The following is a 57,671-nucleotide window of genomic DNA, read 5'->3' as shown; positions in this document are numbered from 1 at the left end:
GCCGCGGCCAGATGTCCGATTACGGATAGCTTTTCAGACATGATCATCAATTCCTCTTCGCGCCGTGATTCAGTAATATCCCTAACGATTGCATATACTCCAAGCAACTCCGCTTGTACGATGATCGGTAAAAAGGTTACACGGATTATCCGCTCTTCACCACTCTTATTCTGAATGGTCGTTTCGAATTTTACCGCCTCGCCTTTAAGGGACTGTATAAAGAAAACAGATACCTTTTCCCTTTCATTCCAGTTGATGAGATGCTTCGCATTCTTGCCTTTCAAATTGTCACTGTTATTACCTAACAGCTTTTCAGCTTCCGGGTTAATCGAAACGACATTACCTTCGAGATTCAGTTCAAGGACACAATCCGGGTTATGGTTGAACAGCGACTGATACTGTTCATCCTTCAGATTAAATTCCTGTTGGGACCTCAACATTTTCCCTGTCCAATACCTAATTATGAAGTATAAGAAAAGCCCGGTTATGAAAATGAAAATCCACCCTTTGGAATGTTGAAACATTGCATATATCTGAACATCTTCCTTTGCCTGTGTCATAGAGATATAATCCGTAACGATAATCCATAAGACCCCAATGATTATATATATAATAGCCACTTTACATGCAATTTTATGAGATTGGTTCATGTTTTATCCTTTGTATTGTTTTTTGGTTTATTATTCCCAAATCACTCAAAAAAAGCCCTCATGTTTTCAACATAAGGACTCTTTGGATATTGTATCATATATATTGCATTCATTGTTTCATATCTCTAAAAAATCCAGCACCATTTAACTGGACTGTTTCAAAGGATCAAGAGAGGTTTTTGATGGCCTGATTGAATTCCTCTTCTATATCTTTTGAAGGCTTGGCCGATAATAAGCTGAAGACAACCACCGCTATTGTACCAGCAATGAAACCGGGAATGATTTCGTATACTTCAGAGAACTTATCGATCATTTCCCAGATGATCACGGTTGCGGTACCGATAATCATTCCCGCCAGTGCTCCCCATTTCGTCATTCGCTTCCAGTACAGGCTTAACAAAATGACCGGACCGAAGGCCGCTCCAAAACCAGCCCATGCGTAACCCACCAGTTTAAGAATCGTACCACTGGGATTAAAAGCTAAAACGAGGGCTATGGCAGCAATTGCCAAAACGCCGAACCGTCCCACCAGCACTAATTCCTTATCCGATGCATTTGGCCGAATGAACTGCTTATAGAAATCATCCGTCAGAGCACTTGCCGAAACTAACAGCTGAGACGCAATCGTACTCATGACCGCTGCTAAAATCGCCGCCAACAAGAAACCTGTAATTAAAGATGGAAACAGTTCTTTTGCTAAAATGATGAAGACAGACTCTGCATTTCTTTCCCCTAAAGGACTGCCTGTCAGGTTAAAATAAGCAATCCCTACCAATCCGGTGAACATGGCTCCTACGATAGCAAAAATCATCCAGCCCATACCGATTCTTCGTGCACTTTTCAAATCTTTAACAGATGAAACCGCCATGAATCGAACGATTATATGAGGCTGCCCGAAATAACCAAGTCCCCATGCCAGAAGAGAAATGATGCTGATGGTTGATGTTCCTTCAAAAGCATGCAATAAATTCGGGTTAATCGATTTTATTTCATTGAAGGTAGGATCCCAGCCACCAATATTTACAATCGTGACAACTGGTACTAGAATTAACGCAATGAACATAATCGTGCCTTGTACGAAGTCCGTCCAGCTAACTGCCAGAAATCCACCAAATAATGTATAAAGAATAACGACGCTCGCCGTCAGCCAGATGCCCCACCGGTAATCCATACTGAAAGCCGAGCGGAAAAGCTCCCCGCCTGCTACCATCCCTGAAGATGTGTAAAAGGTGAAGAAAATTAAAATGACCGATGCTGATACCACTTTTAAAATCCGGGATTCATCTTTAAAGCGATTTCCCAGAAAGTCGGGAATCGTAATCGAATTGTCCGCTACTTCCGTATATGTCCGAAGTCGAGGCGCCACGAATAACCAGTTTAAATAAGATCCTGCACACAGGCCGACGACAATCCATCCAGCACTTAAACCGCTTATGTACATTGCACCCGGCAGACCCATCAATAGCCAGCCGCTCATGTCGGATGCGCCTGCACTCAGTGCAGTTACAGCTGGGCCCAAGTTCCGTCCACCAAGCATATAATCTGTTAAGTTGGCCGTTTTCCGATAGGCGAAATAACCAATTAATAGCATACCTACCATATATATCCCAATTGATATTATAATTCCATAATCCAAAAATGAATCCTCCTATTTCTTATTGGTTTTGTGATAATTATAGGTTAATTTTCATCTTGTAAGCTTATCAGAAAAAAAAACATATGTTAAGAAGTTCTTGCACCTTTCAACAATTTCACTTTCAATATAATTAAGATATAAATAAATTTGCGATTCATTTTATGAGATTAGATTATTAGGAGGAATACGCCCATGCAATCCTATATCGATCAGCCAGATGGAGTCTGTCCCTCTGTTTGCTCGCTTGACTGTCCTGATCAATGCGGTTTACTGCTGCACAAAAAAGACGGGAAAATCATTAAAGTCCTGGGGGACCCTGATCACCCAGTCACCAAAGGGAATATTTGCAACAAAGTCCGAAACATGACTGCCCGTCTATATGACCCCAATCGCTTAAAGCAGCCATTAAAGCGCATCGGCCCGAAAGGAGAAGGGAATTTCACTCCAATCAGCTGGGAAGAGGCCATTGATACAATCACTTCAAAGTGGAAAGACCTGATCGAAATGCATGGTCCGGAAAGCATACTTCCCTACAGCTTTTATGGAAACATGGGCAACCTCAGCGCAGAAGGGATGGATCGGCGTTTTTTTCACAAACTCGGTGCAAGCATGCTTGAGCGCTCCATCTGTAATGCGGCCGGCTCAGTCGGATACAGCTATACAATGGGTGGTTCATTCGGCATCGACCCTGAAGAAACGATTCATACAAAGCTTTTCATCTTGTGGGGCATTAACGCCGTGAGCACAAATATGCACCAAGTTACGCTTGCCCAGCAAGCCCGAAAAAACGGGGCCAAAGTAGTTGTCATTGACGTACATAAAAACCAAACCGGTAAGTGGGCAGATTGGTTCATACCGATTCTTCCTGGTACAGACACTGCCCTCGCCCTCGGTTTAATGCATATACTATTTGACGAGAATCTAGTCGATCAGCCTTTTCTCGATGAATACACAGTGGGTGCTGCTGAATTGCGCGAACACGTCCGCCAATATGAGCCTGCGACCGTCTCCGCGATTACTGGCGTTCCAATTGATGACTTATATGAATTAGCCAGGATGTATGGCACCACCACTCCATCATTCGTTCGCATAGGCAATGGCCTGCAGCACCATGACAATGGCGGCATGGCAGTGCGTACCATTGCCTGCCTGCCTGCACTTACCGGACAATGGATGGTGGAAGGCGGCGGAGCCATCAAAGGGAATTCAGGCTATCTTGCTTTTAATACAAATGCCTTAAGACGTCCTGATTTATTGAATAATAAAGCTACCCGGACCATTAATATGAACCAAATCGGTCAAGCTCTTTTGGAAAAGGATAACCCGATTAGATCCATGTTTGTATACGGCTCCAACCCAGCACTTGTCGCTCCGAATGCAAATAAAGTGAAGCAAGGTTTAATGCGGGAAAATCTATTCACAGTGGTCCATGACCTATTCTTAACCGAAACGGCCATGTATGCTGACCTTGTCCTCCCTGCCACATCATCTTATGAAACGGAGGATTTTTATAATTCATACTGGCATAATTACGTCCAAATACAAAAACCTGTAGTCAATAAATATGGCGAGTCGAAATCGAATGTTGAATTGTTCAAACTTTTGGCTGTTGGAATGGGCTTTGAGGAACAAGCTTTTAGAGATTCAGAGGAAGAAATGATACGGCAGGCGCTGGATTTTCCCGATAACCCGCATTTAGATGGCATCACCTATGACTCCCTATCAAGGAATCAATTTGTCAAAGCAAAGATGCGCCGGATATTCCCAGGTAAACTACCGACACCAAGCGGAAAAATCGAACTTTACTCCGATCGGATGAAACTGGATGGATACCAGCCTCTGCCAACATATACGCCAATCATAAAAGACAGTGACCTGCCATTTTTATTCATACCGGCACCTAATCACAACTTCTTGAATTCAACCTTTTCAAATAATGCCAAACATATCTCCTTGGAAAAGGAACCGAAGCTGCACATGAATGCCGCTGATGCCAAAAAATTAGGAATAGCTTCCGGAGATATGGTTAAAATTTGGAACGGACGCGGTGAATGTTTGCTCACCGCTGCTCCCGGTGAAAATGTGTTACCCGGCGTACTAGTCAGCCAAGGCTTATGGCAGAATACACCTGAGACCAAACAACACATCAATTCCCTTACCCCAGATCGCCTTTCAGATATGGGTAATGGCGCCGTTTTCTTTTCAGGACGGGTGGATCTTGAAAAAGTCCAGCAAAAGTAAATCGATGTCTAGCAATCTTTGAATATATCTACGATTTTCGGATTTTATCTGTGATTCTAGAAATATATCTACGATTTCCGGATTTTATCTGCGATTCTAGAAATATATCTGCTATTTCCGGATTTTATCTGCGATTTTCGAAATATATCTGCTATTTCCGGGATTTTATCTGCGATTCTAGAAATATCTTCACGATTCTGGCATTATAACTGCGATTCCACAAAAAAGGCTGTTCCCCAAGGAACAGCCTTTTCGTCAAGCTATTTACTCTTCATCAAACCAACCTGTTGGTTGAATATCCAAGTTGTTATTGATTTGCTTCACTTCCGTATAAGCCTCGTAACCAAAAGTGCCGAGTTCACGTCCATTTCCACTTTGCTTGAATCCTCCCCAAGGAGCTTCATTATAGGTCGGATGATATGAGTTTATCCACGTGATGCCGGCACGCACTTTTTTTATGACACGGTATGCTTTTGCGATATCATTCGTGAACACCGCTCCCGCTAAACCATATTTCGTATCATTGGCAAGTCGAAGAGCTTCAGCTTCATCCTTGAACTTTTGAACAACAAGCACTGGGCCAAAAATTTCTTCCTGTACAATACGCATATCCGGTGTCGTATCAACAAAAATGGTAGGTTCGACAAAATATCCCTTTTCCAAACCGTTTCCTTTAATTCTATTCCCACCGACGATTAACTTGGCTCCTTCTTCCTTTCCAATTTGGATATACGATAATATTTTGTTCATATGTGCCTCTGAAACGACAGGGCCCATTTGGCTCTTTTCATCAGATCCTGAACCTACTTTGATCTGTTTTGCCTTCGCGGTAAGACTTGCAATGAACTGATCGTAAATGGACTCCTCCAAAAGTAACCGGGAGCCTGCTGAACAAACCTGTCCTTGATTACAGAAAATCCCATATAGAGCATAATCCACTGCAGTCTCAAAGTCAGAGTCCGCAAATACGATATTAGGCGATTTCCCGCCGAGCTCCAATGTCACCTTCTTCAGGTTACCCAGTGAAGCCTCCATGATCTTACGTCCTGTTTCCGTTCCACCCGTAAAGGCTACTTTATCGATTTCCTCATGTTCGGCAATGGCCTGTCCGACAACTGGCCCCGCTCCTAACACAAGGTTTGCGACACCTTTTGGCAATCCGACCTCATCCATGATTTCAAATAGTTTGACCGCTGTCACTGGTGTAACCTCCGATGGTTTGAACACAACTGAATTTCCTGCAGCAAGTGCCGGGGCCAGTTTCCAGGCTGACATCATTAGAGGGAAATTCCAAGGAACGATCTGCCCGCATACACCGATCGGTTCCCTTACGACCATCGCTTGCTGACCATCAGGAACTTCGTAAGTCTGACCAGTCGGTTTTGTAGCCAACCCTGCATAATATCTAAAACAGGCTGCTGAATCATCTATGTCATAACGAGCCTCACGCAACGGTTTCCCATTATCCAATGTTTCCAACGCAGCAAGTTCTTCAGCCTTTTCTTCTATTTTATCGGCAATTTTGAATAAAATGCGAGCTCGCTCCACTGCCGGAGTACCCCACCATCCACCTTCATAGAATGCATATTTCGCTGCTTCGACCGCTGCATCCACATCTTCCTGTGTGCCTTCCGCAGCTGTAGCAATGACTTCTCCCGTGGCCGGATTCAATACATCCCTCTTTTCACCTGAAGTCGAATTCACCCATTTTCCATTGATGAACATCTTTAAGTCCAGTGCTCCCGTTCCTTCCTTTTTCGTGTTATTTTGTAAAGTTTCCTGCATCTAAATTCCTCCTCGGTTTTAAGTTTTCTACCTATATATAACATGAGCAAGATTCATGCCAGTTTGAAATAATAGGGAAATCACGTTTTCTTCCCCTTTCCGGTCAACCATTTAAATTCATCCGTGAATTACCTATTCATTTTTGCATACCACATGGGCAATCCTTCATCTCAGACTTTTTAAAGATTCCTAGAAAAATGAAATCCGCAGCTCAAAAAAAGAGATGAGCAGCTGCTCATCTCTTTTTTTGATTAATTTCGGTTAATAATGACCAGTTTCATTTCCGTCATTTCTTCAATGGCATATTTCAGCCCTTCGCGGCCCGTTCCGCTTTTTTTGACTCCGCCATATGGCATGTTGTCGACACGGTAAGTTGGGATATCATTAATGATAACACCGCCGACTTCCAATTTTTCTGCGGCAGAAAGAGCCAGATTGATATTTTCTGTGTAAATCCCGGCCTGCAATCCAAATTCGGAATCATTGACCAAATCAATCGCTTCCTCAACGGACGAAACCTTATTGATCAAAACAATGGGAGCGAAGACTTCCTGACATGATACCTTAAGCACTGCATCCACTTCCAGCAACACAGTCGGATGCAGGATATTCCCTTCAGATTTACCTCCTGCTGCAACAATCGCACCGTGTTGTCTAGCCTCACCGATCCAATCCAGGCTTCGCTGTACATCACCAGCGCTGATCAATGCCGAAATATCAACAGACGGGTCCAAAGAATCTCCAAGTTTCAAGCCATTTGTTGCTTCTATGAATTTTTTGACGAACTCATCATATACCTCTTCATGAACATATGCACGCTGTAAGGAAATACAGACCTGCCCTTGAAAAGCGAATGCTGCCGATACACAGCGTTGGATGATTTTGTCGATATTGATCCCTTTATCAACGATGACAGCCGCATTCGAACCTAGTTCAAGGCTCACTTTCTTTATTCCTGCCTTATTACGGATCCCGATTCCGACAGCCGGACTTCCAGTAAATGAAATGCTCTTCACCCGTGAATCGGTGACTAATTTATCACCAATAACCGAACCGCTTCCGGTAACTAAATTAAACGCACCTGCCGGCAAATCAGTTTCGGCTAATAGTTCAGCAAGAAATAGCGAAGATAGCGGTGTTTGGCTCGCAGGTTTCAGGACAAGTGTATTTCCGGCAGCAATGGCCGGGCCTACTTTATGGGCTACAAGGTTCATCGGAAAATTAAATGGGGTAATCGCACCCACAACGCCTAGAGGCTCACGGACTGTGTATCCTATCCTTCCTTCTCCGTCAGCTGTAGCATCCATCGTCAATGTTTCTCCATGAATCCTTTTTGCTTCCTCTGCTGCAAATTTATATGTGGCAATTGTCCGGGATACTTCAACCATTGCCGTTTTAATCGGTTTCGCTGCCTCTTTAGCAATAATTTCAGCTGCCTCATCTTGACGGCTTTCCAAAAGACTCGCGAGCTTTTCAAGTATGGCAGCGCGTTTATGACTAGGCAAAGCTGCCATTGTTTTTCTAGCTTGATAGGCTGATTCTATTGCCAACTCGACATCTTCAAGGCTTGCAGAAGGAATCTCCGCTAGAACTTCCCCGCTATAGGGAGACTTTAGTGTCGTGAACTTTTCAGCTTCTTGCCATTTACCATTAATGAATAATTTCTTTTTCAGCGTTTCCGTCATTACCATCACTTTCACCTCTTATAAAATTTCTTTTTCGACAGCAGTAAATGTCTCATCAAGGATTTCAATTATTCTTTCGACTTCCGATTTAGTAATAATTAAAGGTGGGGCGAATACGAGTGTATCTTGATCAAACGTAACAGACCGGCAAATCAAACCATTCTTCGCCGCTTCAGCAACCAGTCTTGGTGCAAGCTGTGTCTCAAAGCCTTCGCCTGTTTGTTTGTCCTTTACGATGGAGATGCCGCCAATTAATCCAAGTGCCCTGACATCACCAACAATCGGGTGTTTGCTTTGAAGCTTCTTGAAGCCTGCCAGCAACTCTTCACCACGCTGTTTCGAGTTTTCTATCAAGTTTTCACGTTCAATTATTTCAATATTTTTCAAAGCAACCGCACAAGCCATAGGATGGCCGCTGTATGTGTAGCCGTGTAAAAGCGTACCTTTTGAAAGGGCAATGAAATCCTGATGCATCTTATCATTCAGGACGACACCGCCTAACTGTGCATATCCGCTCGTCACACCTTTTGCGAAGCACATCATATCAGGTACAACACCAAAATGTTCAATCCCAAAATAAGTCCCTGTTCTTCCGAAACCTGTAATGACTTCATCCGTCACCATTAAAATGCCGTATTCATTACAAATCTCCCTTACTTCCTTAAAATAGCCTTCAGGAGGAAGGTTCACGCCACCGGCCCCTTGAATCGGTTCAGCGATAAATGCCGCAATCGTTTCTGGTCCTTCCTGTTCTATGACCTTACGCAACTCTTCAATGGAAGAACCGTCCACATGGTAAAAATCCGGTGCGATTGAATTCGTGAAGTCCCGGAACGGCTTCAGGCCAGTCGCACTTGTAGCTCCCATTGCCACTCCATGATAGGATTTCGAGCGGGAAATGATTTTTTGACGATTAGGCTGCCCTTTCAAAAGCCAGTAATGACGAGCAAGTTTGATGGCCGTATCATTCGACTCTGATCCACCTGAAGTGAAGAAAACTGCATTCAAATCCCCAGGAGCGATGGAAGCGATTTTGGCCGCCAACCGGATTGCCGGCTCATTGCTGAAAGTGGCGAAACTTGAGGTGAAAGCTAGCTTCGCCATTTGTTCCTTCGCGACTTCAGCCATCTCTTCTTGTCCATGTCCAATATTCACATTCCAAAGTGAAGCCATGCCATCAATGACTGTCCTGCCCGTGACATCCGTAAGATATATTCCCTTCCCTTCCTTAAAGATGAAACTTGGACCATCTGCCTGCTGTTGCTCGATTGCCGTAGTCGGATGAATAAAATGCTTTTTATCCAAATCGATTAATTCCTGAATATCCGTCTTCTCTTTAATCATGTAAAAAACACCCTTCTCATGTTATGGATTTTTTTCAAGCTAATTTATTTTTATATTTATATAAATAGATATAGCAAGATGCATGCCAAATTATATGAGTCTTATATTAAAGGTATTCAAGGTACAATGATTCATAATCAAATCATCACGAGCAGGTATTGATTCATATATAAATCATTCGATTCGTATTCAAATCATTAATCACCCCATCCATTACATTAAGTGCTAAATGACAGGCATATTGTCGAGTTTCAACGGCGACGATGTTTACAACCCGAATGATAATTACTCCAGCAAAGCAGAAACACTGGAAAAACTAGAAGAAACGAGCATGCTATGATCCTTGAAAGCAATCTAAAGGGAAATTCCCCAATGGGGGGCTTAAATGAATATGGACTTCTTGAATTGAATGCAAATTGGGCTGCCTCGCATTTTCCGTGTCCCTGGTAGAAATAGAAGATATATGATTCAAGTATTGCAATCCCTTGACCCCATTGGAGTTGGGGCTAAAGATCTGACTGATTGTTTACTCATTCAGCTGCGGGAGCTTGAGGATTACAATGAATTGGCATATACGATCGATAAAAAGCACTAACCGGATTCAGCAGAAAAACCTACAGGAAAACCATGAAGACCTCGGTATACCTGAATCCTCCAAAAGGCGCAGACTTTAAAATCAAAAAACTGACAACGTTAAAAGTGCAGCCAGTTTTTATTTTTAGTTTATCGGTGTTCACAAAGGCACTTACCAGGATCCCCGGAAATTATTGAATACGTACATTCAATAAGACTCTTCCAGAATATGTATCTTCCGAAAGAGCCTTCTATATTTCCACTGCTTCTTTCATTTACAACCACTTCGTGATGGCTGCAGGTCCGTTGCCTTCCCCTCCAACGTAAATGTGTCAACAGGATTAATCTTTTTAATCGCCCATAATGAATGAGTGCCTTCTGGTTTTTTCTCAGAAAACCATTTCCTCACAACAAAAACCCCTAAACCAGGGGCTTTATAACTTTGTTAAGATTAACTTTCCAATACCTGTGTAACTGATTTTCCCAAACCCTCCCCAGTTCACTCGAAGAGGATTCAGAATCCATGTCCTTCATTTATTATAAAAGTTTCATCTTTTACCCCATTTATCCTCGAAAATAAGTTCATCCATCGGCCTTCTTTTTTCCCAATTGGCAAGTTCAAGAATGGGTTTATCCGGATATTGATCCGTATAGCCAATTGACATGAGTGCAATGGGTTCTACATGCGGCGGAATCTCCAAAATGTCACGAATATCATTCTTCTTATAAAAGCTTACCCATCCCATTGCCAATCCTTCCGCACAGGCAGCCAGCCACATATTTTGAATTGCACAGGCCGTTGATAGGATATCCGTTTCCGGAATAGAGTTCCTCCCCAAAACATGGGAGCCGCCACGTGTCGGGTCACATGTTACACAAATGGTGTAAGGTGCTTCTTTTAACCCTTCCACTTTCAAACTAAGAAACTTATTTTCTTTACCCCCTTCATAATGAATAGCTAGTGCCCTTCTTTCTTTATCCGCTGCCCATGCCAAACTGTTCTTGGTTTCCTGAGATGAAATTACAATGAAACTCCAAGGCTGCATGAATCCTACAGACGGCGCATGATGTGCAGCATCCAAGATTCTGCGGAGTATATCCTTTGAAATGGGCTTGGGCAAAAAACTCCTGATATCCCTTCGGTTATAAATGGCTTTATATACGGCTGCTTGTTCTTCATTATTAAACATAATTTCCCCCCATGCTTCTGGCTCCCCAGAAATTTATCTAAAAATTCAATATGAATTTTACAGGTAAACCCTTACAATTAAAAGTGACTTTCCAGATATCCCTGGATTCAGCTCGTTCCGTCCACAACAAGATTCGCTCTTTCTTGCGGCCTTTGCGCGTCGACATATAGATCTTCATGAACCATCCAATTATCCTCCCACATTTGACGCGCATCTTCACCATCCCGCTCGAGGCCACGTTTCAAGCGCTGATCGCGGGGACATTCCACCCATATCGTGAAATCATGGGACCCTGCCAATTCTTTACGGATAGAATACGTCCCTTCAATAATGACAAGGCCTCCAGCAGGAACGATATGCCATTCGGCCATAGTGTCCGTTTCCCAATCATACCTTTGATACCTTGCATCATTCCCTACAGTAAGCGGTTTTAGGATTTGGTTAAAAACCCGTTCCCAATCACAATCCGCTCCAATCTGTTTTTGGGCTGGGGGCAACTGGATCCTTTTCGATGATGGCAAATAAAAATCGTCCATATGAACGACTGCGCTACCTGGACACTTTGCATGGATAAGGGAAGCGAGTGTACTTTTTCCAGACCCGCCCCGACCATCGATGGCCATAATATATGGAGATCTTTTTTGGGAAATTTCGTGAATTTCAGCAATAAGATTTTTAATCGTATACTGTCCATTAAGTGTTGGAAAGTTCATAAGCATTCCTCCTATACTACTTATTTCTATTCGTCCTCCCTTATATTCCTTCCTTGTGGGGATAAAATGAAAAAAACTAAGAAGAAGGTGCTAGTAATGAACAGAATCCAATTTGCCGCCATTTTCGATATGGACGGCACCTTGTTTCAAACAAACAAGATATTAGGTTCTTCACTTGAAAGAACATTTGAGATACTTCGATCAGAAGGGAGCTGGACAGGGAATACCCCGCTTGCCAAGTATCAAGAGATTATGGGCGTCCCGCTGACAGTCGTATGGGAAACTCTATTACCTAAGCATCCCGATCATATTCGCCGACAGGCTGACCAACTTTTTTTAGATTGCTTGATTCAAGAAATCAAACAAGGGAATGGTCAGCTTTTCCCCCTCGTCATGGAGACCTTGTCAACGATCAAACAGCTTGGAATTTCCATTTTCATTGCTAGCAACGGTCTAGTAAAGTACCTGGAAGAAATCTGTTCTTATTTTGGGCTGCATGAATTCGTTACGGACATATATAGCGTGGAAAGGTCCTCGAAAGGCTCGAAGACCGAATTAGTGCAAATGTTGTTGAAAGACTATCGAATTGATAGCGCCATTGTGATTGGGGATCGAAAATCCGACATCGAGGCAGCAAAGAAAAATGGCTTATCGGCTGTAGGCTGCCAATTTGGATTTGCCGAAGAAAATGAATTGGCTGATGCTGATCTGTTCATCGCAGATTTTTCTGAACTTCAAGCTTACCTTTCAAAATGGATACTAAAGTCCGCTCACCAATAGCTTTTCCTGTTCTGCAAGCATCACGGCTATCTTATCCTGGATTGCCGTAATGCCCTTTTCTTCCATGAAATTATTCACGATGATCGAAAATATGACTCTTTCCCCTCTTTTGGTCGTCACATAACCTGATAGAGAGCTCGTTCCTGAAATGGTCCCTGTTTTCGCACGAACGTTCCCAGCTGCATTTGTCCCTTTCATTCTCTTTCTAAGCGTACCGCCTACCATCCGCTTTTCATTTCCTGCAATCGGCAAAGCGTTCAAGTAAGCAGGAAACCACGTTTTCTCCTGTACGGCATATAGCAGTTTCGTTATTTCATTCGCTGGAATCATATTGACTTGGGATATGCCAGATCCATCACGCATCTTGATTGTTTGCATATTGAGACCCAAACCCTTCATTTGATTTCGAGCGACCTTCAAACCATCCTTCCAGCTTCCCTTCCCTACTGCTTCTTTGCCCATTTCTTTCACCAAAACCTCAGCATGGCCGTTATTGCTCAATTTCATGAAAGGAATAAGCAGTTGTGAAAGTGGCATGGACTGATGAGTGGCGATCAAGTCCGCTCCTACAGGGGCTTTTCCTTTTTTCCTTTTTCCCAACACTTTAATTCCATGTTTCTTCATTGACTTTTCAAATAGGCTCAGGGCATATTCTGTGGGATCTTTCACTGAGATCCATTCTTCGGTCACCCCGGCATGCTCCGGAATGGTCCCGGTGATTGTAATGACATCTGTGCCATGAGACCGTTCAACTTCAATTTCCTGTTTGCCGTCTGCCGCTACTGTTTTCGTTTTGTTGATGATCTTCACGTAATCCGTTTCAGGCTTCAGCATCACCTTTGCCATTTTTCCAGCCTTTTCCCCGGGGGTTATCTCCACGATAATGGTACCGGTATCGTAGTCATCATTCGGGGAAGCGGTTAAAGCTGAAACAGCTGCTCCGTAATATTCCTGTTCATCGCTCCAGACCAAGTCTCGGGAATAACGGATATCATCATACCAAGAATCATCCCCTATAAGATCTCCATGAACGAGCTTAACTTGCTTGTGCTTCAGTGACGATGCCAGCTCATCAAAATCCTTTTCCAATAATGTTGGATCTCCTTTTCCCTTCAGATAAACATTCCCCTGCAGAACATGGCCAACCTGCACCCCTTTTATGTATAGTTCCGTTTGAAAAACATGATCTTCCCCTAATGTTTCCAGCGCAGCTGCTGCAGTCAAAAGCTTAAGGTTCGAAGCAGGCCGCAATCTAGTTTGCGACCCTCGTTCATAAATCATTTCCCCCGATTCCGCTGATCGGATGGAAATTCCCGTTAACGCCCCTGCCAACCCTGGTGAATCATCCAAAATTTGTTGAATTTCCTGTCCTAGGTTTCCATCATCATTCGCAGCCTGCATCGATTCTCCATTAAAAAAACAAATCAAAAACAGGAAGAATATAAAACTCAACTTCCTTTTATATGTCAAACCTATCACTCCCACTCTAAAAACTCACCACCTCTATCTTGTCCATTTTACGGTCATTTAAAAAAGAAAATATCCACATGATGGTCTCTATTTATACATACTCAAGAAAGGCAGGATTATTCGACCGCCATTCAATGGAATCCAATTGGCGATCCTTACTTCATGATTCATTTACATGTACGATTACAGGGAACTTTTTTGAATGATAATCCGTATAAGTATAAAGACATAGTAAGGAGTGAATATATGTATTCAAAGATACAGCCACCAACGAAGAAAATTTCCAAAGAATCCGTGAAGGTATGGCGGATGACCGAAGCCATTACCAACTTCATTACCCTCGCCGTCTTTTGCATCCTATTATATGTTGATGATTATTTCGCTTGGAAAGAATGGATTGGATGGATTTTATACGGACTTATCACATTATCTTTTTTCCATGCAATCTGGTCCATCTTCATTGAACCAATCTTGTTGCAAAAGTATTGGCGTTACGACGTGAACGAAGAATTCATTCAAACAAAACGCGGAGCTTGGAGTGAAACGCATGAACTCATTCCGATGACGAAGGTTCAGTCCGTCAAATTGAACCAAGGCCCGTTTTTGCGAAAATATAACCTTTATTCACTAAGTATCGGAACAATGGGGGACTCACATGACATACCTGCCATCCCCGAGAAAGAAGCGTATGAATTACGAGATAAAATTGCCCATTTCGCTAAAATTAAGGAAGTGGATTAACAATGGAAGAACATGTAAAACGATTACACCCTTTCAAAATCCCCTTCGAATTATGGAAATTGCTGAAAGGGAATGTGTTTTTCATAATCATGCTTTATGTCCTAAACTTCGGTTCTGAAAAGATGTATATGAAGGTACTCCAAATCGTTTTTTTAGTTTATCTGATTTGGAATGTCCTTTCTATCATCCTTAAATGGTATACGTATAAATATCAAATCAAAGAAGGAACCATTTATATTACCTCAGGGATCATTTCGAAATCTTATCGAACGGTCCCGCTTCATAAGGTACAGAATGTTCAACAACGTACGACGGTATTCCATAAGATTTTCCGCTTAACCTCTTTAACATTCGAAACAGGGATGACTGGTGATCAGGGTACCTTACCTTTTGAGGTTATTTCCCGAAAAGAGGCCGAACGGCTTGAGGGGGAATATTCTTCAAAACAGGAACTTCAGGTTATCGAATTGGATAGCCCCGAAGAACGAATAGCGGAGGATATGGAACCAATTGAAAAAACGATCCATTTCACGCCAACTAAACAGGATGTGCTGAAAGCTTCCTTTACATCACTCAGCTTTTTGGCTCTTATCCCAATTGTAGCTACGTTATATAATACACTCGATGATTTTATCAATTTGGAGAATGCCGAAGGGTTCTTTGCCAAGTTATTGGATACGTGGTGGATCATAACCATCGTTCTTGTCGGCCTCATATGTATAGCCGTTGCCTTCGGAATCATTTCCACATTCGTTAAATATGGAAAATATGAAATTTCATCCGATCACGATCGTATATATATCAAGAAAGGTCTACTGGATGAATCTGCTTTTTCCATTCAGAAAGAAAAAGTACAAGCTGTCGAAATCTCCCAATCAATCATTAAAAGGGTGCTAGGCTTGGCAGAAGTGAAACTGATCAGCGCAGGAAGTACGGGTGATGAAGAGCTAGAAACAAATACTCTCTATCCTTTTTTATCGATTGAAATGGCATATGGAATGGTAGAAGAGATTTTACCCGCTTACAAAGTGGAACGGTCAATGGAGTCGCTATCGAAGCAGGCCTTCAAAATCCGAATGCTGCGGCCCAGCTTTTTCTGGATTCTCACAACAGTGGCAATCTATTATTTCAAACCCTCCCTATGGTATATATCGCTGATTTTACTCGCCATCATTTATACATTGAGAATTCTAGATTACAAAAATAGCCGTTACTTGTTAAATGATGAGTTTATTCAGTTTAAGTCCGGAAGTTTGGAAACATCACTATTCATTACCAAAAGAAGCAGGGTCATTCAAATTGAGGTGGAACGTACGAAGTTGCAAAAGCTTTTCGGGCTTGCCTCAATCGAAACGATCAACCGCTCCAAGCCTGTGCACCATACAAAGCTCCAAGATGTATCCGTTGAATATGCTGACGAGTTTTACACATGGTATACGGGCAGGACAAAAAATATCCAAGTCGAATAAGATTCAATGATTGGAAGAGTTGACTATAGCGGTCAGCTCTTTTTTTTCATCTATATTCCACTCCATGCCAACTGCAGAATACCTTATATTTATGTTGGAGATTCCGACAAAATTAATATTGGCAATTTTCCAACTTCAATCTTCAAAAAAGGGAAAACAGACCGAAATATCTATAGAAGCCAAAATTAATTAGAGATATATAATGAGGATTGTCCATATGAAAAGACTGAAGGACTGATATTTTAATTCGCTAAAAAAACAAATATTGATTCCCTTTTTAGCTTTGATCATGATAAGCGGAATGGCCATCTCCTACATGAGCTATAAAAATAGTATCGATATGACGACCCAGGTACTTACCGGAACGACGGAAGAGCAAGTAAAGTCAATGAATGATTCTTTCGAAATCTTCTTTCAAAAAACGGAGAATCAATTGGATAGGATCGGTAAGTATCCTATCATGAGTAGTTCTGATAAGTACCCAGAATCCATAATGGATGAGTTTTCCCATACACAGTCAAGCAGTTCCGAAATAAATGGTTTATACCTCGGCACTGAGAAAGATGGAAAAACATTAATATTCCCAAAAGCTGAATTGCCGGCTGACTTCGATCCAAGACAAAGGGATTGGTATCAATCCGCATTGAAACAAAAAAACAAGACCATTTGGACGGAACCTTATACAGATCGGGCGACGAATACACTTGTCATCACGGCAGCAAAAGCCATATATGATGGAGATGAATTAATAGGCGTGATCGGCGTCGACATTTCGATCGATACATTGATCACGATGATTAATCAAACGAAATTCGAAAAAACTGGCTATACCGTTTTGCTTGATAAGAAAGGGTTATTCGTTACACATCCTGACAAGAAAAAAATTCAACAGGATATATCAAAGGAAAATATCTTCAGAAAAATGAAAAGTGAATCCGGTTCAATGATAGAGGAATATGAAGGGCAAAGCCGGATCATCGGATACGCCACCAATCCAACCACTGGATGGCGAATTGCTGGAGTAATGGAAGAAAATGAAGTGATAGCCCATGCAAGCCCGATGATAATCGGTAATATCATCACAATGTTAATCGTCATACTGTCACTGCGCTATTTGCCATCTTCATAACCCGTTCTTTAACAACTCCCATTAAAAAGCTGCAAGAATCCATTCGGAAAATGGCTGACGGCGATTTCACACCCAGGACTTCCATTCCCGGAAAGGATGAGATTGGGCAACTTTCAGAAGACACCAACATAATGACCAGGAATATGAGCCATATGTTAGGGGTTGTCAACAACCTTTCCGATAAAGTATCCGATTCATCCATGACACTGGTGGCTAGTGCAGATGAGAATTCAGCGGCAGCTAACGAGGTGGCCCTGACGATGGAACAAATAGCGGCCGGTGCCATCGACCAAATTGAAGTAGGGCAGAATAACGAAAGGGCTGTAAAGCTTTTGGCTGACAAAATCAATGATCTTGAAGCGCAAGCGAGCAATATGGCCACGGAATCCGAAAATATCTTCAAGGCTTCCGAAAACGGAATCACTCAAGTGCAAGGCCTAAAACGGCAATTCAATGAAACTTCCATAATATCCAACAAGATGAGTACGGCAGTCAAATCTTTGGATGCACGGTCAAATGATATCAATGCGATTGTAAAGACCATAAGCGGAATTGCCGGACAAACTAATTTACTCGCTCTGAATGCTGCCATCGAAGCAGCCAGGGCAGGTGAACATGGAAAAGGGTTTGCAGTTGTTGCCGATGAAGTGAAAAAACTGGCCGAACAGACGAAAAACTCACTAAAGGAAATCTCGGAAATCATTCAAGCCATGCAAACCGATACAACCAATACCGTTGATTTGATTGACCAAGTCAATCAAAAAATCCATCTTCAGGATACTTCTGTAACGGATACGGAAAATGCCTTCAGTCACATTGCATCCATTATCGCGAATACATTCAGCAATTTTGACGAAATAAAAAAGATGATGAACGAAATGGTATCCGAGGTCACACGGATGGCGAGTAATGCAGAACAATTAAACTCGATCAGCCAGGAAACTGCGGCAGGAACTGAAGAAGTATCTGCTTCCGTAGAACAAACGAATGCTTCCATGGAACAATTAAATGCCCTGGCTAGTGAATTGGATGCCCTATCCCAGGATATGCACAAGGAAATACGGAAATTTACATTCTAATCAAAAAAAGGACGGGCCCTAACGGGATCCGTCCTTTTTTAACTTACAACTTAAAGAGGTCTTCTACTGTTCGTTAGCGTTTCATCGGTCTCTGTAATTCCTGAGTAGGAAGAGTTGGGTTTACTCGCATCCGAATCGACTAACACAAGCAGCTTACCACCCTTAACATCCGCTTCATAACGATTCGCCTCTTCTTCAGGTATGCCCATACCGATTAATGTACCGGCCAATCCTCCAGTACCTGCACCTACAGCCGCTCCGGCTAATGTGGCAGCAAGCGGCCCAGCTGCAAGTACCGGTCCGATTCCCGGAATCGCCAGTGCACCCACACCTGCCAATAATCCGGCAGCACCGCCCAAAATTCCTCCGGTCGCCGCACCGGCTGCAAGTCCCTCTTCAACCTTTGTACCCGTTTCTTCATTCACTGTCTTTAATTCTTCTTTATCTTTCGCAACTACTGAAATATCTTCACGGTTATATCCTTGTGCCTGCAATGACTCAACAGCCTTAATGGCTTCTTCTCCAGTTTCATATACACCAATTATACGTTTATCCATATTTATCATCCTCCTTAAAGAATGTAAATTGTCGCTCCCCCTTTACATACCCCGTGGGAAGAAAAGGTTAAACGTTTTTTAACAAGAAAATATTTTTGAGTTAACCCTTACTAAGAAAGGGTATATATACTAATAGTATGCATATTTTTAGGGGGTTTTCTTTTTGCTAATCGAGTTACTTAAGGATTTAGTATCTATTGATAGTTCATCGAAAGAAGGAGCCAACGAAGCAGTTGAATACTGTGCGAACTGGCTTAAAAAACAAGGAATTACCGTAAATGTGATCGTCAATAACGGTTATAAAATGCTTGTTAGCGAGATTGGCAGCGGAGATAAAACCGTAATTTGGAATGGCCATGTGGATGTTGTCAGCGGGACGCCTGATCAATTTTTCCCTGAAGTTCATGAAGGAAATTTATATGGACGCGGGGCAGCCGATATGAAAGCTGGGCTTGCAGGGATGATGTGTGCATTTACCGAACTGAAAGATAAGGGCCTAGGTTTGAAAATCCAGCTTCAGATTGTATCAGATGAAGAAATTGGCGGGTTGAACTGTTCTGGATATTTAGCGAAACATGGTTACAGAGGGGACTTCGTAATATGCGCTGAACCGACACAATTGGGAATCGGTCTCCAGGCAAAGGGTGCACTTCGACTCGATATTGAAGTATCCGGCAAATCCGCACACGGAAGCCGACCATGGGAAGGCGTAAATGCAATCGAAAAGGCCTATAATCTCTATCAAAAAATAAAGGAACTTCCTTTCACCCGGGATCATACCCCCCTTTACTCTTCCCCTTCAATTAACCTAGCAAAAATAAAAGGTGGGGATGTCTACAATAAGGTACCGGATGCGTGTTTGCTCAGTCTTGATATCCGCTATCTTCCTACGCAAACAATGGAAGAGATCATTGCTCAGATCGAAAGTGTGACAGGAAAGAATCTCCACCTTAATATGTACAGTAAACCTGTAAAAACAGAAGAGTCAGACCCATTCATCACACTGCTTCGCCCGATTATCGAAAAGAACACCCATCGAGATGCTGTCATTTTTGGACAACATGGCTCCGCAGATACCGTCTTTTTTGCGGCATATAATATACCAGCCATTGAATTCGGACCTAAAGGTGAGAACTGGCATGGAGATAGGGAATGCGTTAATCTTGAATCTGTGGCAGTATATCAAAAAATGCTAGTCGATTTCGCTTCTGAATTTTCTTTAACTTAATCCATTTGGATGTTAACATCCGGCATCATTAGATGTCGGATTTTTCATTTCCTAAAAATCCTCTCTCACTAAAATATACAGCAGGTATTTGTCTATTATTGCGTTGTATTTTTACAAAATATACAGGACTTTAAAACTAAGTATTAATCAACCATTTTTTATATAATTAAACAAAATATGCCATGATATCAACATTATTAAACAAAAAAAACGCTCATACTGACATAATAAATATACATTTCCATTTAATGGACAAGTCCTTTAGACCTAGTTTACATTACATTTATTTATCAACGGAAACGTTTTTGTAACACAATTACTATTCCACCGAAACATTATTGTCATATATACCTGTTATTCTAAGTCTACGATTTAAAACAAAGGAGACTATTCATTTTGAAAAAAATACTACTTCCAATATTCACTGCTTTCTTGCTGGTATTTAGTTTTTCCGGAGTTTCATCGGCTGCTACTACTACATACAAAGTTAAAAGCGGCGACACACTATGGGGTATCGCCAATAAACATAATATAACAGTCAATCAACTCAAAGGTTGGAACAACCTGAAAAAAGATAACATCCATCCAAATCAAGTTTTAAAGGTTAAGAAAACTTCGACCTCTGCTAAACCTAAAGCTAAAGCTAAAACAACATCATCCAAGAAATATAAAACGATCACCGTCAATGCGACAGCTTACACAGCGAACTGCAAAGGTTGCAGCGGTATTACAGCATCAGGTCTTAACTTAAAGAAAAACCCTAACGCAAAAGCAATCTCAGTCGACCCTAAGGTCATTCCGCTAGGAACTAAAGTTCATGTAGAAGGATACGGGGAGGCCATTGCCGCAGATAAAGGCGGCGCAATCAAAGGAAATAAAATTGACGTCTTCTACTCTTCTCACTCAAAAGCAATGAATTGGGGCAGAAAAACGGTTAAAGTAAAAGTCTATAAATAATGATAAGTGCCAGCCTGATATCTTTCAGGCTGGTCTTTTGTTTTTTCCATTTACACACTTTAAAACAGCTAGTTTACCCTTAAATGATAAACATTTACCGAAAATTCAGTCAATGTTATGATTAGTACATCTTAACCAAAAGAGAGGTGTGCACTTTGAATATTGTCATTATAGGGGCCGGAGCACTCGGTTCTTACTTTGGAGGCAGATTGCAGCAGGCTGGTCAGCATGTTCAATACCTTGTCCGAAAAAAACGTGCCGAACAATTGAAAGAAAACGGCATCAGCATATCAAGCCCACATGGAAACTATCAATTTAACGACCTGCATATCACAGAAAATGTAATCGATATAGACAAGGTTGACCTTGTGGTTCTCGCCGTAAAAGGCCAGCATCTGCAAGGTACCCTCACAGATTTAAAGGTCCTTGTTGAAAAGGGCGCAAAGGTCCTTCCGCTTTTGAATGGATTGGAGCATATATCCATTTTACAAGAAGAACTGGGCGATGAAGCCGTCATGGGAGGAAGTGCCTTCATCATTGCCACCCTTGATGAAAAAGGTCATGTCATTCACTCCAATGATAATCACGATTTAATCTATGGCCCGCTTCACCCTTCACAGAAAAATATTTGTGATGAATTTGAACAGGCGGTCGGATCAGCTATCATGGAGGTAAGCAGGACGGAAAACATATTAATCAGGATGTGGATCAAATACATGTTCATCACCGCTTTCTCGGGTGTAACAACCGCCTCCAACCTCCCTATCGGCACGATACGGAGATTCCCGGAAACCCATGGATTGCTGGAAAATGTCCTTGTTGAAATGAAGGAACTTGCAAACGCTTATGACGTTGGGATTACCAGGCAGAATATTGCTCAGGCTTTGGAAAACATGGCAGGTTTACCGGATGAATCAACCTCTTCCATGCATCAGGACCGAAGGAAGGGCCAAACCCTCGAAGTAGAACATTTACAGGGCGGCGCACTGCGCCTTGCTGACAAGGCCGGCTTGAAACTTCCTGTGATTGGAGCCCTTTATGCACTCATAAAACCATTTGAAAATTGATTTTCCTCAATACCGGAGCTCCGCCGGTATTTTTTTATGCTGCTTAGGTATACATGAGACCTAAATCACTATCATTTCCTCTTCTACCCATCATTTGAAATCCACAAGACCAAAAAGACCAAAAAGAACAATATCACCAAAAGAATATTCTGATTCTTCCTTCTGTTACACTATAGTCAAGTTAAGAAAGCGCTATCATATAGCAAAGGAGAATGCACCTTGAAAATATTAAAAAATCTAACAGTTCAGGTCATCATCGGTATCATATTGGGTATAACAGTCGGTTTCTTCTTCCCTGCTTTTGGTGAACAGCTGAAAATATTAGCTGATTTATTTATTAAAATGATAAAAATGGTCATTGCACCAATCATCTTCTTAACCGTTGTTATCGGGATCGGCGGCATGGGTGATATGAAGAAGGTCGGCCGCATCGGCGGAAAGGCCCTGCTCTATTTTGAAATCGTTACCACCTTCGCCCTTGCTATTGGAATTATCGTAGTTAATATGCTAGGACCTGGCAAAGGTTTCAACATCGATTCAGTCGAAGGCGGAGATGTATCACAATATACAACAGCCGCTTCCGAAACGGAACATGGCGCAATGGCCTTCATTTCTAACATCATCCCTGATAATGCTGTTGCTGCAATGGCTGGCGGGGACTTACTCCCAATTTTATTCTTTGCCGTATTATTCGGATTATCAATGGCGGCGATGGGACCAAAAGTACAACCTGTCGTCTCCTTCCTTCAACATATTGCTGATATTTTCTTCGGCATAGTCAGTATGATCATGAAAGTATCTCCATTGGCGGCTTTTGGGGCAATGGCTTACACAATCGGTAAGTTCGGTCTTAGTTCACTAAGTTCCTTAGGACAATTAATGGGTAGCGTATATATCACCATGGCACTATTCATCATTCTTATCCTTGGTTCGATCGCAAAAATCTACGGCTTTAATATTTTCAAGTTCATTGCCTATTTAAAAGAAGAGATTCTCTTAGTTTTAGGTACATCTTCGTCGGAATCCGCCCTCCCAAGCGTGATGAAAAAACTCGAAAAATACGGTTGTTCAAAATCCGTAGTCGGTTTAGTTGTCCCAACTGGTTACTCTTTTAACCTTGATGGCACATCCATTTACTTATCCATGGCAGCGATTTTCATCGCCCAAGCCTATGGTATCGATTTAAGCATCTGGCAGGAATTAACCCTTCTGGGAATCTTGATGTTAACGTCCAAAGGAGCTGCTGGTGTAACGGGATCCGGTTTCATTACACTTGCTGCAACATTAGCTGCCTTCCCAATGATTCCGGTTGAAGGAATGGCACTACTTCTTGGAGTCGACCGCTTCATGTCTGAAGCACGCGCAATCACTAATCTAATCGGTAACAGTGTTGCTACTGTGGTCATTTCTAAATCCGAAGGTGAATTCAATCCAAATCAAGCCATCTCAGGTGATATGGGTGAAGTGGCCGTCTCATCGGAAAAATAATCGAAACCATGATTGTAGAGGTGTGCAACTTGCACCTCTTTTTTTATGTCTTCCTCCTCCACATTCTACAAGGAATAGTCGAGTTTCAAAAAAATAGCCAATCAAATAAATTTCAGTATCATCGGAAAGTGTTTATACTTTTATGTAACAGGTAAAGGTATAAAGTTAAAAGTTTTTTAGTAGTTTGATGGATTTAACCAAAATAGGAGGTTTTATCATGAAGGATTACGGATTATTTATTAACGGTGAGTGGTCGGATTTTGGGTTGGATAAAATTGAAGTGAAAAACCCGGCAACGGATGAAATAGTTGCCACCGTTCCTAAAGGCGGTGCGACTGAAGCAGCCAAGGCTGCAGATGCCGCTTATGATGCCTTTACGGATTGGTCAGCACTCTCAGTTTACGAACGTGCAGAACTAATTTGGAAATGGCATCGATTGATTGATGATAATAAAGAAGAACTTGCCAAAATCATGACTGAAGAGCAAGGCAAGCCCTTTAAAGAGGCTCTTGGCGAAATGACATATGCAAATGGCTTTTTATCTTGGTTTGCCGAAGAAGGGAAACGGGTCTACGGCGAAACGATTCCTGCTTCCGTGTCCAATAAGCGGCTTTTCGTGACTAAACAGCCTGTAGGAGTTGTAGCTGTCATTACGCCTTGGAACTTTCCAGCAGCCATGATTACAAGAAAAGTGGCACCAGCCCTTGCCGTCGGCTGCACAGTCGTCATTAAACCGGCAAACCTGACTCCCATAACAGCTTTAAAAATGGCTGAATTAGCGGAAGAAGCTGGGATTCCAAAAGGAGTCATCAATGTCGTGACAGGTAAATCATCAGAAATCGGTGAAACTTGGCTTCAAGATACAAGGGTCCGTAAGTTGACGTTCACCGGGTCTACAGAAGTCGGTAAAACCTTAATGAGGGGCTCAGCCGACACAGTAAAGAAAATCTCGCTTGAACTTGGAGGTCATGCCCCCGCGATCGTTCTTGAAGATGCCGACCTTAATAAAGCGGTTGATGGCATCATCAGTTCAAAATTCCGTAACGCTGGACAAACATGCGTCTGTTCAAATCGCATTTATGTCCACGAAGCCATTCAGGAAGCCTTTATCGAAAAGCTCGTTGCCAGGGTCAAAGAACTAAAAGTAGGAAACGGATTGGAAGATGGCATCGATATCGGTCCGCTTATCGATCAAAATGCAGTGGATAAGGTTCAAAAACAAATTGATGAAGCAATCAGCAGCGGAGCTAAGCTCGAAGCTGGCGGAAAATCAATCGGCGGCCTTTTTCTTCAACCAACCGTACTGTCCAACATTGATGACAGCATGCTTTGCATGAAGGAAGAGACATTCGGTCCACTAGCTCCAATTGCATCCTTCAAGACCGATGAAGAGGCAATCAAAAGGGCAAATGACTCCATCTTCGGTTTGGCAGCTTACGTATTCACTGAAAATATCACCAAAGGCATCAAATTCACCGAGGCACTTGAATTCGGTATTGTAGGATTGAACGACGGACTTCCTTCCGTTCCACAAGCTCCATTTGGCGGATTCAAGCAAAGTGGGCTCGGCCGCGAAGGTGGACACCAAGGCATCGAAGAATACCTTGAAGTAAAATATATTTCGTTAGGTTTGTAATTAATAAGCTTTCGTTCCTTCACTAAGAAAACGGGCCCGACTCAAATGAGTCGGACCCGTTTTTTCATTCCAATATATCCTCTTCAAGCTTTTCCTCTTTCCTGATCCTGATGAATTTTACGATATTCAATACAATCGTTTTAACAACGGAATAAGTAGGAACAGCCAAAATCATACCGATGATACCGGCAATATTTCCGGCGACGAGCAATAGGATGATGATGGTAAGCGGATGTGTGTTCAATTTTTTCCCGATGACTAACGGTGAAATGAAATTACCATCCAGTTGCTGGATGACCGTTACAACAAGAATGACCAATAACGCTTCGGCCGGTGAATGAATCAATGCCACTATGACCGCAGGAGCCACTCCGATAAACGGACCTACATATGGAATGATATTGGTTACTGCACCAATCAGCGCAAATAAGAACGCGTAAGGCAAACCAATGATTAAATACCCAATGAACGTTCCAATCCCAACAAACAAGCAAACAAGCATCTGTCCTTGTATATATGTAGTAAGCGTCCCGCCAGTTTCCTGAAGTACTGTTAAAGCTGGTTTTCTATAGCGAACCGGTACGAACTTCATGATGGAGCTTGGAAGCTTATCCCCATCCTTCAACATATAAAATAAGATGAAAGGAACCGTTACGACCACTAATGTTATATTCGTCACTACGCTAAAAACAGAAGATAAACTGTTCGTTATATTACTCGGTAAATTCGTCAAATATTTTTGAAGCGAATCTCCTACTTCTTGCAAAGGGACATAATCTTGTTCCACCGTCCACAAAAACCATTTTGACTCTGCTGAATCTTCAATGAACTTCCTAACTTGATTGAAATAATCCGGAAGGTTATTGATTAAATCCGTAACCTGTTTGGAAAGTGATGGGCCAACCAGACCGACCAACAAACTAACCAATCCTAGGAAAAATACATAAAGCAATACTATGGCCAATCCCCTTGGCACTCTTCTTTTAACCAGGAAATCAACAGTGGGGTTGAACAAAAAGTAGAGAAAACCTGAAATCAAGATGGGAAAGAACAATGTAGATGTAAAAATAACTATTGGTTCGAAAAGAAAAGAAATCTTTGTACCAACATAAAAAAGTAAAGACAATAGTAATAACTCTAACGTCCAAAAATGCAGTTTGGTCTTGAACAAATTATCTCCTCCACTATTACCATTCTATTTAACTTCCCTAAGGAAACAACATCATAAATTCGGAAAATCCTATGATGATAATCTTTCATTGTTAGCAGTTTACCATATTTCCATAACTTGAATGAATAATTATATACAAAAATAAAAGAAAAAATCATAATGACGCCATTCCCTACCTTTTTGATGTTTAAGCTTCATTTTACACTTTAAATCCGTTATAAGTTGAAGGAAAAAGAACTAATTGGAAACACCATACAAATTGCTCAGGAGAATAATCTATTTACCTTTCAATATTCCATTGGAGTTGACGAAAGATTCATTGGTTTCCACAAATATCATAAAGTGGATAAATAACAAGGGCGAATCCAAATAAAAAAACCCGCTGTAATGGCGGGGTTTTGACTCTTATTTTTGATCTTGAAGTACTGCTTCAAGCATCGTACCGTTTTTAGCTAGGTTTGTATGCCATGAGAATGCTTTTTCAAGAATATGTGGAGTTTGATGTCCTCCAGTTTGCGCAACAGCTTCAGTGAAGTATGCACGAAGCTGCGGACGGTAGTCAGGATGCGCACAGTTTTCGATGATTAACTCTACGCGCTCTTTTGGTGCCAACCCGCGTAAATCAGCGATCCCTTGCTCTGTCACTAATACATCCACATCATGTTCAGTGTGATCCACATGAGAAACGAAAGGAACGATACTGGAAATATTGCCGCCTTTTGCATATGATTTCGTTACGAAAATACCTAAGCGTGAGTTGCGGGCAAAATCTCCTGATCCACCAATTCCATTCATCATTCTTGTCCCAGAAACATGTGTTGAGTTTACATTACCGTAGATATCACACTCTAACGCTGTATTGATTGAAATCAAACCAAGACGGCGGATGATCTCAGGGTGGTTAGATATTTCTTGTGGACGAAGAACAAGTTTATCACGGTACTTCTCAAGTTCACCGTAAACCTGTTTTCCTTTTTCTTCAGCTAATGTAATCGAACAACCTGAAGCGAATTTAACTTTTCCAGCATCGATTAAATCGAATACCGCATCTTGCAGCACTTCTGAATACACTTCCAAATCTTTAAATTCAGAATCAAGGAAGCCCGCGAATACTGCATTTGCCACTGATCCTACACCTGATTGAAGCGGAGCCAGGCTTTCAGTTAAACGACCAGCCTTGATTTCTTCACGAAGGAAGTTAATAAGGTGGTTTGCGATGGTTGCAGTTTCTTCATCCGGCGGCACGATTGTAGAAGGTGCATCAAGATCTGTAGAAACGACGACCCCCATTACCTTTTCAGGGTCAACCTGAATACCGATCGAACCTAGACGATCGCTTACGCTAGTCATAGGAATCGGTTCGCGTTCCCCTTGTTTAGCTGGTGTATATATATCATGCAACCCTTCCAATCCTTCTGGATGGGATACGTTCAATTCAATGATTACATGTTTAGCTTCTTGAACGAATATGGCTGAGTTACCTACAGAAGTTGTCGGGATGATTAACCCTTCTTCTGTAATCGCCAGTGCTTCGATGATTGCAAAATCTATAGGTCCGACAATGCCTTGACGGACTTGTTCAGCTGTATGAGATAAATGCTGATCCACATATGTGACTTCATCAGCATTGATTTTATTACGAATGCCTTTGTCCGCTTGGAACGGTAAGCGTTTGTTAATGATACCAGCTTCCGCCATATGTTGGTCGACTTCAGGTCCTAAAGAAGCACCAGTATAAACATCAACTTTGAATTTTTCAGTTTTAGCTCTTTCAACCAGAGCCATTGGAATAACTTTAGCATCACCAGCACGGGTAAATCCACTCATACCGAGTTTCATCCCATCTTTAATCCATGAAGCTGCTTCTTCCGCTGTAACTACTTTCCCCTTAAATTGTTCGTTGCGAATTTTTTTGAAAACGCTTTCGTTCATACAAAAGACCCCCATTTTTCGCTTTTCTTACACTTAATTTTACCAAGCCAGTGTAATAGTTACATTCATTTCCGAATGAAAAGCCTTAAATGGAGCATAAACCAGCATTTATTTCACACAAAGGAGTAACACTAAAATCCTAAAGCCCTTCTGAATTGACTTGCATATGTTTGACTTACTTGGATTTTGGAATTGTCCTTCATTATTAGTAAAAATGTAGAATGAAAATCAGGAAGGATTTCCTGTATATAGTTAATATTGACGATGTACGAACGATGCACACGAATGAATAAATCACTAGGTAAAATGTATTCCAATTCACTTAAGTTCATTTTATGAAATCCACTCACACGTTCGGACTGAATTTTAGTTTTCCTATTTTGAGCTTCCAAATACATAATTTCATCATAAGGTAGCGGTATCCAGCGTTCATCTGTTTTAATGGTCAAGAATGATGTCGGTAAAATTAATGGCTTTGAAGGCAAAATGGCTGTTACCGCCCCTAAAGGATTGCCCTCGTCCATGATAGGTACACTCAGCCCATAGTAGGGTACGCCAAAAACATTACTTTCAACTTGCACCCCTATTTTTTTACGGACACTCAGAGCTTTATATGTCGCCGTGTTTTCACTAATTAAATCACCCGGTTTTATTCTTAGGTCAACTTGTTTGCTCGGTTGATAATAAATGTATTTTTTGGAATCAGCCACAGAAATTGAAGCATCCTTCGGAACAAACTCCCTGATGATATTTAAAACGGATTCGACCGTAAATTGATCCATTTCCCTTCACCTCTTAAAAGAACATATTAATAATTTCCCCATCATTAAACAGGGCATTCGCGAATAATTTTTGGAGGACTTACATTTTTTCGAATTCACTTTTCGCAAATTAAAGAAAAAACGAATTAACTAAGCGAAAAGTATCAAAAAAGGCAAAAAAATTGGATTTAAATTTATGTCCTTTTATCTATTATAGTTGGAAAGCTCCTCGATTTCCATGGGGGATGCATAAAAAAGCCGTTCTCCTTCATAAGGAAACGGCTAAAAGGTTATTTTTTAAATCGGGGATCTTGAAACGAGGACTTTATTCGAAGTGATAAAATTTCTTCTAAATTTTTTAATGGTAATTCCAATAAAAAGGGTCGGTCATCAGGTTGATATACATCCTCTGAAATGAGCGTATTAACGATCTTCTGTTTTTTTGCATTAACAATTCGGACCAGTCTCCCCATTTTCAGCTCCCTTTCTTTTTTTTATTGGATCCGGCACATTTGGTCGATTGAGTCACTGCATCAAATCTCATTCTTTAACGCACCATGGCCTTCTTTTCCGGTACGGATATTCACAACATTCGCCAATTCATAAATGAAGATTTTTCCGTCACCTGGTTTACCGGTACTCAAGAATTTCCTTGCTACATCCACAACATCCTGAACTGGAACTTCACACACGACGATTTCAATCTTCATTCGGTCATGTAATGACATTTCACGATTTCTGCCTCTATATGTTTCCACATAACTTTTCTGAAGACCCGTTCCTTTTACTTCCGAAACAGTCATTCCGCTTACCCCTATTTTGGCTAGTTCCGTTTTGAATTGTTCAAATTTAATGGGACGTGTAATGATTTCTATTTTCGTTAAAACCTCGGACATATGATCAACCCCCTTTTAAATTGATTCGTGATAGGCTTTTTCTCCATGAAGTGTAAGGTCAAGCCCCATGTACTCATCTTCTTCACTGACACGTAACGGAACGAAAAGGTTAATGGCTTTAGCGATGATATATGTGACCACGGCAACGAAAATATAAGTTACAACGATCGCTATGAGCTGCTTCCACAATAGGTTGAAATCTCCATAGAATAAACCGTTTGCCCCGCTTTCATTGACGGAAGTGGTCGCGAATAAACCTGTAGCGATGCCACCCCATGTTCCACCGATCCCATGTAATCCGAAAGCATCAAGAGCATCGTCATAGCCCAGTTTATTCTTCAAGAAGAATACGCCCCAAAAACAAACGGCGCCGCCTATGACCCCGATGATGATGGATGATGCAGGCGTTACAAATCCGCAAGCCGGTGTAATGGCAACCAACCCAGAAATAGCTCCGGATACTGCCCCCAGCAATGTCGCCTTTTTATTAGCCATATACTCAACGATCAGCCAGCCAACGATACCAGCAGCTGCTGCAACAGCTGTATTAACGAATACGTTCATCGCCACTTCATTGATTGTCAGTGCGCTTCCGACGTTGAAGCCGTACCAACCGAACCATATTAATGATCCACCCAGGAATGTTAAAGGAAGATTATGTGGTGCACTGTCCCCCGACTCTTTCCTTTTACCTAACATAATCGCTAAAACCAGACCGGCAACCCCCGAAGAAATATGAACAACGTTGCCACCTGCAAAATCAAGAGTACCAAGCTCTGCTAACCAGCCGCCTCCCCATACCCAGTGAGCAACAGGAGCGTATACGAATAAAGACCAAAGGATCGTAAAAATCAAGAATGCTGAAAACTTCATCCGCTCAGCAATGCCACCTGCAATGATCGATACTGTTAAAACGGCAAATGTCATTTGGAATAACATGAACAAACTATGAGGAATTGTTTTGCTGTATGGTCCAGGTGCAAAGCCTACATCATTTAAGCCAACCCAGTCCAGACCGCCCAGAAATGTATTACCAGGTGAAAATGATAAAGAATATCCAATCAGCACCCAAAGAATCGAAATGACAGCAAGTGGCATGTAACTATGCATTGCCGTATTCAGGACATTTTTACTTTTTACCATCCCTCCATAAAATAGGGCAATCCCTGGTGTCATTAACCAAACCATCATCGTCGCCAAAAACATGAATACTGAATCTGCCATTTGCATACTGTTTTTTCCCCCTTGTTTTTGTATATGTTATGTTTATTAACATTCAAATGTTATATTTTTTATCATAAACTTAATTTTCTAATGATTCAACTTATTTTTTAATGTTTCATACTAACAATGTTAGGTTAAATAACATAAGTTTTAAATAAAGGACCAGGATTCTATCGTCGTTATATTTCTCCCTCTACTCATGTCCGGGTTCATAGATTCAAATAAAAAAGGCCCTCCTATTGAGGGCCCTTCAAAAAAATATTCAGTTAACAGCAACGAGACACTTTCCCACCCTTTGCGTTATAGCGTTCATCCTGGGCTTCGCAGAAAAATTCTTTCCTGGTTTTCACAGGATCTTCAGGATGGTGCACTCTCATATGTGCCACATAAGTATCATAACTCGGAACGCCGACAAGCAAACTGACGAACTGCTTTCTGTAGCTGAGAATCTTAACTAATCTTTTCAACATTTCCTTCCCTCCCTTATGATGACCTCGATACATAAGGTGATTCATGTAAATCTATTTTCTCGTTCTTCAAGACCTTTATCCATAACTTAATGGCAGAAATCAGGACAGTGATCACAACGATCATGAAGATGGCACATAGGGCAGCATCCACATAATCATTGACGATAACCCGTTTCATCTCAGATAGATTTGCTGCCGGAGCGAGAATTTCCCCATTATCATAGGCCGCTTTAAATTTATCCTTATGTGCCAAAAAGCCAATCGCCGGGTTTTCGTGGAAAAGCTTTTGCCATCCAGCCGTCATGGTCACTATCAATAAGAATGTAGTTGGCACAAGAGTGACCCATGTATACGCTTTTTTGCCCATTTTGAAAAGGACTGTCGTCCCAAGCAGCAACGCAATGGCGGAAAGCATCTGGTTCGCAATTCCAAACAATGGCCAAAGGGTATTGATTCCGCCAAGAGGATCAATGACCCCTTGATATAGGAAATACCCCCAACCGATTACACAAATGGCAGTCGCAATAATATTAGGTAGCCATTTATTCGTTTCGGCAAATGGCTTGTAAAAGGTGCCGATAATATCCTGTATCATAAAACGCCCTACCCTGGTTCCCGCATCAATGGTGGTCAATATGAACAATGCCTCGAATAGGATCGCGAAATGATACCAGAACGCCATCAGGGACGCTCCACCAATCACTTGTGAGAAGATATGGGCCATACCGATTGCAAAGGTTGGCGCTCCACCAGTGCGGGATAAGATGGTCTCTTCCCCAACATCATCTGCAAGGCCGGTAATCATTTCAGGTGTCAAAATGAAACCCCAATCGGATATCGTAGCCGCCACTTGAGCCGGCTCCGTTCCCACAACGGCGCCCGGGCTGTTAATGGCAAAATAGATCCCTGGCGTCAGTACACAGGCTGCTATCATCGCCATGATGGCTACAAAGGACTCAGTCAACATCGCCCCGTATCCGATTGGACGTGAATGTGATTCACGTTCAATCATTTTCGGAGTCGTTCCCGATGAAACGAGAGCATGGAACCCTGACACCGCTCCACAAGCGATCGTTATGAATAAGAATGGGAATAAATTCCCTGAAAAAACGGGTCCTGTTCCATCAATGAATTGAGTGACGGCAGGCATTTCAAGGCTCGGCATGACAATGAAAATACCAAGCGCAAGTCCTATGATCGTGCCGATTTTCAAGAATGTGCTTAAGTAATCACGTGGTGCCAATAACATCCATACCGGCAAAACGGAGGCAACGAATCCGTATACAATCAGCATGATGGCGATCGTTTCTCCATCAAATGTGAACATTGGCGCCAATGTAGCACTTTCGGATACAAAGCGGCCGAAAAATAACGCAAGCATCAATAGTATAATGCCAATAATGGAACCTTCTCCAACACGACCGGGCCTTATATAGCGCATGTAGATGCCCATGAGGACTGCAATCGGTATGGTCGAGGCAATCGTGAACATACCCCATGGGCTGCCCACCAACGCTTTTACGACAACCAGGGCAAGTACCGCTAATAAGATTACCATGATGCCGAGGATTCCGATCATCGCAATCAAACCTGTAATCGGTCCGATTTCCTCTTTGATCATCTCTCCCAATGATTTACCGTTACGGCGCATCGAACCGAAGAGAATAACGAAATCTTGAACGGCACCAGCTAATACAACTCCGACTACAAGCCATAGTGTCCCTGGCAAATACCCCATCTGCGCTGCAAGGATGGGGCCAACAAGAGGGCCAGCTCCGGCAATTGCTGCGAAATGGTGGCCAAACAACACCCACTTATTTGTAGGCACGTAGTCCTTCCCATCATTATTCGCTTCCGATGGAGTCTGGCGATTATCATCTAGCTCAAACACTTTCTGTGCAATGAATTTACTATAAAAGCGATATGCAATTGAATAAACACAGAGTGCTGCAGTGACAATCCACATGGCATTGATGCTTTCCCCCCGGTTTAATGCGACGAAACCAAAACTCACCGCCCCCACCGCAGATATGATTCCCCAAAGAATGACCGACTTAAACGCTTTCATTTTTTACCATCCCCTCTCAATGGTTTACTATAAAAAATCTTCATTTCATATGGAGTTAGGCTATAATCCATTTAATTTAAAGAATTTTACGTATATTCAGAATTATATGTCATTATAATGTTTTTTAGCAATAGCAAAACAGGCGATTTGTAAAGTATTTTCCATTATTTTGTCGATAATTTCCTTTTTTTCTGTATTGGTTATTTCACTCTAAGAACGTCAATATCACCGCCAGTCCGTTAAATAATCCATGAATCAAAACAGATGGCCAGATGGACCCTGTCTTTTCGTATACCAAGCAAATACCAACCCGCTTATAAAATTGATCATTAATGTATTATAAGCAGGGATATGAACGACCATGAAAAGGAAGGAGCTGATGAACATTCCCCAGCTCTTTCCCGTTCGGACTCTAATCCAACGGTATATGAATCCTCGATAAAGGATTTCCTCATAAACGGGAGAAATGATGGCAGCAGAAATGAAGCCTATGAAGAAATTAAAGACTGTGACATTCTGTTTCACACTTTCCGTTTTTTCATTTTCATACGTTCCCCCTACGGCCATCATCAGGGCAAGCACCATAATACTGCTAAATATCAATACAATGGTCCAACCTGCTATCGGCCCCCAGTAAGACGCCGCAAATCGGCGAACCCCCACTTCCTTCCAAGATAAACTACATGGCCTTAAGCATACAAAAAAACCCTAACATAAAAACGATGGCCATAATGAAGCACATGGTCGTTCCTGCATATAAACCATTCCGAAAAAATGAATCGAACTGCTCTCTCAGCAAGAATTCAATGAAAACAGGCACAATGAAACATGATAACCCCAACATCCATACTCCTTCCCTAATTCCTGATATAAAGACCGTGTTGGATAAAAAGGCCTTCAAAGAATTGCTCCTTCATCAACAACATCAGACAATATCAAACATAAGGGAACCTGAAAACACTCTTAAGAACATCCAAACCTTGTTAAATAGCATAGAAGTCGAAGGAGATCTCGATTGGGAGCTGCTGCTGCCGCTAATCAACAGAAAAGAACATAATCGTGATCAATTATTCAGCAAAGAAGAACGGAAAACCTTGGACAAACTACCTAAGATGGAAATAGATAATATCGAAACAATGGATCAACCTAATAAAACGCATTGAATTAACCATCAAAATAGGATTTCCTGCCGAATCCGAGGAAGGAAGGCTGATCGCTGAAGATTGCCCGCTTTTATCCGAGTTGATTTTCGAAGGAAACAAAGATCTAGAGGAGAAATTCTGAGAAGTTCGTAAATCCGCAGCTGACTCTTACTCGGCAGGTTTATATCCGGTAAGGAAGAAATCCTTATTTTTAGAGGAGGCAGTCGCCTCTTTAAATGAAACGGAATGCAAGTTCAAAGTATAAGGTTTTGTGACCAACACAAAAAATGTGCGCCCGACGGCACACATTTTTTTCTTCATCCGGTCTGATTTCCCTTTAATGAACTGCGATAGAGTTCGTAATAAGGACCCCTTTGCCGCAGTAATTCATCATGTGATCCCTTTTCAATGATCCTTCCTTCATCAAGCACCAGGATTTGATCACTTTGCTGAATCGTATTCAATCGATGGGCAATGACAAAACTTGTCCTTCCCTCCATCAAACGATGTAATGCTTCCTGGATTTTCAGCTCGGTAATCGTATCTATACTGCTTGTCGCCTCATCCAAAATCAATAGAACAGGATCGGCTAAAATAGCCCTGGCAATCGATAAAAGCTGGCGCTGTCCCTGACTGATTCCACTGCCATCCTGATTCAAGATGGTATCATATCGGTCTGGCAGCTTCATGATAAAGGAATGCGCATTGGCAAGCTTGGCTGCATCCATCACTTCTACATCGCCCGCCTCCAGCCGACCGTAGCGGATATTTTCACGAATCGTACCTTGAAACAAAAAGGAATCCTGCAATACAAAGCCCATATGCTCGCGGAGACTGGACCTCTTCACCTGCTGGATATTCTGTCCATCGATCAAGATCCGGCCGCTGTTCGGCTCGTAAAAACGCGCAAGAAGATTAATGATCGTAGTCTTACCGGCCCCAGTGGGTCCTACAAGCGCGATGGTCTCCCCTTTTTCTGCATGGAAACTGACATCATATATCGTTTGACCGTCATCATTGTACGAAAAGGAAACACCTTCAAAATTCACCTCACCACATACATCCTGAAGTTCAGAGGCTTGTTTCTCATCTACTTCTTCTTCTTTTTCATCAAGTATGGCGAACACCCGCTCCGCACCGGCAACGGCCGATAGGAGTGTATTGAATTGATTAGCCAGGTCATTGAGCGGGCGGGTGAATTGCCTTGAATACTCGGTGAAAATGACAATGACCCCGATGGAAACTGTTCCTATGCCACTCAGCGCCAAAAAACCGCCGACAGCGGCTATTATAGTAAAACTTAAGTTGTTCAGTAAATTCATCAGTTTTGGAATCAGCCCAGAGTATGATTGTGATAGGAATCCGGCTTTCTTTAAGTTTTCACTCCGGGTGATAAAGTCACGGATCACTTTATCTTCCTGCGAAAAAGCCTTTACAATCCGTTGCCCCGAAATTGTTTCTTCTATAAACCCATTCAATTCTCCAAGGTTCTTCTGCTGTTCCTTAAAAAGCTTGCCCGTCCTGTTCGTTATCCACCTCAGCCCAAAAAACATAAGAGGAACGATGAATAAGGTTAAAACAGTTAATAAAGGGCTTAAATACAGCATCACTCCGATCGTCCCGACCAGTGTCAGCACACTTGAGAAAATCTGGATGACGGAACTATTCAAAGTGGAACTGACATTTTCTATATCATTCGTGACCCTACTCATCAATTCCCCATGCTGACGCCGGTCAAAAAAGGTAATGGACAGCTGGTGAAGCTTTTTGAACAATTGATTGCGCATCTCATAAACCGTATCCTGCGCGATTCCGATCATCCAATAATTCTGAAGCCACATGGATAGTGAATAGAATATATAGACTCCGAGAAGCCCGATAAGAAGACTAATCAGCCCCCCGCTATCCTTTGTGACAATATAATCATCGATGGCCATCCCTACAAGAAATGGGCCAAGCAATCCCAAAACCGAGCTTATCAGTACCATGAAAAGGACACAAAATAGCAGGCTTTTATTCGTTGCTAAGTAGGGGATGATCCTTTTTATCGTATTCCATGAGTTGACTGGTTTTGCCTTTTTCTTATCGGGAGATATTCTTCGACTCAAGAGAAATCCCCTCCTCCCCAAACTGTGAGTGAACGATTTTTCGATAAAGATCACTTGTTTGAATCAAATCCTGATGTTTCCCCAGCGCAAGCACTTGGCCATTTTCCAGCAACAAGATCTTGTCCGCCTCAATGGCTGTACTGATTTTTTGTGTAATGATGAGTGTTGTACATGTATAGGTCTTTAAAGCGGCGAGCAATTTACTTTCCGTTTTCAAATCCAGCGCACTCGTACTGTCATCCAGAAGGAGAATCTTCGGTCTGCGCACTAATGCCCTCGCAATCGATAACCGTTGTTTTTGCCCTCCGGACAGATTCACCCCTTTTTGCCCTAACTGCGTCTCATATTGTTTTGGGAGTTTCATTACGGTCTCATGAACCTGAGCATCCATGGCAGCTGCCATGATTTCCCCCATCGAGGCCCCTTCTTTTCCCCATGCAACATTATTTTTTATGGTTCCTGAAAAAAGCAAGGCTTCTTGCGGTACATAGCCGATCCTTTTCCGCAGCGAATTCAAGGGAATATCTTTCACATTCTGGTCATCTATTAGAATGGATCCGCTCTCAACTTCGTATAATCTCGGAATCAGCTGAAACAAGGATGTTTTCCCTGATCCTGTTGCTCCTATGATGGCAAGCGATTCTCCCGGATCGATAGAGAAGTTCAAGTTTTTCAATACCGGTGCATCTGTTCCAGGATAGCGGAAAGATACATCTAGAAACTTGATGCCTCCCCCTTTGACGGTATCACTCTTGCTTTCAATTTTGCCTTCATCAATATCTATCGGGGTTTCAAATATTTCCGTCACACGTTCCGCTGAAGCCTTTGCACGGGAAATGACCGTGATCAGCCATGAAAAAACGGAAAGTGATGCCGCAATCCTTGTGGCATAGTTGACAATCGCCACAACTTCCCCTACCTGTATATCTCCCGTTGTAATAAATTCGCTTCCAAGCCAAAGAATGATCAGAATCGCCACATTCATGACCAGCATCAGAACAGGCATGGTCGTTTCAATTAAACGAAGGGAAGTCACAGTCTTTCTTTTCAACCCGTCATTCGCATCGTCAAACCGTCCGATTTCATGCTCCTTACGAAGAAAGGCCTTGATCAAGCGCATGCCTGTCAGGTTTTCCCTCATGACCCCATTGACATTATCGAGCTTTTTCTGTACGAGCTTAAACAGCTTAGCCGCTCGTTTCATAACCCATCCCAGGAAGAAAACAAGAACCGGAATCGAAATGACCAAAACAAGGGAGAGTTTCAAATCGACCGCAATCGCCATTATCGCCCCCCCGATTACTATCAAAGGCGCCCTTGCCATGATACGAAGGCCCATGAAAACCGTATTTTGAAGCTGGGTCACATCATTCGTCATCCTTGTAATCAACGATGAAGTCGGGATATTATTCAAATTCGCAAAAGAAAACGCCTGTATCTTACCAAAAAGGCTTTTTCTTACATCATGTCCAAAGCTCTGACTTACATGTGATGCTGTAAAGGAATTAACGATCCCGCCAATAAATGAAAAAATGGAAAGTCCAACCATGACACTTCCCCATTTAATCACTACCGATAAATCTTTCTGTAAAATGCCATCATCAATTATTTTAGCAATAAATAGAGGTTGTAACAGTTCTACACCGAGCTCAACAATCATCAAGAATAAAGCAAGAATGATCAAGAGCCAGTATGGCTTAAGAAATGAGGCCAGTTTTTTCATCTATGACACCCTTCGATTCTTCATATGTAGATAGCATCTTTTCACCTCTCATTATACATTTTTATACAGATTATTTAAAAGATTTTAACTGATTTAAAGGATTGGTAAATAACTTGATTTTTTTAATAAATACCCTTGACAAATAACAGGAAGTAGGCGAAAATTCTAATTGATAATGATTTTCAATTTCATTATCAATCTCTGAAATTTGATAAACAATTACGATAATCTCATATCGTACCTTTTTGATATTGTACATAGATACAATGTCGCCCCGGCTTCTCTGTGCCTAGTAAAAATTATATGCTCATTAGCGAATGCAGTTCACTGGAATATTGCCCCCTCTTTATTCAAGTATTTATTCACGTTGGAAGCATATTAGGCAGCCGGGGATTATTTTTTTAAAAAACTAACAAACTTACTTATATAAAGGAGCAGGATGATCATGAAACTTGAAGATATCATTAAAGAACGGCGCAGCATCAAACGATTTAAGGACATTCCTGTTCCTATTGATATCATCCGATCACTATTGGAAACTTCGACATGGGCACCGAACCATAAACTTACCCAACCATGGCGCTTTGTCGTGGTGCATGGTGATAGCCGATTAAAACTCGCAGAGGCAACCCGTGCTTTCATGGCAGGCAAAGAGAAGGACCCGGAAAAGAAAGAAGCAGCCGGACAGCGAGGATATAATAAGCTTATAGATGTACCGATGTTTGTCGCGGTGATCATGGAAGAGAATCCGAATCCTATGACACGTGAAGAAGATTATGCGGCTACAAGTGCCTTGATCCAGAATTTCAGCCTGCTTGCCTGGGAACAAGGAATCGGGCTGATATGGGAAACATACGGCATGATACACAGCATCGAGTTTCGTGAAGCTTTAGGCGTGAAACCCGGAGAGAAGATCGTCGGCAGCCTTCACGTCGGCTATCCCGATATGATCCCTTCCCCGCGGCCAAGGAACGCTATCGATCAACTCCTGACAATTATGGACTGATATAAAAGGAAAGCCTCCAATCTTCTATTTGGAGGCTTTCCGTTTATATTTAAGAGCAAAACGCAGGCAAATGTTGTTTTTCACTTATAATAACCCCTTAAAGATGATTATTTAATAGCCGGCACCTTAATTTTTAAGTTGAATTCTTCACTTTTATAGGTGAAATCCAAATATCCTTGATGTTTTTTCACGATATTAGCGATGATTTTCGTACCCATCCCATCATGCTGCCCCCATTTCGTGGTTTGACCGTATTTTTCAAACAGTCCGTCCAGAATGGGATTAGGTACTGGCAGACAACTGTTACTGCATGATAATAGGTACATACCACTCCGCTTATAAAAATGGAGCGTAATTTGGGCTATCTCCCTTCTTTCCTCCTGCCATGATGCAGCAGCTTCTATCGCATTTGCGAGGACATTCCCTATCAGTGCCACAACGTCATGATCCTTTAAAGGCAAAGATGAGAGGGGAACGTCTTTTTCAAGCCATATCATGGAAGAAGTAACATTGCTCTGTGACTCTGTAGCAATGATGCATAAAGGGGAACTGATTTATAAAGGGAAGCTGGAATCGCTTTATATAGAAGAGAACAGCCGTGATCTAAATTATATTTTCATGTCCAAACTTGTAAGGGGGAATCATATCCGCAAGCATCATTTCGAAAACTGTAAAGGAATCACAAAACTATTTATCGCCCATTACTATGCTCGTCATTTTGCCGACATTGTTTTTAGGAGGCACAGGTTTACATGAGTTAACAAACAAGCACTTCCTGCTGCCGATTTTAAACATCTTCGCACTCTTTAAAGAATTGATATATGGTGTGATTGATATTCAGAATATCTTCCTGACAGCCAGCTCCCTCATTGTCTCGATCATCCTCTTCTTTACTGTCTCAAGGATATTATTCTTAAAGGACAAATGGGTCCTGAACTAAACATGACGCGCTACCCTCGGCGCGTCTTTTATTCACTCGAACTTAATTGTTTTCCATCATTCGTTTTTCACAATCATGGAGTTCAACTTATTATTGGCGGGGACAATTCATATCCAAAAAAACCTCCCTTTTCAAGGAGGTCCCTAAACGCTCTTACTCAAAAAAATTCGTGATATAAGGCCTGAATGGCCGTCTCTTCACTGTGCCCTTTCACACCGAACATCATGCTTACTTCCGAAGAGCCTTGGTTGATCATTTCAATGTTCACCTTTGCTTCGGCCAGCGCTTTTGACGCCCTTGCCGTTGTACCGACATTATGACGCATTCCTTCACCTACAATCATGATCAAAGCAAGATCATGCTCCACATTCACCTCATCGGCATGTAGCTCTTTCTTGATTCGTGAAATGATTTTCTTCTCGGTTTCACCCTCCATCTGGTCCTGCCTTAGAATAAGTGTCACATCATCGATGCCTGATGGAATATGCTCATACGAAACTCCGTAATCTTCAAGGATATGCAGCAGTTTCCGACCAAAACCAACTTCCCGGTTCATCAAATATTTGCTAATGTAAATACTGCAAAATCCTTTATCACTTGCAATCCCAATAACCGGCCCATTCGTATTATCCCGTGAACTTACAATGCGGGTCCCTTGTGCAGCCGGATTGTTTGTATTTTGTATATGGACTGGTATTCCCGCACGGAATGCAGGAATCAACGCCTCATCATGAAATACCGAGAAACCGGCATAAGAAAGCTCCCGCATTTCACGATAGGTTAATTCCCTGATTCCCTTCGGATTGGAAACCACATTTGGATTCACCGCATAAACGGCATCCACGTCCGTAAAGTTCTCATACAAATCGGCTTTGACCCCATTCGCAAGAATCGAACCCGTAATATCGGAACCGCTTCTTGAGAATGTTAAAACCTCACCATCTAACGTGTATCCGAAGAACCCTGGGAATACTACGATTCCTGGCTCATCACGTAGAGCATATAACCGATCATACGATTCTGGCATCACCTGGGTAAATCCATCTTCATCCGTTACGATCAAGCCAGCCTTCTTTGGATTTATATACTGAGCCTCTACACCACGGCTTTGAAAATAACCTGCAACCAGCTTCGCATTATTATCCTCGCCACTGGCCATTAAAGCATCCAAATAGCGCTTCGGGTTAGATTGGTCTCCATGCAACAGTGCTTTTAGATTTCCATGAATCCCAGTGATGACCTCCTCGGATATATCCAGCTCTTCAGCAATGCTCGCATAGCGGGATACCACATCTTCTATCAAATGCTCTCCGTTATCCCCGCGCAGCTGCTGTTCCGCAGCCTCAATCAATAGATCCGTCACCTTTATATCATTTGAATTGCGTTTCCCTGGAGCCGAAACGACAACAATCTTCCTCTCTGGATCAGCAACTACAATTTCGAATACCTTTTTCAACTGTTCTCCTGACGCAAGTGAACTTCCGCCAAACTTTGCAACTTTCATCACGACATCCCCTATTTTTGAAAATATTCTGTCAAAATTAACTCTTCCTATTATTACGTTTTTTCACGAAACAATCAAGTGGTAATTCCGTTCCAGGAGGACATTTGTGTTTTTAAAAAATACAAAATAGTGAGTTTACTGAATGAGAATAACAAAAACCCAAAAAAAAGACAACGGCATAAGCCAGTTGTCTTTTTCTAATCATTAGCGATTATCCACGGTTTCCGGGTATAAGTCATGATTCATCAAGCGGTAATCCGCCATTTCCTCATACTTCGTACCTGGTTTACCATAATTTGTGTAAGGATCGATGGAAATTCCGCCCCTAGGTGTAAACTTGCCCCAGACTTCAATATATTTGGGATCCATCAACTCGATTAAATCATTCATGATGATGTTCATGCAGTCTTCATGGAAATCACCATGATTACGGAAGCTGAATAAATAAAGTTTCAATGACTTGCTTTCCACCATCTTCACACTTGGAATATAGCTGATGTAAATGGTCGCAAAGTCCGGCTGGCCCGTTATTGGACATAAGCTAGTGAATTCCGGGCAATTGAATTTGACGAAATAATCCCGGTTCGGATGCTTGTTATCGAATGATTCCAGAATTTCAGGCGCATAGTCAAATGTATATTTTGTCCCTTGATTCCCAAGCAGTGTGATATCTTTTTTTAATTCTTCTTCTTTTCTTCCAGACATAAAAAGTCCTCCTCATCCACGTTTGTCAGGGGAGATTCATAAAATGGGCCTCTATATAACAAAAACCATATCTCCTCAAAGATATGGTTGATTCGCAAAAAAAATCAAAGCCATAGTTTTTTTAAGAGGGTGAAGCTATGAACCTCTCCCGTTTATCGGGAAATATTTTAAAATTGTCATAGTAAATATAGAAAAAAATATTTAATCTGTCAATCTACTTTTTATTTTAGTTTGATTCCTACACGTATTCGGCTTAAAATGTAGAAGAAGTTTATCCTACATGAAGGAAGAGATTAAAGCAATGTGGATTTTTGCGGCTCTTATCACCAGTTTATGTTTCGGAATCAATAACAGCATTTTTAAATGGAGTAGCGGAAAGGGTTACTCAAAGGTACATATCCAATTTTTCTTTTATTTTACCGCCTTCATCATGGCACTTTTATATAGCGGATTTGTAGATGGTTTGACTACTAACTGGCTATCCATCTTGCTTGGTGGAGCCATTGGTGTACTGAACGCTAACGGTAATATCCAGATGGCAAGCGCCTTTGAAAAAGGGCCGGCAAGTTTGACATCACCACTGATCGCAGCAAATGCAATATTTCCCATCCTCTGTGCTGCATTAATTTTTCATGAGCATATTTCTTCGCTGCAGTGGAGCGGAATTGTCTGCATGCTGCTCGCTACCCTTGTCATTCAGTATACACCTAATGCTAAGGGCAATCATCAATATTTACCTTGGATGATGCACACATTATTTGCGATTTTCTCATTTGGTGTGCTAGGTATCTTAATGACGACATCAACCCGTCTTCATTTAAACTCCCTTGATATCCTAGTATCAATGTATGGTGGCGGAACACTTTATCTCATTTCGGCATTAGCCATCAAGAATGAGAAGATTAAGTTAATGGAAGTGAAAATTGGATCACTCGTAGGATTATTAAGCATCATAGCCTATGGATGTTATTTCTTTGCATTAAATACTGGAATCGCCAGCATCATCTTCCCTGTCGTCAGCCTGAACTGTTTAGTTGTCGTATTCGCTGGTTGTTATTTATTCAAAGAAAAACTTAAATCCTATCAAATTGCCGGCGTACTTGCAGCATTAATCGGAATTATCTTAACTAAAATATGAATAGTTAATTTTACAAAAACAACCTGGCTGTTATACGCACACAAGCCAGGTCGTCTTTATATAGCCGCAAAAAAAGGGTATGGTCTGACCCCAATACACAAGCCTTGTACACATAAAAATAGGTTCTTTTCGTAAAGATTGTTGTTTTTAAAACGAAACTATTTAAGGTTGATTGGAGCGGAAGTGCGAGACTCCTGCGGGAGCAGCGGGACAGGTGAGACCCCACAGGCGTTTACGCCGAGGAGGCTCACCGCCCGCCCCGCGGAAAGCGAGCATCTGGAGGGAAATCAACCACAACTCACTACCTGGTAAATAGCAACAAAGTATGTGAAAACAGCCTAAAAATAAATCAGGAAATGGAGTCTGTCAAAAAAAAGTGTTGACATCCCCTTCTAAATATCAGATAATTTTGAATATTAGATCTCCACACTTTGCTACTTCGCAATGTTTGAAAAGTCTTCCCCTACGGGTATAAAAGAAGTAGGTACAACCACCTCATTACTGAACCAAGAAAGGAAAGATGTATAATGGTAAAAGTTACAGTAACAGTTGATTTCCAAGGAAAATCTTATCAAACTAACGTCCTTACTAAACCAGGTACTAATCAAGAAGAAATATTACAACAAGCCCTTAATCAAGTGGAAAAACAATGGAAAGCTTAAAAAAGCAGGCATCGCTTTAGATACCTGCTTTTTTTATTACCCTTTTAGACATAATCATCAAAATTACTTTTCGCATTTAAATCCAGATTTATTGTATTTCATTTATAGTATTCTAATGAATTTTGTTCTATTCAAAGAACTCCTCGATAACGATTTTCCCCTAAATCCACTTTTAATAGCTTTTTTCATATGATACCAATTTAAATGCGTCAGTTTGTGAACATTAAACTCTCAATCTGAATCAGAAAAAAAGAGCGACTTTGTTTATGTTCCTTTTAAACTACATCCCTTATTAATGGCATTGAACGTTCTTGAAGGCTATTGGAGAGCAGACTATACGCAACTACTTTCTTCTTGTACTGTTTAACTACATCCACGTGGTCGTTGTAAATGTACAAAAATAACCTAACATCCTTCTTGCCTTTTTTAGTATCAATGACTAATGGAGCCCCACTGTTCTCTGGATGTAAAAATAATTGTTCGTTACCCGGAAATATATGATTCTTTTTCAAAAATTTAGCTTTGTTGAAATAATTAATAACTTGAGTTTTTTCTTCACCTTCCAACCGTTTTCCGTCAAAGGTTACGGTGGCATTCGCATCACTAAGTTCTGAATGCATTTCAAATTTGCTGAGAATCCAATTCACTGCATCTGTTGGAAGACAGGTAACTAATAATTTAATCAAACTTATGATAATTGTCAAAATCAAAACCGGCAATGTCATATTCATCATCTCCGCTAAGGCATAGTTAACTACTATATCACTTATTATATCAAAAGAGCGGAAAGCTTTTCTTAGGAAATGTGTCCGTTCTATTAACGTTTAACTATTGGTGAATATAAAAACTTTATACTAACTTAATCATCTTGATCATCTAATTTCAAAAATGGATCTTTTTGTTTACGCTAAAATTATTTTTTATAGATATATCCAATATCACGTTTGAATTTGAGTCTCATTTTCAATATATCTAAATGCAAAAAGTCCACCGTACCCCATTATAATACAGGATACACAATAAATTAAGGAGATACTTAATTATTTTCCATCACAGTATTTGCCTCTCCTAACCCCTCTTCTTTCTTATCAATACAAACTTCTATAATGCAGTGAATTGAATGTATGTAATTTTACGCTCACCATAATTTGAATACAAAAAAACTGGGCGTCATCAAGACGCCCAGTTTTGCAGGAATGGATTATTGATATCCCCAAATCATTGTTAGCATTGTACCGAAAATTGTAACCAATGCAACAAACAATCCGTAGTAAACGTTTGTGTAAATCGATGCTTTATCTTCAGACTCTCCTGCATGCATGAACATAACAAATTGAAGTGCAGCTTGCATGAAGGCTGTAACAAGTAGGATGATTAAAGCCATTTTAAGTGAGAGATCATACACTATAACTGATAGTGCAACCAAAGTCAGGACTAGTGAAAAAGCAAATCCCATAACTTGGCCCCGTGGGAATAATTCTTTCATATTACATCATTCCTTTCAGGTAGACGAAACTGAAGATGAAAATCCAGACAACGTCTAAGAAATGCCAGTAAAGAGAAAAGATGAAAGCTTTGTTTGTAGTTTCTGGAGTCATACCGCGTTTTTTAATCTGCAGAATGATGAAAGTTCCCCAGAATAAACCAAGTGTAACGTGAGCTCCATGCGTACCTAGTAACGCAAACAAACTAGATAAGAAACCACTTGTTTGAATGGTTGCTCCTTCATGTACATACTCCACGAATTCATAGATTTCGACTCCCAAAAAGCCTAAACCAAGAATAAGGGTGATAATAAAGAAACCAAGCATTGCTTTCTGTCTACCAAGTCTCATTGCATTGATTCCAAGACCAATGGTAAAACTACTGGTTAAAAGAAAAATTGTTTGAAGCATTAGGGTTGGTACTTTAAAGAGTTCGTCCCCTGTAGGACCATTTCCAGTACCATGAACTAATACAAAATAAGTGGCGAACAGTGTAGCGAAAAGAGCTATTTCTGCCCCCAGGAAAATCCAAAATCCAAAAATCTTTAAGCGATTTTCTTCCGTGCTATATTCTAGTGGCAGCGAGTTATCTATTTTCATTACTTAGCACCTCGCAATTTATTTTCAGTTTCTTCAATCTCTTCAACGGAGATATAACGTCCGTGGTCTTTTTCGAATGAACGGTGAGCCATACAAGCAAAGATACCAAGTGTGGCAATGATTGCAATGATCCACATGCTGAATACCATTGCAAAGCCCCAAACGAAGAAGATACAGCTCAAGATAAACGGCACGCCACTGTTATTTGGCATATGAATCTTTTCTACTTTACCACCAAATAATTTAAAGCCCTTTTTCTTAGAATCCCAGAATGCTTCTGTAGAATCAACTGTAGGTACAATTGCAAAATTGTATTCTGGAATTGGTGTATGTGTAGCCCATTCTAGAGAACGTGCATCCCATGGATCTTTTGAAATATTTCTTGATGCATAACGAGTACTCCAATAGATATTGTACACAATAAGCGCAAAACCTATTGCCATGCCAATTGCTCCAACGAAAGAGAGCAAATTCAATGGACCATAGCCCGTTGATTCAGAGTACGTATACATACGACGTGCTTGCCCATCTAAACCAGTTATGAACATCGGGAAGAATGTTACATTAAAGCTGATTGTAATGAACCAGAACGACCATTTCCCTATCTTTTCGCTCAACATGAAACCAAACATTTTTGGCCACCAGTACGTAAAACCAGCAAGTACGGCAAATACAGTACCAGGGATCAAAACGTAGTGGAAGTGAGCTACTAAGAACATTGTATTATGGTATTGGTAGTCAGCACTTGCCATGGCAAGCATAACCCCAGTTACCCCACCGAGAGTGAAAATCGGAATGAAAGCTAAAGAGTATAACATTGGGACGGTAAAAACGATTTTACCTTTCCAAAGTGTGAACAACCAGTTGAAAATCTTAACACCGGTCGGAACAGCAATTGCCATTGTGGTAACCGAGAAGATACCGTTAACCATTGCACCGTGACCCATTGTATAAAAATGGTGAGCCCATACAACGAAGGATAGTGTAGAAATAGCTACCATAGAGATAACCATCGAATTATACCCGTACAGGTTACGACGTGCAAAAGTCGAAATGATTTCACTGTAAATACCGAAAGCCGGAAGAATAACTATATAAACTTCAGGATGTCCCCAAACCCAGAACAAGTTTGCCCAAAGCATATCGCTACCGCCATTAGCCATCGTAAAGAACTGAGTTCCGAATAGTCGATCCATTGTCATTAACGCAAGTGCCACTGTCAATACAGGGAAAGCGAAAACGATAATAAAGTTTGTGATCAAGATAGACCATGTGAACATTGGCATTTTCATTAAGTTCATGCCAGGTGCTCTCATTTTCAAGATGGTTACGATAAAGTTGATACCAGTCAGTAATGTACCGATACCAGCTATTTGAATTGCAATCGCGTAATAGTTCGAACCTACTGATTCACTGAAATCGTTACTTGCCAGCGGGAAGTAAGATGTCCAGCCTGCATCAGGAGAACCACCGACTACGAAAGAGATGTTAAATAGCATTGCCCCCATAAAGAATAACCAGAAGCTTACTGCGTTTAGACGTGGGAATGCTACGTCACGTGCCCCTATTTGTAATGGTGTAACAATGTTCATTAACCCAATGATAAATGGCATCGCCATAAACAGGATCATGACAACCCCGTGTGTTGTAAAAATTTCATTATAATGCTGTCCATCCAACAAGCCGTTATTTGGAATAGCCGTTTGGGCACGCATCAATAGAGCATCTGCGCCACCACGGAAGAGCATAAGTAGTGCTGACAAGATGTACATGATACCAATACGTTTATGGTCAACCGTTGTTAACCACTCACGCCATAAGTAACCCCATTTTTTAAAATAGGTAATTCCGGCAACAAGCGCAATCATAGTTAGGCCAATGGCAACCATGGATGCATAAATCGCAGGACTTGGATGAGGTACGGCAAATCGATCAAAGTAATCCATACTTTTGTGACTCCTTTCAGGAAAATATTCCTTATCGTAAAACTAATTGTTTAGTAGAATGTGAGTTAAACCCTTAATGATCCATGTTCATGTTGCTGTGTTCTGAATGTTCCTCGTGTGAATCTTTGGTAGATTCATCTGATTTTTTTTCAGTATCAGATGATCCGTGGTGATGACCTGAATTTTCACCTTCTGGAGCTGGAGAAAACTTTAAGTGAGTTCCAGTATACGTGGATTGTCCCACATGACCAGGTTTTAGTAATTTATTGAATTTATCCTCAGTAATCGGTTTAGCAGTTGCTTTAATTTCTTTTACCCATTTATCATATTCTTTTTTAGGCAATACATTTACGTTGAACGTTTGCTGAGCAAAACCTGAACCACTGAAGTTTGAATTTCGACCCATATACTCCCCTGGTACTTCAGCTGCTAAGTGCAACGTGGTAACCATATCAGACATCGCATATTTTTGTCCTCCAAGTTGCGGAATCCAGAAACTAGCAATTGGTCCGTATGAATAAAGTTTAAATTCAATTGGTCGGTTAGTCGGTAAAAACAGATAGTTAACTGTTTCGATATTTTCTTCCGGATAACTAAAGTGCCACTTCCAGTTAGAAGATGCAGCGTAGATAACTAATGGTTTCTGCTTTTCGTATCCTTTAGGTGTTGCCTCGACTTCATTTGTTGTTTTAACAGTAACAACGGCAAGGAAAGCGACGATTATGATTGGGATTGCAACCCAAATTATTTCTAGAACCTTACTTCCTTCAATATGAGGTGGTTCATAATCATCACGCTGTTTGGAAGCACGATATTTCATTATCATGAAGACATACAGTACGATTACGACAAGAACGACAAAGGCCATTGTCCATATCGATATCATAATGACATCTGCTTGTGTTGCAGCTACTGGCCCTTTAGGGTCCAAGACCATTAATGGGTTATCGCAACCCGTTAGCATAGTGGCGATGGTAAAAAGTATAGTTAATAAAGCCCATTTTATTTTCATAGTACTACCCCTTTCTTACATAATAAAATTCCTATTGGTAATTATTCGGACAAAGTGTTACCATGTTCACAAACCCCGACATAACAATATTAATCCCAAGTTAAAAAAAAGACAATACAAAGTGACATCTGTCACATAAAGTTCATTAAAATACAGTAAGAAGTTGGTAAATGAACTGAAATGTTCGAAAATCTTAAGGAAATGAAATATAATAAGTGTTTAATTCCTTACATATGGAGTTTAGGATTAAAAAGTAGCTCTGCTCCATTTTCCATTTAATGTTACTTTAATATAATGAAATATAATTTTTACAATATATTCGCCGCGTACATAACCTCAAGAACAAATCTGAATTTTCTTAACACTACGAATTCCATTACCTATCATGTTAATTAGGTAACTATCGATGGGATCGTGAATGATGACGATGTTAGCCAGGATTTAATAACGAATTTTTCTAACTCGACCATGGACGTGGTAACGGCATTGTGCACACCATGTCGTTTTTTCTGCTTCAATACCCTTACGGTCCAACACTGGTCACTATATATGGAAGCAAAGAGTCTGAAATGAACATTCCGATCCTTATGATAATTACTTGATTGCCTTCCCCCAACAGCAGTTTAGGACATTAATCCAATAATTATCCCAATATGCTATTGCAAAAACCACTTCACCTCAGTTGTCCTTTTTAGTAAAACTGCATTTTGGTGCCTAGTATAAAAGAAACTCACTAGATAACTGTATTTCTTTTAGTAATCGAACATAAAAAAACGAAAAAAAATGGACATTTAAGGTGTCCATTTTTTTCGTGGGTATAGTTCATGATATAGAGTGAGAACTTTTCATTTAGGAATGTGGGCAAGTTTGGTTTGGATGGCCAAGCACGTCGAATGTACACATATTCTAAGTCAACTAGATCCGGGTTATTGAATACGCTTTCATTCGTTAGTGCACTTGGGTTATCGTTTGGTTACATTTTAATCGTGTTACAATTTTCTGCAGCACTCGTTATGCACCAAGAAATATTTCAAGCGACCCTTTAAAATTCAGAGTATTGGCCTACTCTCAATTCCAAAGTTCCCGAATACAACTTCGCTACCGTACCGACAGCTGATTCTTCACAAGCATTCCGGGTTCTAGCCTCATCTACCTGTAAGGAATGATGTAATACGAGTATGAAACAATTATTTCTACGTGGATATACAATGGGGTTCCTATTCTCCATGTTCTTACAGCCGTTGCTCTTGGTGTTGTCGTGTGGCCTTTCTTTCAGAACAGGAATGATTGTCCTTTTTTAGTTACTGTATTCGGTACTCCTTTTTGTTTTAGGAATAGCTTTTGATTTTAATTTTATAACTTTAGTTGTATCCGGTACAACTCTTTCACCCTTTTTTGTGTTCATCACCATTTCTTCTGTCAGGACAAAAAATATACCAACTAGAAAAATGGCAGCTGCGCTTAGTGTAATGGCCATCCCAACAGCGGTTAATAAATAATCCTTATTGTAATCGCTTACAAAAAAACTTAAACTAAAAATTAAAATTCCGATTACACAACCTGTGCCTGATACCCACTTCACTGCATCCATCATCTTCTGATTAGTTTCCATTATTTCATCCCCTTTCTTTCTATTTTATGACATTTCACAAATTTGTCAATTATTTTCTATTTTTTAACATATCCACAATGTAAACCTTGACAAATAGAAGACGCCACAATTTACTTTTAGGTATTCAAGACTATATGAAAAATCTGTAAAACAGTATAAATACATTATCATTTTTTCCAATACTATCCTTTTCTATACTTTTAAAAACTTTTTGACTTCAATATCAAATAAATGACCCCTGATGAATTTATCAGGGGCCATGCATCTTTCTATGATTTCTGCAAGGTTATCGTTAACGTTTTCTTTTCAGCACCCCGATACACTTTAACCTTCACTTTATCTCCGATTTTCTTATCCGTGTATAAGACTTTCCTTAATTCTGCTGCCGTATTTATTTTCGTTCCATCAATCTCCGCGATGATATCCTGTTGCTTAAGCCCTCCATTCGCTGCTGCCGATCCCGGATCAATACTTGTAACCATGACACCCGACTTTGCAGCTTCAGGAACATTTTGTAGGTAATACTGTGGCAGTTCTTCTATACTGGCCAAGCTTACTCCTAAATACGGGCGCGTGATTTTTCCGTTTTCAATCAGTTCCGTAACAATCGGAATCACATCATTACTTGGTATGGCAAAACCTAGGCCCTCCACACCATTTTCGGAAATCTTCAAGCTGTTTATGCCTATCACTTCCCCAGCTGTATTGATCAATGCCCCGCCGCTATTGCCAGGGTTGATCGCTGCATCTGTTTGAAGGACATCAAGTTCCCACTCACCGTCCGATGTATCGACTGAAATGGAGCGTCCGGTCGCACTGACGATCCCTTGTGTAACCGAACGTGAAAAGTCAAGTCCAAGAGGATTACCAATCGCCAATACTTCTTCACCTGGACGCATGCTATCAGAATTCCCGAATTTAATTCCATCAGGTGCTTTCGAGGCATCAATTGACAAAACCGCTAAGTCCGTCAAAGCATCCGCCCCGACAACCACTGCAGTTGCCTTTTGTCCATCATATAATGAAATTTCGACTTTCTTTGCTCCCTCAATAACATGATTGTTCGTAATGATATAGGCCTTCCCATTTGCCTTTTTAAAAATGACCCCTGAACCAGTGCCGCTCGCAACTGTTTCGCTTTTCGTGCTTTGCTGCTGGAACGGGTCCTGGTTTTGCATCTCTTGTAAATTCACGACCCCTACAATCGATTTGGAGGCTGATTCCACCATCTTTGCCCTATCATTTGAATCCGTACTTGTCGATAACTTTTCTGCCGTTACACTTCTATCCTTTTCAACGTTTTCCGTTTGCTCTACATCCGCCTTTTGGGTTGACTCATTCACGGAACCTTTCCCTTGATCTATAAAATCCCCGCCAAATACAAATACAGAAGATGTAACAATAGAAGCAACTGTTCCGGAAACAAGGCCAGTTAGCAAAAGGGACTTACCCTTCTTCCTTTCTGTCTTCACTCTGGCTTGCTCATCACCATTATAATTCTCCATCTTTATCCCTCCTATGATTGTCATTTACTTGGCTCAATCATATACAGTAATTATTAAAAAATTCTTAAGAAATAAAGAAATAAGTGACCTTTTTATAAAAAAGATAAAATTTTATCAAATCCTGCTATGTGATATTATGCATGCTAGAAAACAAAAAGGCCTCAACATGGGCCCCTTTTCAATTCGACCGTTATATATACCTTTACATGACTTCATACACTTCTTTTGTCTCCTTATTCACGCCATACCAGCCCCAAGTAGCTGCATGGCCATTTTTCTGACTGCCTTCATCCACTTCGAACACTTGAAAAATGTAATCTCCCTTTTCGGCATCATGATCATATTCTATTTGCAAATGCGGGAAATTTTCCATGTCCACGTAATCCTTCACAAGCTTCTCCGCCTGAGATTTACTTAAGGTACTAACCGAATCCTTACTCTCTTCTTTTCCTTTTACCGTCTCAGCTTTTGTATCCGTTGCCGCCTTATCTTCTAATTCGGATCCAATGGTCCCTTCTTTACTTGCTTCCTCCACCGGTTCCACTTCGTCATTCCCCTCTACGGTTTCTATAGTGGCTGGGCCTGATACCGGATGCATTTCCGCCGCCTTTAAAACCATTAGTTTACCTTCCTGGTATTTTGCCTTATATGCGGTTGCTTCTTGAAAATCTCTTTGGGCCGAATCAAAATCCTGTTCGTCGTATTTCTTCATTCCACTCGCCAGAAAACCTGAAAGATCCATTAATTCTCTTACTTCCGGTGTTTTTGCTTCTATATAAGCTAATTCAAATGCCTCGTGGGCTTCTAAATAATTTTCCTCATTCAACTGACTTTTCCCCAAATCCATATTGGAATCATAATTCCTTGTTACGCAGCCTGAAGCAATCAACATCAAAAAAATAACCATGAATGTTCTCTTCACTACATCACTCCTCACTTTTCCAAAGATACTCTCCCATATTATTCTATACATCCATCTTAAACCCTTTGATAAGAAAACCGATACCTCTATTTCCTATCATTTTCATTAAGGAAATGTTGACTTTTATGATTATCTTTTTACAAAAAGTGGTACAGAAGGATAAACGGTTGAAAGGATGATGAGCAGAATGAGGCAGGACAAACAGACCTATCATGTCGATTTGGTCAGCGGCGACGTACTCGGACAAAAACTTGAAGAGAACCCGAGCTTCACTGTACACGTAACTGATGAGGAACTGGCAGAATTGAAACAATGCTTGGAGGAACACCGGACAGATGACCTGGAGGCATATGCCCGTTCACATGTGCCCTACCTTCTCTATCATCATGACCGGGCAAATGATAAATACGATGCAGCCATGAAAAAGCTTTATGCCCTCATATATAAATTTGGCGATGAAACGGCCCGAAACCATATCGAAGAAATCGGCATATTGACAGACAACAAATTCGAGGGACAAGAAGAGGTGCAAAAGTTCAAATAGAAAATATGAACAGAACCTGAAATTTAAAGGTTCTGTTTTTTTATGATCAAGTTCAATCAAATAGTCTCCCCTTCCCTTGATATAAGGAAAAAAGATTCCATTTTGTGATTCATTATACAGTTTTATACGCAGGGTCCTTTCAATCTAAATATTTATCTTTCAAATAGTCTGAACCTACACCACCAATAACCATCAAAGCTAATGGTAAAAAATTTGATACAACTGGCATACTTTCTAAAATTGTAATATCTGTGCCAACAAATTTGTTAAGTCCAAAAATAATTAATTTAGACACTAACAAAAATGCTCCAAGTAAAAACATGGTATCAAAAACACTTTCCTTTTTGGAAATGCTAGCTGCTTACTTTCCCGTATTATTTTTTCTTTCAATTCCTCGTCACTCCTTAATAATTCATCTATCGTAATATGAAATAAGTCACTTAAATTAATGAGCACTTCAATACTTGGATATTTTTTCCTGTTCCCCATTTGGACACAGATTGGCGACTCACATGAATCTTCTCTGCAAGATCATTTTGTGACCAATTTGATTTTTCTCGTTCTTTATTTAATCGTTCGCTAAAAACATAATGAGTTCATCGCCTTTCCTTACTCCTAGTATTGTGAGATGAATCATGCAAAGTAAAGATAGTAATAAGTGCATTACTTTGCAACTTAAGTGTGACACGAAGAAAACCTTGATATATCAAGGGTATCAGTTTAATTTTCCGGAACTACTGCAGAAAGCTAATATAATATTCCATTCAAAGAGACATACAAAAAACTAAAAAGAAATTGTAGCCACTCAACAAAAAAAGTGGTGGAGACTAACGTTTCGTTATTAAATGTTCCACTCTTTTAATTTCAGTCTACGAACCTTATGTACAACGTGGGGGTCATTTTCCGCCAATGAGAGTGCCTCTTCAAATGTGTCTGTAATATAGACTAACAAGCCGCATGAGCCATCTGCAAAAGGCCCTCTTGCAAAAACCTTCCCTTTACTATTAAGTTCGTTTAAATACTCGATATGCTGTGGACGCACTTCTATATTTTTTCAGCATCAATCATATGTAAAATGGCTGCATAATAAGCCATGCTTTTCCACTCCCTAATTTCGGTTCCAGACAACCAGCTTCATTTCTGTCATTTCTTCTACTGCATATTTTAATCCTTCACGGCCAGTTCCGCTTTCATATTATCCACACGGAATGTCGTTGATCATGACTCCACCAACTTGTAAATTTTCTGCCGCATTCAGTGCTTTACGTACATCGTTCGTATAAATCCCTGCTTGCAGGCCGTAATTGGAATCATTCACTAAATCAATTGCTTGTTCTACTGATTGAACCTTGTTAATCAACACGATTGGGGCGAACACTTCATGACAAGATACCTTTGAGTAAGCATCAGCATCTAATATGACGGTCGGATGAAGGATATTGCCTTCCGCTATTCCACCTGTTGCAATCTTGGCTCCATCTTGTTTCGCCTCCTCAATCCAATTGAGGGTTCTTTCAACATCATTTGGGGAGATGCTGCGATGGCAGGAAATACTTTATGGGCGACTAGATTCATGGGGAAATTGAAAGGTGTTATCGGTTCACGTACAGTGTAACAAGTCGATTTTCGCCACCTTGGGCGGCATCCAGCGTCTTGCATCACTGCTCTTGTCAAAAAAAAGCCATACTCCTAGTTGATGCAGTTCTTACTTATTTTATGATGACGACAGATTTGTTCTTGTCTTTCGAGGTTTTGTTCGACTGCATATGTATTGCCCCATTCACACATTGTATTTAATACAGGTACAAAGGATTGACCTAACTCAGTTAAACTGTATTCTACTTTTGGTGGTACTTCTTTATATACTTCTCTTCGGACAAGCCCATCTCTTTCCAACTGCTTTAATTGGTCGGTTAAGACTTTCTGGGTAATGGCCGGTATTAGGATATAAAACTCTTTCGTCCTCATTGGTTTTTGACTCAGAAAAAAGAGGATTAAACATTTCCACTTTCCTCCTACAGTATTCATGAAAATATTTATTCCAGTATTTAGACTCTTCATTACTCATTCCTCCTGAATAGGCACATAAAGGTGGCTATGCCACTTTATTGTGCCTTATTTTCTACTGCATCATGGTCCATTATAATCGAATTATGAAGCAAATATTACATTGGGAGTGAACACGATGAGTGTAAGAGAGATTATAGAAAAAAGACGTTCCGTAAGGCAGTATGATCCCCATTATAAAATTAGTCCAGAAACGTTGTCGACATTTATTGAAGGAGCAAGTAAATCGCCTAACGGAAACAATATTCAAGCAACACGATACCTGGTTATAGATGAACCATATTTAAAGACTTTGTTACTGCCCATTGCTTTTAATCAGCAACAGGTAATTGAAGCATCAGTACTGATTGTTATACTAGGTGATTATCAAGCATTTGAAAAAGAAAATATCATAATGATACATGAGGAAGAGTTTCAAAAAGGTTATTTTGACGCATCAGTAAGAGATTATCTAACAAACGCGGCAATCAATTATTATCTAAATAAATCAAAAGAAGATTTAAAGGTTGAATTAATAAGAGACGCAAGCCTGGCGTCAATGTCGTTAGTTTTATTAGCGAACGAGGCAGGTCTTGAAACCATTACAATGTCCGGGTATGATTCCGAACAATTAAAGTCAGCCTTGAAAATTTCTGATAGGTATTTAGATGTTATGCTTATTGCCATGGGGAAAGGAATTAAAGAAGGTCACAAAACAGTAAGACACGATGTTAACAAAGTCATTTATAAAAACAAAATATAGTGAGTGTAATTACTTTTTTAAAATTTGGATATTGGAAATTAGTTTGGAAAGAGGGGGAAAAAGAACCCTCTTCCCCTATCTTCTTATTCTTTCGTTAAAACTCACCACGAGTTACCAGTCTCTTATATCATCCACATGCAGACTTATCATATAGTCATATTAACGTAACAGATTCATTTTAATGTTTTTGTTTGTAATAAGTTACCGCGAGCGCAAGGGCCAGCACTGTTCCTTTGACGATATCCATTGCATAATATGGAACAGACATCATGATCAGCCCATTTTGAAGGATTCCGATCAAGATTGCACCGACGAAGGTTCCAAAGGCATTCGGTTTTCCCGCTCCTAAAACGGAGGAACCAATGAAGG

General features: G+C 40.9%; 51 protein-coding genes, 5 pseudogenes and 1 riboswitch (1 of these 57 running past the window's edge). Of the genes and pseudogenes, 19 read left to right on the top strand and 37 right to left on the bottom strand.

The genetic code is table 11. The features are described from left to right. Positions 1–650, bottom strand: the 5' portion of a protein-coding gene (locus ACFX4X_RS15155) for an ATP-binding protein (protein WP_284471891.1). 628 nt of this gene lie to the left of the window's left edge; only the first 650 of its 1,278 coding nucleotides appear in the window; it begins with the start codon at positions 648–650; the stop codon falls past the left edge of the window. A 166-nt stretch (positions 651–816) separates the two neighbouring features. Beyond that, positions 817–2,286, bottom strand: a complete 1,470-nt coding sequence (putP, locus tag ACFX4X_RS15150) for a sodium/proline symporter PutP (RefSeq protein WP_284471892.1) — start codon at positions 2,284–2,286, stop codon at positions 817–819. A gap of 192 nt (positions 2,287–2,478) precedes the next feature. On the opposite strand from putP, the gene ACFX4X_RS15145 reads away from it, so the two are divergent. Next, on the top strand, positions 2,479–4,527 hold the full coding sequence (locus ACFX4X_RS15145) for a molybdopterin oxidoreductase family protein (protein WP_377384554.1): 2,049 nt from the start codon (positions 2,479–2,481) through the stop codon (positions 4,525–4,527). Positions 4,528–4,791: 264 nt separating this feature from the next. On the opposite strand, the gene ACFX4X_RS15140 is transcribed toward ACFX4X_RS15145, so the two are convergent. The 3 genes from ACFX4X_RS15140 to ACFX4X_RS15130 form a co-directional block, all read right to left on the bottom strand. Then, on the bottom strand, positions 4,792–6,312 hold the full coding sequence (locus tag ACFX4X_RS15140) for an aldehyde dehydrogenase family protein (RefSeq protein WP_284471893.1): 1,521 nt from the start codon (positions 6,310–6,312) through the stop codon (positions 4,792–4,794). A gap of 251 nt (positions 6,313–6,563) precedes the next feature. Next, positions 6,564–7,997: an aldehyde dehydrogenase family protein gene (locus tag ACFX4X_RS15135; RefSeq protein ID WP_089362639.1), complete on the bottom strand. Its 1,434-nt coding sequence runs from the start codon at positions 7,995–7,997 to the stop codon at positions 6,564–6,566. An 18-nt stretch (positions 7,998–8,015) separates the two neighbouring features. Further along, positions 8,016–9,341: an aminotransferase family protein gene (locus tag ACFX4X_RS15130; protein WP_377384552.1), complete on the bottom strand. Its 1,326-nt coding sequence runs from the start codon at positions 9,339–9,341 to the stop codon at positions 8,016–8,018. A gap of 463 nt (positions 9,342–9,804) precedes the next feature. Between ACFX4X_RS15130 and ACFX4X_RS15125 the strand changes: the two genes are divergently transcribed. After that, positions 9,805–9,936 (top strand): RNA polymerase factor sigma-54, encoded by a 132-nt coding sequence (locus ACFX4X_RS15125; RefSeq protein WP_377384550.1) that lies wholly within the window; start codon positions 9,805–9,807, stop codon positions 9,934–9,936. 249 nt (positions 9,937–10,185) lie between these two features. Here ACFX4X_RS15125 and ACFX4X_RS15120 read toward each other — a convergent pair whose 3' ends face one another. From ACFX4X_RS15120 to ACFX4X_RS15110, 3 genes are all read right to left on the bottom strand, one after another. Beyond that, entirely contained in the window at positions 10,186–10,323 is a 138-nt protein-coding gene (locus ACFX4X_RS15120) for a hypothetical protein (RefSeq protein ID WP_377384548.1), read from the bottom strand. Positions 10,324–10,462: 139 nt separating this feature from the next. Further along, entirely contained in the window at positions 10,463–11,104 is a 642-nt protein-coding gene (gene bluB, locus ACFX4X_RS15115) for a 5,6-dimethylbenzimidazole synthase (RefSeq protein WP_061461453.1), read from the bottom strand. A 107-nt stretch (positions 11,105–11,211) separates the two neighbouring features. Then, entirely contained in the window at positions 11,212–11,817 is a 606-nt protein-coding gene (locus tag ACFX4X_RS15110; protein WP_284471895.1) for a uridine kinase family protein, read from the bottom strand. A 96-nt stretch (positions 11,818–11,913) separates the two neighbouring features. Here ACFX4X_RS15110 and ACFX4X_RS15105 point away from each other — a divergent pair, with 96 nt between their 5' ends. Further along, positions 11,914–12,597 carry an HAD hydrolase-like protein gene (locus tag ACFX4X_RS15105; protein WP_375166261.1) on the top strand — a complete coding sequence of 228 codons (684 nt, stop codon included), beginning with the start codon at positions 11,914–11,916 and terminating at the stop codon, positions 12,595–12,597. Here the strand turns inward: ACFX4X_RS15105 and dacB are convergent. Continuing rightward, a complete protein-coding gene (dacB, locus tag ACFX4X_RS15100; protein ID WP_284471896.1) occupies positions 12,577–14,067 on the bottom strand; it encodes a D-alanyl-D-alanine carboxypeptidase/D-alanyl-D-alanine endopeptidase in 1,491 nt (496 codons plus the stop codon). The two genes, ACFX4X_RS15105 and dacB, sit on opposite strands and share 21 nt — an antisense overlap. A 246-nt stretch (positions 14,068–14,313) precedes the next feature. Between dacB and ACFX4X_RS15095 the strand changes: the two genes are divergently transcribed. The 4 genes from ACFX4X_RS15095 to ACFX4X_RS15080 all read left to right on the top strand — a co-directional run bounded on the left by ACFX4X_RS15095 (position 14,314) and on the right by ACFX4X_RS15080 (position 18,485). Beyond that, the gene (locus ACFX4X_RS15095; RefSeq protein ID WP_061461445.1) at positions 14,314–14,808 is read left to right on the top strand and encodes a PH domain-containing protein; all 495 of its coding nucleotides are present in this window, start codon (positions 14,314–14,316) and stop codon (positions 14,806–14,808) included. A gap of 2 nt (positions 14,809–14,810) precedes the next feature. Beyond that, positions 14,811–16,277 (top strand): PH domain-containing protein, encoded by a 1,467-nt coding sequence (locus ACFX4X_RS15090; RefSeq protein ID WP_377384545.1) that lies wholly within the window; start codon positions 14,811–14,813, stop codon positions 16,275–16,277. A 316-nt stretch (positions 16,278–16,593) separates the two neighbouring features. Next, entirely contained in the window at positions 16,594–17,406 is an 813-nt protein-coding gene (locus ACFX4X_RS15085; RefSeq protein ID WP_377384543.1) for a cache domain-containing protein, read from the top strand. Between the two features lie 131 nt (positions 17,407–17,537). Further along, complete coding sequence (locus tag ACFX4X_RS15080; protein WP_377384564.1) at positions 17,538–18,485, top strand: methyl-accepting chemotaxis protein; 948 nt, start codon at positions 17,538–17,540, stop codon at positions 18,483–18,485. A 50-nt stretch (positions 18,486–18,535) separates the two neighbouring features. Here the strand turns inward: ACFX4X_RS15080 and ACFX4X_RS15075 are convergent, their stop codons facing one another. Next, positions 18,536–19,042: a general stress protein gene (locus ACFX4X_RS15075; protein ID WP_089362590.1), complete on the bottom strand. Its 507-nt coding sequence runs from the start codon at positions 19,040–19,042 to the stop codon at positions 18,536–18,538. 163 nt (positions 19,043–19,205) lie between these two features. On the opposite strand from ACFX4X_RS15075, the gene ACFX4X_RS15070 reads away from it, so the two are divergent. The 5 genes from ACFX4X_RS15070 (at position 19,206) to ACFX4X_RS15050 (ending at position 25,418) form a co-directional block, all read left to right on the top strand. Continuing rightward, positions 19,206–20,270: a M20 family metallopeptidase gene (locus ACFX4X_RS15070; protein ID WP_377384540.1), complete on the top strand. Its 1,065-nt coding sequence runs from the start codon at positions 19,206–19,208 to the stop codon at positions 20,268–20,270. Between the two features lie 396 nt (positions 20,271–20,666). Next, positions 20,667–21,227, top strand: a complete 561-nt coding sequence (locus tag ACFX4X_RS15065; RefSeq protein WP_377384538.1) for a 3D domain-containing protein — start codon at positions 20,667–20,669, stop codon at positions 21,225–21,227. Between the two features lie 146 nt (positions 21,228–21,373). Beyond that, positions 21,374–22,294, top strand: coding sequence for a ketopantoate reductase family protein (locus ACFX4X_RS15060; RefSeq protein ID WP_377384536.1), 921 nt, complete (start codon positions 21,374–21,376; stop codon positions 22,292–22,294). A 219-nt stretch (positions 22,295–22,513) separates the two neighbouring features. After that, positions 22,514–23,782, top strand: coding sequence for a dicarboxylate/amino acid:cation symporter (locus ACFX4X_RS15055; protein WP_217899803.1), 1,269 nt, complete (start codon positions 22,514–22,516; stop codon positions 23,780–23,782). A gap of 217 nt (positions 23,783–23,999) precedes the next feature. Further along, positions 24,000–25,418 (top strand): NAD-dependent succinate-semialdehyde dehydrogenase, encoded by a 1,419-nt coding sequence (locus tag ACFX4X_RS15050; protein ID WP_284471901.1) that lies wholly within the window; start codon positions 24,000–24,002, stop codon positions 25,416–25,418. A 64-nt stretch (positions 25,419–25,482) separates the two neighbouring features. Here ACFX4X_RS15050 and ACFX4X_RS15045 read toward each other — a convergent pair whose 3' ends face one another. From ACFX4X_RS15045 to ACFX4X_RS15010, 8 genes and pseudogenes are all read right to left on the bottom strand, one after another. Then, positions 25,483–26,589 (bottom strand): AI-2E family transporter, encoded by a 1,107-nt coding sequence (locus ACFX4X_RS15045; protein ID WP_061461426.1) that lies wholly within the window; start codon positions 26,587–26,589, stop codon positions 25,483–25,485. Positions 26,590–26,994: 405 nt separating this feature from the next. Next, positions 26,995–28,521 carry a succinyl-CoA:acetate CoA-transferase ScpC gene (scpC, locus tag ACFX4X_RS15040; protein ID WP_061461424.1) on the bottom strand — a complete coding sequence of 509 codons (1,527 nt, stop codon included), beginning with the start codon at positions 28,519–28,521 and terminating at the stop codon, positions 26,995–26,997. 131 nt (positions 28,522–28,652) lie between these two features. Then, on the bottom strand, positions 28,653–29,303 hold the full coding sequence (locus ACFX4X_RS15035) for a LytTR family DNA-binding domain-containing protein (protein WP_125163285.1): 651 nt from the start codon (positions 29,301–29,303) through the stop codon (positions 28,653–28,655). Positions 29,304–29,815: 512 nt separating this feature from the next. Continuing rightward, entirely contained in the window at positions 29,816–30,178 is a 363-nt protein-coding gene (locus ACFX4X_RS15030; protein WP_377384533.1) for a P-II family nitrogen regulator, read from the bottom strand. A gap of 15 nt (positions 30,179–30,193) precedes the next feature. Further along, positions 30,194–31,408: an ammonium transporter gene (locus ACFX4X_RS15025; RefSeq protein ID WP_284471902.1), complete on the bottom strand. Its 1,215-nt coding sequence runs from the start codon at positions 31,406–31,408 to the stop codon at positions 30,194–30,196. A gap of 260 nt (positions 31,409–31,668) precedes the next feature. Continuing rightward, a complete protein-coding gene (locus ACFX4X_RS15020; RefSeq protein ID WP_089362581.1) occupies positions 31,669–31,872 on the bottom strand; it encodes a YbdD/YjiX family protein in 204 nt (67 codons plus the stop codon). A 13-nt stretch (positions 31,873–31,885) separates the two neighbouring features. Further along, a complete protein-coding gene (locus ACFX4X_RS15015; RefSeq protein WP_377384531.1) occupies positions 31,886–33,940 on the bottom strand; it encodes a carbon starvation CstA family protein in 2,055 nt (684 codons plus the stop codon). 205 nt (positions 33,941–34,145) lie between these two features. Next, positions 34,146–34,507 (bottom strand): annotated as a pseudogene (locus tag ACFX4X_RS15010) (lysostaphin resistance A-like protein). A 164-nt stretch (positions 34,508–34,671) separates the two neighbouring features. Between ACFX4X_RS15010 and ACFX4X_RS15005 the strand changes: the two are divergent. Further along, complete coding sequence (locus tag ACFX4X_RS15005; protein ID WP_377384529.1) at positions 34,672–35,103, top strand: hypothetical protein; 432 nt, start codon at positions 34,672–34,674, stop codon at positions 35,101–35,103. Between the two features lie 296 nt (positions 35,104–35,399). Here ACFX4X_RS15005 and ACFX4X_RS15000 read toward each other — a convergent pair whose 3' ends face one another. Beyond that, positions 35,400–37,190, bottom strand: coding sequence for an ABC transporter ATP-binding protein (locus ACFX4X_RS15000; protein ID WP_377384527.1), 1,791 nt, complete (start codon positions 37,188–37,190; stop codon positions 35,400–35,402). Then, complete coding sequence (locus ACFX4X_RS14995) at positions 37,165–38,913, bottom strand: ABC transporter ATP-binding protein (RefSeq protein WP_377384525.1); 1,749 nt, start codon at positions 38,911–38,913, stop codon at positions 37,165–37,167. The genes ACFX4X_RS15000 and ACFX4X_RS14995 overlap by 26 nt, the downstream gene beginning before the upstream one ends. 439 nt (positions 38,914–39,352) lie before the next feature. On the opposite strand from ACFX4X_RS14995, the gene ACFX4X_RS14990 reads away from it, so the two are divergent. Then, entirely contained in the window at positions 39,353–39,919 is a 567-nt protein-coding gene (locus ACFX4X_RS14990) for a nitroreductase family protein (protein ID WP_377384523.1), read from the top strand. A 107-nt stretch (positions 39,920–40,026) separates the two neighbouring features. Here the strand turns inward: ACFX4X_RS14990 and ACFX4X_RS14985 are convergent, their stop codons facing one another. Beyond that, complete coding sequence (locus ACFX4X_RS14985; RefSeq protein WP_377384521.1) at positions 40,027–40,416, bottom strand: GHKL domain-containing protein; 390 nt, start codon at positions 40,414–40,416, stop codon at positions 40,027–40,029. Between ACFX4X_RS14985 and ACFX4X_RS14980 the strand changes: the two are divergent. Then, a pseudogene (locus ACFX4X_RS14980) lies at positions 40,397–40,558 on the top strand (ABC transporter ATP-binding protein); the annotation flags it as partial. The gene ACFX4X_RS14985 and the pseudogene ACFX4X_RS14980 sit on opposite strands and share 20 nt — an antisense overlap. 458 nt (positions 40,559–41,016) lie before the next feature. On the opposite strand, the gene ACFX4X_RS14975 reads toward ACFX4X_RS14980, so the two are convergent. Together ACFX4X_RS14975 and queF are read right to left on the bottom strand one after the other, a co-directional pair. Continuing rightward, a complete protein-coding gene (locus tag ACFX4X_RS14975) occupies positions 41,017–42,363 on the bottom strand; it encodes an aspartate kinase (protein WP_377384519.1) in 1,347 nt (448 codons plus the stop codon). A 204-nt stretch (positions 42,364–42,567) separates the two neighbouring features. Then, positions 42,568–43,068: a preQ(1) synthase gene (queF, locus tag ACFX4X_RS14970; protein ID WP_061461394.1), complete on the bottom strand. Its 501-nt coding sequence runs from the start codon at positions 43,066–43,068 to the stop codon at positions 42,568–42,570. Between the two features lie 106 nt (positions 43,069–43,174). Next, positions 43,175–43,220: riboswitch (PreQ1 riboswitch) on the bottom strand. 128 nt (positions 43,221–43,348) lie between these two features. Between queF and ACFX4X_RS14965 the strand changes: the two genes are divergently transcribed. Both ACFX4X_RS14965 and ACFX4X_RS14960 read left to right on the top strand, forming a co-directional pair. Then, on the top strand, positions 43,349–44,206 hold the full coding sequence (locus tag ACFX4X_RS14965) for a DMT family transporter (RefSeq protein ID WP_260399052.1): 858 nt from the start codon (positions 43,349–43,351) through the stop codon (positions 44,204–44,206). 527 nt (positions 44,207–44,733) lie between these two features. Next, positions 44,734–44,868 carry a BA3454 family stress response protein gene (locus ACFX4X_RS14960; RefSeq protein WP_125163276.1) on the top strand — a complete coding sequence of 45 codons (135 nt, stop codon included), beginning with the start codon at positions 44,734–44,736 and terminating at the stop codon, positions 44,866–44,868. A gap of 275 nt (positions 44,869–45,143) precedes the next feature. On the opposite strand, the gene ACFX4X_RS14955 is transcribed toward ACFX4X_RS14960, so the two are convergent. The 8 genes from ACFX4X_RS14955 to ACFX4X_RS14920 all read right to left on the bottom strand — a co-directional run bounded on the left by ACFX4X_RS14955 (position 45,144) and on the right by ACFX4X_RS14920 (position 53,949). Then, positions 45,144–45,593, bottom strand: coding sequence for a YfmQ family protein (locus ACFX4X_RS14955; RefSeq protein WP_125163275.1), 450 nt, complete (start codon positions 45,591–45,593; stop codon positions 45,144–45,146). A gap of 476 nt (positions 45,594–46,069) precedes the next feature. Next, positions 46,070–46,354 carry a cytochrome aa3 quinol oxidase subunit IV gene (qoxD, locus tag ACFX4X_RS14950; protein ID WP_061461387.1) on the bottom strand — a complete coding sequence of 95 codons (285 nt, stop codon included), beginning with the start codon at positions 46,352–46,354 and terminating at the stop codon, positions 46,070–46,072. A gap of 1 nt (position 46,355) precedes the next feature. Then, positions 46,356–46,952, bottom strand: coding sequence for a cytochrome aa3 quinol oxidase subunit III (gene qoxC / locus ACFX4X_RS14945; RefSeq protein ID WP_061461385.1), 597 nt, complete (start codon positions 46,950–46,952; stop codon positions 46,356–46,358). Beyond that, positions 46,952–48,898, bottom strand: a complete 1,947-nt coding sequence (gene qoxB, locus ACFX4X_RS14940) for a cytochrome aa3 quinol oxidase subunit I (protein ID WP_061461383.1) — start codon at positions 48,896–48,898, stop codon at positions 46,952–46,954. Before qoxB ends, qoxC begins: the two co-directional genes overlap by 1 nt. Positions 48,899–48,971: 73 nt before the next feature. Next, positions 48,972–49,910 carry a cytochrome aa3 quinol oxidase subunit II gene (qoxA, locus tag ACFX4X_RS14935; RefSeq protein ID WP_377384515.1) on the bottom strand — a complete coding sequence of 313 codons (939 nt, stop codon included), beginning with the start codon at positions 49,908–49,910 and terminating at the stop codon, positions 48,972–48,974. 1,297 nt (positions 49,911–51,207) lie between these two features. After that, complete coding sequence (locus ACFX4X_RS14930) at positions 51,208–51,522, bottom strand: hypothetical protein (protein WP_061461379.1); 315 nt, start codon at positions 51,520–51,522, stop codon at positions 51,208–51,210. 269 nt (positions 51,523–51,791) lie between these two features. Beyond that, entirely contained in the window at positions 51,792–53,027 is a 1,236-nt protein-coding gene (locus tag ACFX4X_RS14925) for a S1C family serine protease (protein ID WP_377384513.1), read from the bottom strand. A 202-nt stretch (positions 53,028–53,229) separates the two neighbouring features. Beyond that, a complete protein-coding gene (locus ACFX4X_RS14920) occupies positions 53,230–53,949 on the bottom strand; it encodes a hypothetical protein (protein WP_284471914.1) in 720 nt (239 codons plus the stop codon). A gap of 187 nt (positions 53,950–54,136) precedes the next feature. On the opposite strand from ACFX4X_RS14920, the gene ACFX4X_RS14915 reads away from it, so the two are divergent. After that, a complete protein-coding gene (locus tag ACFX4X_RS14915) occupies positions 54,137–54,493 on the top strand; it encodes a hydrolase (protein ID WP_284471915.1) in 357 nt (118 codons plus the stop codon). 139 nt (positions 54,494–54,632) lie between these two features. Here ACFX4X_RS14915 and ACFX4X_RS14910 read toward each other — a convergent pair. The 5 genes and pseudogenes from ACFX4X_RS14910 to ACFX4X_RS14890 all read right to left on the bottom strand — a co-directional run. Further along, positions 54,633–55,080 (bottom strand): annotated as a pseudogene (locus tag ACFX4X_RS14910) (helix-turn-helix domain-containing protein); the annotation flags it as partial. Between the two features lie 254 nt (positions 55,081–55,334). Then, the gene (locus tag ACFX4X_RS14905; protein ID WP_309145541.1) at positions 55,335–55,535 is read right to left on the bottom strand and encodes a YciI family protein; all 201 of its coding nucleotides are present in this window, start codon (positions 55,533–55,535) and stop codon (positions 55,335–55,337) included. Between the two features lie 66 nt (positions 55,536–55,601). Further along, a pseudogene (locus ACFX4X_RS14900) lies at positions 55,602–56,027 on the bottom strand (aldehyde dehydrogenase family protein); the annotation flags it as partial. Continuing rightward, positions 55,943–56,152, bottom strand: coding sequence for an aldehyde dehydrogenase family protein (locus ACFX4X_RS14895; protein WP_377384562.1), 210 nt, complete (start codon positions 56,150–56,152; stop codon positions 55,943–55,945). The gene ACFX4X_RS14895 and the pseudogene ACFX4X_RS14900, both read right to left, overlap by 85 nt. Before the next feature lie 30 nt (positions 56,153–56,182). Next, entirely contained in the window at positions 56,183–56,554 is a 372-nt protein-coding gene (locus tag ACFX4X_RS14890; RefSeq protein WP_284471916.1) for a winged helix-turn-helix transcriptional regulator, read from the bottom strand. Between the two features lie 124 nt (positions 56,555–56,678). On the opposite strand from ACFX4X_RS14890, the gene ACFX4X_RS14885 reads away from it, so the two are divergent. Beyond that, positions 56,679–57,302, top strand: a complete 624-nt coding sequence (locus tag ACFX4X_RS14885; RefSeq protein ID WP_377384510.1) for a nitroreductase family protein — start codon at positions 56,679–56,681, stop codon at positions 57,300–57,302. A gap of 178 nt (positions 57,303–57,480) precedes the next feature. Here ACFX4X_RS14885 and ACFX4X_RS14880 read toward each other — a convergent pair. Next, positions 57,481–57,671, bottom strand: a pseudogene (locus ACFX4X_RS14880) (ABC transporter permease); the annotation flags it as partial.

Source organism: Peribacillus sp. YIM B13481, assembly GCF_042787985.1.
Classification (GTDB): Bacteria; Bacillota; Bacilli; order Bacillales; family DSM-1321; genus Peribacillus; species Peribacillus simplex_A.
The sequence above is the reverse complement of the archived record's forward strand: the minus strand, read 5'-3'. Positions and strand labels throughout refer to the sequence as shown.

Bases quoted from the DNA above. Each gene is read 5' to 3' on its own strand.
- ACFX4X_RS15080 (WP_377384564.1), top strand. From the start codon at position 17,538: ATGACCAGGAATATGAGCCATATGTTAGGGGTTGTCAACAACCTTTCC.
- ACFX4X_RS15125 (WP_377384550.1), top strand. From the start codon at position 9,805: ATGATTCAAGTATTGCAATCCCTTGACCCCATTGGAGTTGGGGCTAAA.
- ACFX4X_RS14985 (WP_377384521.1), bottom strand. From the start codon at position 40,416: ATGATATGGCTTGAAAAAGACGTTCCCCTCTCATCTTTGCCTTTAAAG.
- ACFX4X_RS15005 (WP_377384529.1), top strand. From the start codon at position 34,672: ATGAAGCACATGGTCGTTCCTGCATATAAACCATTCCGAAAAAATGAA.
- ACFX4X_RS14975 (WP_377384519.1), bottom strand. From the start codon at position 42,363: ATGAAAGTTGCAAAGTTTGGCGGAAGTTCACTTGCGTCAGGAGAACAG.
- ACFX4X_RS15085 (WP_377384543.1), top strand. From the start codon at position 16,594: ATGAGCTATAAAAATAGTATCGATATGACGACCCAGGTACTTACCGGA.
- ACFX4X_RS15095 (WP_061461445.1), top strand. From the start codon at position 14,314: ATGTATTCAAAGATACAGCCACCAACGAAGAAAATTTCCAAAGAATCC.
- ACFX4X_RS15050 (WP_284471901.1), top strand. From the start codon at position 24,000: ATGAAGGATTACGGATTATTTATTAACGGTGAGTGGTCGGATTTTGGG.
- ACFX4X_RS15145 (WP_377384554.1), top strand. From the start codon at position 2,479: ATGCAATCCTATATCGATCAGCCAGATGGAGTCTGTCCCTCTGTTTGC.
- qoxA (WP_377384515.1), bottom strand. From the start codon at position 49,910: ATGAAAATAAAATGGGCTTTATTAACTATACTTTTTACCATCGCCACT.
- ACFX4X_RS15025 (WP_284471902.1), bottom strand. From the start codon at position 31,408: ATGCAAATGGCAGATTCAGTATTCATGTTTTTGGCGACGATGATGGTT.
- qoxB (WP_061461383.1), bottom strand. From the start codon at position 48,898: ATGGATTACTTTGATCGATTTGCCGTACCTCATCCAAGTCCTGCGATT.
- qoxD (WP_061461387.1), bottom strand. From the start codon at position 46,354: ATGAAAGAATTATTCCCACGGGGCCAAGTTATGGGATTTGCTTTTTCA.
- ACFX4X_RS15130 (WP_377384552.1), bottom strand. From the start codon at position 9,341: ATGATTAAAGAGAAGACGGATATTCAGGAATTAATCGATTTGGATAAA.
- ACFX4X_RS14915 (WP_284471915.1), top strand. From the start codon at position 54,137: ATGAGGCAGGACAAACAGACCTATCATGTCGATTTGGTCAGCGGCGAC.
- qoxC (WP_061461385.1), bottom strand. From the start codon at position 46,952: ATGAAAATAGATAACTCGCTGCCACTAGAATATAGCACGGAAGAAAAT.
- queF (WP_061461394.1), bottom strand. From the start codon at position 43,068: ATGTCTGGAAGAAAAGAAGAAGAATTAAAAAAAGATATCACACTGCTT.
- ACFX4X_RS14990 (WP_377384523.1), top strand. From the start codon at position 39,353: ATGATCATGAAACTTGAAGATATCATTAAAGAACGGCGCAGCATCAAA.
- ACFX4X_RS14895 (WP_377384562.1), bottom strand. From the start codon at position 56,152: ATGCAAGACGCTGGATGCCGCCCAAGGTGGCGAAAATCGACTTGTTAC.
- ACFX4X_RS14885 (WP_377384510.1), top strand. From the start codon at position 56,679: ATGAGTGTAAGAGAGATTATAGAAAAAAGACGTTCCGTAAGGCAGTAT.
- ACFX4X_RS14960 (WP_125163276.1), top strand. From the start codon at position 44,734: ATGGTAAAAGTTACAGTAACAGTTGATTTCCAAGGAAAATCTTATCAA.
- ACFX4X_RS15140 (WP_284471893.1), bottom strand. From the start codon at position 6,312: ATGCAGGAAACTTTACAAAATAACACGAAAAAGGAAGGAACGGGAGCA.
- bluB (WP_061461453.1), bottom strand. From the start codon at position 11,104: ATGTTTAATAATGAAGAACAAGCAGCCGTATATAAAGCCATTTATAAC.
- ACFX4X_RS15135 (WP_089362639.1), bottom strand. From the start codon at position 7,997: ATGACGGAAACGCTGAAAAAGAAATTATTCATTAATGGTAAATGGCAA.
- ACFX4X_RS15015 (WP_377384531.1), bottom strand. From the start codon at position 33,940: ATGAAAGCGTTTAAGTCGGTCATTCTTTGGGGAATCATATCTGCGGTG.
- ACFX4X_RS15105 (WP_375166261.1), top strand. From the start codon at position 11,914: ATGAACAGAATCCAATTTGCCGCCATTTTCGATATGGACGGCACCTTG.
- scpC (WP_061461424.1), bottom strand. From the start codon at position 28,521: ATGAACGAAAGCGTTTTCAAAAAAATTCGCAACGAACAATTTAAGGGG.
- ACFX4X_RS14965 (WP_260399052.1), top strand. From the start codon at position 43,349: ATGAAGGAAGAGATTAAAGCAATGTGGATTTTTGCGGCTCTTATCACC.
- ACFX4X_RS15030 (WP_377384533.1), bottom strand. From the start codon at position 30,178: ATGTCCGAGGTTTTAACGAAAATAGAAATCATTACACGTCCCATTAAA.
- ACFX4X_RS15090 (WP_377384545.1), top strand. From the start codon at position 14,811: ATGGAAGAACATGTAAAACGATTACACCCTTTCAAAATCCCCTTCGAA.
- ACFX4X_RS15110 (WP_284471895.1), bottom strand. From the start codon at position 11,817: ATGAACTTTCCAACACTTAATGGACAGTATACGATTAAAAATCTTATT.
- ACFX4X_RS14930 (WP_061461379.1), bottom strand. From the start codon at position 51,522: ATGGAAACTAATCAGAAGATGATGGATGCAGTGAAGTGGGTATCAGGC.
- ACFX4X_RS15075 (WP_089362590.1), bottom strand. From the start codon at position 19,042: ATGGATAAACGTATAATTGGTGTATATGAAACTGGAGAAGAAGCCATT.
- ACFX4X_RS14995 (WP_377384525.1), bottom strand. From the start codon at position 38,913: ATGAAAAAACTGGCCTCATTTCTTAAGCCATACTGGCTCTTGATCATT.
- ACFX4X_RS14925 (WP_377384513.1), bottom strand. From the start codon at position 53,027: ATGGAGAATTATAATGGTGATGAGCAAGCCAGAGTGAAGACAGAAAGG.
- ACFX4X_RS15020 (WP_089362581.1), bottom strand. From the start codon at position 31,872: ATGTTGAAAAGATTAGTTAAGATTCTCAGCTACAGAAAGCAGTTCGTC.
- ACFX4X_RS14955 (WP_125163275.1), bottom strand. From the start codon at position 45,593: ATGACATTGCCGGTTTTGATTTTGACAATTATCATAAGTTTGATTAAA.
- ACFX4X_RS14890 (WP_284471916.1), bottom strand. From the start codon at position 56,554: ATGAAGAGTCTAAATACTGGAATAAATATTTTCATGAATACTGTAGGA.
- ACFX4X_RS15035 (WP_125163285.1), bottom strand. From the start codon at position 29,303: ATGGATCAATTTACGGTCGAATCCGTTTTAAATATCATCAGGGAGTTT.